This window comes from Bradyrhizobium sp. HKCCYLS3013 (assembly GCF_051167615.1).
Classification (GTDB): Bacteria; Pseudomonadota; Alphaproteobacteria; order Rhizobiales; family Xanthobacteraceae; genus Bradyrhizobium.
In genome coordinates, this window is sequence record NZ_JBNPTK010000008.1 from 55465 (window position 1) to 112906 (window position 57442).

Genomic DNA, 57442 nt, shown 5'->3' on the forward strand with positions numbered 1-57442 from the left:
GCACCGCCGGTCTCGCGCATCAGCTGCTCGCGGAACGGCTCGGAGAGCTGGCGCACGCCGAGATTGGCGAGCGCGGCGTAGCCGAGCAGCAGCGCTGACGGCGCCAGCTGATATTTCTCGAAGCGGGGAACGGGCGTGAGATAGCCGAGCTTGGTCAGCGTGTAGGTCAGGCGCGACACGGTCGGCTTGGGCAGGTTGGTGCGCGCCGCGATCTCCTGGTTGCCCAGCAGGCCGTCATTGGGCCGGAAAGCCCTGAGCACCTCGAGGCCGCGCGACAGCGCAACGACGAAGTTGCGATCGGTCGCAGCTTTTTTCCCTGGGCGTTTCATGTCATCGGCTGTTGATTGATGAGCCTCGTTGACAACGCTCGTGCTTCAAAATAACCCTGGCTGTCAAGATGTGGAATTAGATTTCGCACTGCGGAATTGATGTCCGGCAGCGGGTAGACGCAAGCAAGGCTGAACCTCTGCGCAAATGAAGAGCCAAGAAGGGGTCGGAACGTTAACCGGCCGCAAAGAAACGACATCCCAAGGAGCTTACGCGTGAGCGAAGTGGCAAAGCTTGATCGTCATGACATCATCGGCATCGTCACCATCGACAGTCCGCCCGTCAATGCGCTGAGTGCCGCAGTTCGCGGCGGCATCCTGGACAACGTCAAGGCGGCGATCGACGATCCCGCAATCAAGGCCATCGTGCTGACCTGCGGCGGACGCACCTTCATTGCCGGCGCCGATATCACCGAGTTCGGCAAGCCGCCGAAGCCGCCGGCGCTCAACGACGTGCTGAGCACGATCGAGAACAGCCCCAAGCCGGTCATCGCGGCGATTCATGGAACGGCGCTGGGCGGTGGTCTCGAAGTGGCGCTCGCCTGTCATTATCGTGTCGCCACCAAGGAAGCGAAGCTCGGACTGCCCGAGGTGAAGCTCGGCCTGCTGCCGGGCGCGGGCGGAACGCAGCGCCTGCCGCGCGCGGTGGGGCCGGAGCTCGCGGTCAAGATGATCGTCGCCGGTGATCCGATCGGCGCAGCCGAAGCGCTGAAGGCGGGCCTGATCGAGGAGATCGTCGAGGGGCCGGCATCGGGCGGCGAAGCCTTCGCGCGCAAGGTGGTGGCGGAGAACCGTCCGCTGCGCAAGCTGCGCGACGATGACTCCAAGATCGCCGCGGCCAAGGCCGATCGCTCGATCTTCACCAATGCGGTCGCTGCGATCACCAAGAAGTCGCGCGGGCTGGAGGCGCCGTTCGCGGCGGCCGATGCGGTCGGCTATGCGATCGATCTGCCGTTCGACGAGGGCTTGAAGCGGGAGCGCGAGGGCTTCCTCAAGCTGCTCACCAGCGACCAGTCCAAGGCGCAGCGCTACGCGTTCTTCGCCGAGCGCGAGGCGGCCAAGATTGCCGGCGTGCCCGAGGGCACGAAGGGCCGCAAGGTCGAGCGCGTCGCCATCATCGGCGCCGGCACCATGGGCGGCGGCATCGCGATGTCGTTCGCCAATGCCGGCATCCCGGTCACCCTGATCGAGACCGCCGAGGAGCAGCTCAACCGCGGCATGGGCATCATGCAGAAGAACTGGGAGGCGACCGCCGCGCGCGGCGGCATTCCGGCGGACGCCCCGGCCAAGCGCATGGCGCTGATCGACGGCAAGGTCGGTCTCGAGAACGTCAAGGACGCCGACCTCGTCATCGAGGCGGTGTTCGAGACCATGGCCGTGAAGAAGGAAGTGTTCGGCAAGCTCGATCAATATGCCAAGCCGGGCGCGGTGCTGGCCTCGAACACTTCGTATCTGAACATCGACGCAATCGCCGCCGAGACCAGCCGTCCGCAGGACGTGCTCGGCATGCATTTCTTCTCGCCGGCCAACGTCATGAAGCTGTGCGAGATCGTGCGCGCGGAGAAGACCGCGCCGGATGCGCTCGTCACCGCCGTGTCGATCGCCCGCAAGATCGCCAAGGTGCCGGCCGTGGTCGGCGTCTGCGACGGCTTCGTCGGCAACCGCATGCTGGCGCAGCGTGGCAAGCAGGCCGAGAAGCTGTTGTTCGAAGGCGCGCTGCCGCAGCAGGTCGATGCCGTCGTCACCAAGTTCGGCATGCCGATGGGCCCGTTCGCGATGGGCGATCTCGCCGGCCTCGACATCGGCTGGCGCTCGCGCAAGGACCGCGGCATCAAGAGCGAGATCGCGGATGCGCTGTGCGAAGCCGGCCGCTTCGGCCAGAAGACCGGCAAGGGCTACTACAAATACGAGGCCGGCTCGCGTGCGCCGCTGCCGGATCCCGATGTCGAGAAGTTGATCGACGAGACGCTCGCCAAGCTCGGCCTCAAGCGCCGCGCGGTCAGCGACGAGGAGATCCTCGAGCGCATGATGTATCCGATGATCAACGAGGGCGCGAAGATCCTCGCCGAGGGCATCGCCGCGCGTCCGTCCGACATCGACGTTGTCTGGCTCTACGGCTATGGCTGGCCGATCTATCGCGGCGGCCCGATGTACTGGGCCGACAGCGTCGGCCTGAAGCACATTGCCGAGCGGCTGGCGTTCTATGCCAAGGAGACCAATGACCCGTCGCTGGAGCCAGCGCCGCTGCTGAAGAAGCTCGCCGACGAAGGCAAGACCTTCGCCTCGCTGGCGCAGGGGAAGGCCGCTTGAGGCGGCCCAACTATCACTCTGCGCCCGGCTGCGCTCCCCTCCCACTTGCGGGGAGGGGTTGGGGGTCCACACGGGCAGTCTCGCCCGGGGCCACCCCCCTCCCTGACCCTCCCCCACAAGGGGGGAGGGAACGGAGACAGCGGGGCCGTCTTACGCCAACGGACATTGAGCTCGCATGACCCATCCTGGCGAACAGTTCTATCCCGAAGGCGTCCGCTGGGACGCGCCGATCGCGCGTGGCACCTTGCCGGATCTGCTGGCAAAGGCGGTCAGTGACTTCGGCGATGGCGACGCGCTGGAATTCCGCGACCGCCCCATCACTTTCAAGCAACTCGCGGCGCTCGTCGACCAGGCCGCCGCCGCGTTCCTGCGCGCCGGCTTCGGCAAGGGCGCGTCGATCGCGCTGTTCCTCGGCAATACGCCGGATCATCCGATCAACTTCTTCGGCGCGCTCAAGGCCGGCGCCCGCGTGGTGCACCTGTCGCCGCTCGATGGCGAGATCGCGTTGTCGCACAAGCTCAGCGATTCCGGCGCGCGCATTCTCGTCACGTCGAACCTATCAGCGCTGCTGCCGACCGCGCTGAAGTTCCTCGCCAAGGGACTGATCGATCGCCTGATCGTCTGCGAGGATGATGATTGGGGCAAAGTCGGCACGCCGCAGACGGCGCTGCCGGACAATCCCGCGGTGATCACGCACCGCGCCTTCGTCGAAGGCGCCGTTGCGCCTATGGCGTGGCCTTCGATCTCGCCAGACGACATCGCCCTGCTGCAATATACCGGCGGCACCACCGGCCTGCCCAAGGGTGCGATGCTGACCCATGGCAATCTCACCTCCGCGGTGTCGATCGCCGAAGTCTGGGGCCGCGCGACGCGTGCAAACGGTAACGGCTCCGACCGCGTGATCTGCGTCTTGCCGCTGTTCCACATCTATGCACTGACGGTGGTGCTGCTGACCTCGCTGCGCCTCGGCAGCCTGATCTCGCTGCACCAGCGCTTCGATCTCGACGCCGTGATGCGCGACATCGAGGTCAAGCGCGCGACCTATTTTCCCGGCGTGCCGACGATGTGGATCGCGATCGCCAACCTGCCCGATCTCGACAAGCGTGATCTGTCGTCGCTGACCAGCGTCGGCTCCGGCGGCGCGCCGCTGCCGGTCGAGGTCGCGCGCATCCTGGAGCGACGCGTCGGCATGAAGCTGAAGAGCGGCTGGGGCATGACCGAGACCTGCTCGCCCGGCACCGCCCATCCCAAGGGTGGCCCGGACAAGCCCGGCTCGATCGGGATCACGCTGCCCGGCATCGAGATGGACGTCGTGTCGCTCGAGGATCCCGCAAAGGTGCTCGGCGTGAACGAGGTCGGCGAGATCCGGATCAAGGGGCCGAACGTCACCAAGGGCTATTGGAACCGGCCGGAGGAAACGGCGCAGTCGTTCGTCGGCGATCATTTCCTGACCGGCGACATCGGCTATGTCGACGCCGACGGCTTCTACTTCCTGGTCGACCGCAAGAAGGACATGATCATTTCCGGCGGCTTCAACGTCTATCCGCAGATGATCGAGCAGGCGATCTACACCCATCCGGCGGTGCAGGAGGTCATCGTGATCGGTATTCCCGACGCCTATCGCGGCGAGGCGGCCAAGGCCTTCATCAAGCTGCGCGACGGCTTTGCGCCGTTCCCGGTCGAGGATCTCCGCGCCTTCCTCACCGGCAAGCTCGGCAAGCACGAGCTGCCGGCGGCGGTCGAGTACGTCGACGAGCTGCCGCGCACGCCGGTCGGCAAGCTGTCGCGTCACGAACTGCGCCAGCAGAAATCACCCGCGTCTCAAATCAAACATCAGTGACAACAACAGGAGGTCGCCCATGACCGATGCCGTCATCGTTTCCACCGCCCGCACGCCGATCGGCAAGGCCTATCGCGGCGCGCTCAATGCCACCGGCGGCGCGACGCTGCTCGGCCACGCCATCGGCGAGGCGGTCAAGCGCGCCAAGGTCGATCCGGCAGAGATCGAGGATGTCGTGATGGGCGCGGCCTTGCAGCAGGGCTCGACCGGCGGCAACATCGCGCGCAAGGCGCTGCTGCGTGCCGGCCTGCCGGTGTCGGTCGGCGGCACCACGATCGACCGCCAATGCGCCTCCGGTCTGCAGGCGATTGCGCTCGCGGCGCGCTCGGTGATCTTCGACGGTGTCGAGATCGCAGTCGGCGGCGGCGGCGAATCGATCTCGCTGGTCCAGAACGACAAGATGAACAGCTTCCAGGCCACCGATCCGGCGCTGCTCGAGATCAAGGGCGACGTCTACATGCCGATGATCGACACCGCCGAGATCGTCGCCAAGCGCTACGGCATCTCCCGCGAACGGCAGGACGAATATGCGCTGGAGAGCCAGCGCCGCACCGCGGCCGCGCAGCAGGGCGGCAAGTTCAACGACGAACTGGCGCCGATCACCACCAAGATGGCGGTCACCGACAAGGCCACCGGCAATGTCTCGTTCAAGGACGTCACCTTGTCGCAGGACGAGGGGCCGCGTCCCGAGACGACCGCCGAAGGTCTTGCCGGCCTCAAGGCCGTGCGCGGCGACGGCTTCTCGATCACCGCGGGTAATGCCAGCCAGCTCTCCGACGGCGCCTCGGCCTGCGTCATCATGAGCGACGCCACTGCGGCGAAGCGCGGCCTGCAGCCGCTCGGCATCTTCCGCGGCTTCGTCGCGCATGGCTGCGAGCCCGACGAGATGGGCATCGGCCCGGTGTTCGCGGTGCCGCGCCTGCTCAAGCGCCACGGGCTGACCGTCGACGACATCGGCCTGTGGGAGCTCAACGAGGCGTTCGCCGTGCAGGTGCTGTACTGCCGCGACAAGCTCGGCATCGACCCCGACAAGATCAACGTCAATGGCGGCGCCATCGCGGTCGGCCATCCCTACGGCATGTCGGGCGCGCGGCTCACCGGCCACGCCCTGATCGAAGGCCGCCGCCGCAAGGCCAAGTACGCCGTCGTCACCATGTGCGTCGGCGGCGGCATGGGCGCCGCCGGCCTGTTCGAGGTGCTGCAGTAAACAACAGCCGTCATCCCGGGCGAGCGTCGCGCGGGATTTCAAACAGCTGTCGTCCCGGGCAAGCCCGCGCGCGCAACAGCGCTCGCGGGCGCAGACCCGGGACCCATACCGCGTGATGTTGCTTGGGGCACAATGGCAGTCGCCTGTGCCTCCAACGTTAGCCGGTGGTTATGGGTCGCTTGCGCCGCGTGCGCAATTGCGCACTAGGCAGGGACGACAGCGGAGCGAAACGAACCATTCGAGTACCTAAGGGAGCGATCCAATGGATCTTGCATTCACGAAGGAAGAGCAGGCGTTCCGCGAGGAAGTCCGGCAGTTCTTCAAGGACAACGTGCCGCCGGAGACACGGCGGAAGATGATCGAGGGCCGCCATCTGTCGAAGGACGAGATGGTGACCTGGTGGCGCATCCTCAACAAGAAGGGTTGGGGCGTCTCGCACTGGCCGACGGAATATGGCGGCACCGGCTGGACCTCGGTGCAGCACTACATCTTCAACGAGGAGCTGCAGGCCTATCCGGCGCCGCAGCCGCTCGCCTTCGGCGTCAGCATGGTCGGCCCGGTGATCTACACCTTCGGCAACGAGGCGCAGAAGAAGCAGTATCTGCCGCGCATCGCCAATGTCGACGACTGGTGGTGCCAGGGCTTCTCGGAGCCGGGCTCCGGCTCCGACCTGGCCTCGCTGAAGACCAAGGCCGAGCGCCGCGGCGACATGTGGATCATCAACGGCCAGAAGACCTGGACCACGCTGGCCCAGCACGCCGACATGATCTTCTGCCTGTGCCGCACCGATCCCTCCGCGAAGAAGCAGATGGGCATCTCCTTCATCGTCTTCAGCATGAAGTCGAAGGGCGTCACCGTGCGTCCGATCCAGACCATCGACGGCGGCCACGAGGTCAACGAGGTGTTCTTCGACGACGTCGAGGTACCCTATGAGAACCTGATCGGCGAGGAGAACAAGGGCTGGGACTACGCCAAGTTCCTGCTCGGCAATGAGCGCACCGGAATCGCCCGCGTCGGCGTCTCCAAGGAGCGCATCCGCCGCATCAAGGAGCTCGCCGCCAAGATCGAGTCCGGTGGCCGTCCGGTGCTGGAAGACCCGTCGTTCCGCGAGAAGCTCACCGCATGCGAGGTCGAGCTCAAGGCGCTCGAGCTGACCCAGCTGCGCGTCGTCGCCGACGAGGGCAAGCACGGCAAGGGCAAGCCCAATCCGGCGTCTTCGGTGCTGAAGATCAAGGGCTCGGAGATCCAGCAGACCACCACCGAGCTGCTGATGGAGGTGATCGGCCCGTTCGCCGCGCCCTACGACATCCATGGCGACGACGACAGCAACGAGACCATGGATTGGACCGCCCAGATCGCGCCGAGCTACTTCAACAACCGCAAGGTCTCGATCTACGGCGGCTCCAACGAGATCCAGCGCAACATCATCGCCAAGGCGGTGCTGGGGCTCTGACCTGTGAGCCGCGGCGCCTCGACAACGCACGCCGTCATGGCCGGGCTTGACCCGGCCATCCACGCGCAGCCCTGCCCGGGCACGACGTGGATGCCCGCGACAAGCGCGGGCATGACGGAGAATGGGGATACTGGAGAGTCAACCAATGGATTTTGATCTCACCGAGGAGCAGCGTCTCCTCAAGGACAGCATCGACGGCCTGCTGGCGGATGCCTATGATTTCGACAAGCGCAAGCTGTACATGAAGGAGAAGGGCGGCTGGAGCCGGACGATGTGGTCCAAGCTCGCCGAGCAGGGCCTGCTCGGTCTGCCGTTCTCCGAGGACGACGGCGGCTTCGGCGCCGGCGGCGTCGAGACCATGATCGTGATGGAGGCGATGGGCCGCGCGCTGGTGCTCGAGCCTTACCTCGCCACGGTCGTGCTTGCCGGCGGCTTCCTCCGCCATGGCGGATCGGCGGCGCAGAAGGCCGCGCATCTGCCAGGGATCATCGACGGCAGCAAGACGTTTGCGTTCGCGCAGCTCGAGAAGCAGTCGCGCTACGACCTGTTCGATGTCGCCACCTCCGCCAAGAAGAAGGGCGACGGCTGGGTCATCGACGGCGAGAAGTTCGTCGTGCTCAACGGCGAGAATGCCGACACCCTGATCGTCACCGCGCGCACCTCCGGTGGCCAGCGCGACAAGACGGGCATCGGCGTGTTCATCGTGCCGGCCGACGCGACGGGCGTCACCCGCAAGGGCTATCCGACCCAGGACGGCCTGCACGCGGCGGACATCACCTTCACCGGTGTGGAAGTGGGCGCCGACGCCGCGATCGGCGATCCTGCGAACGCCCTGCCGCTGATCGAGCGCGTCGTCGACGAGGCCCGCATCGCGCTATGCGCGGAAGCCGTCGGCCTGATGGACGAGTCGCTCAAGACCACGGTCGAGTACATCAAGACGCGCAAGCAGTTCGGCGTCGCGATCGGCTCGTTCCAGTCGCTGCAGCACCGCGCCTCCGACATGTTCGTCGCGTTGGAGCAGGCCCGCTCGATGTCGATGTTCGCCACCATGGCCGCCGACTTCGACGACGCCAAGGAGCGCGCCACCTCGATCGCCGCGGCCAAGGTGCAGATCGGCAAATCGGCCAAGTTCGTCGGCCAGCAGGCGATCCAGCTCCACGGCGGCATCGGCATGACCATGGAGGCCAAGATCGGCCACTACTTCAAGCGTCTGACGATGATCGAGATGACGCTCGGCGACACCGACTACCACATGCGCCGCGTCAGCGAGGCGGGTGGGGTGATCTAGGGCAATGCGCCGTTGCCGGGCTGGACCCGGCAACCCATCGCTCCTTGATGATGGATGCGCGGGTCAAGCCCGCGCATGACGAGCGTGAGAGCCTACGCCGGCTCGGTTGTTTTGAGCCGTCATTGCGAGCGTAGCGAAGCAATCCAGGGCGTCACGCGTCGCCCTGGATTGCTTCGTCGCTTCGCTCCTCGCAATGACTCGGAGGACGCAGAATATGATCCCCAATCCCTTCAACCTCTCCGGCCAGGTCGCCGTCATCACCGGCTCGAGCCGTGGCATCGGCCGTGCTTCTGCGGAGCTGCTGGCGCAGCTCGGCGCCAAGGTCGTGATCTCCAGCCGCAAGGCCGACGCCTGCGAGGAAGTGGCAAGCGGCATCCGCGCGAGCGGTGGCGAGGCCCGCGTCATCCCCTGCAACATCTCGCGCCGCGCCGAGGTCGATGCGCTGATCGACGGCGCCGTCAGCCAATACGGCCAGGTCGACATCCTCGTCTGCAATGCTGCGGTCAACCCGTATTACGGTCCGCTGCTTGACATCACCGACGAGGCCTTCGACAAGATCATGGCCTCCAACGTGAAGAGCAATCTCTGGCTCTGCGCCAAGGCGATCCCGCCGATGGCCGCGCGCGGCAAAGGCTCGGTCGTCATCGTCTCCTCGATCGGCGGCCTGCGCGGCTCGACCGTCATCGGCGCCTACGGCATCTCCAAGGCCGCCGACTTCGCGCTGTGCCGCAGCCTTGCCGGCGAATGGGGCCCGCAAGGCGTGCGCATCAACTGCGTCGCGCCGGGCCTGATCAAGACCGACTTCGCCCGCGCGCTGTGGGAGGACGAAGCCCGCCTGAAACAGCGCTGCGCGACGACCCCGCTCCGCCGCATCGGCGAGCCGCATGAGATCGCCGGCGCGGTGGCGTATCTGGCGTCGGATGCCTCGACCTTCATGACGGGGCAGACCATCGTGGTCGACGGCGGCGTCACGACGGCGGCGGTGTAAAAATCTCCCCACACGATAGCCGCACCCTCTCCCCTTGTGGGAGAGGGTGGTTGCGCGAAGCGCAACCGGGTGAGGGGTCTCTCTCCGCGTACTCAGAGCGCGCATGTGGCGCCAACCGCTCACCCGAGTGAGCTTGCGGCTGTCGGCGGTGTGGCCCTCTCCCACAAGGGGAGAGGGCCCAGCCATGCGCAGCGCAGTGGTCCCAGCCAAGTTCGGACACGGGGTTGGATGCTCGTAAGGTGCGAACTCTCCACTTTTTCCAGAAGGACGTTGCGCGCTCCCAACCTCCTTGACCTTCCCCCGCCAATCCGCTTGCTTGTCGGCCCAACGTCGTCAACTCCCGGGAAGAAGCCCCATGTCCTTCGTGCTGGCCATCGATCAGGGCACCACGTCCTCGCGCGCGATCGTGTTCCGCTCCGACATCTCGATCGCCGCGGTCGCGCAGCAGGAATTTCCGCAGCATTTCCCGGCCTCGGGCTGGGTCGAGCACGAGCCGGAGGACATCTGGACCTCGACGGTGATGACCTGCCGCGACGCGCTGGAGAAGGCGGGACTGACGGCGAAGGACATCGCGGCGATCGGCATCACCAACCAGCGCGAGACCACCGTGGTGTGGGACCGCGCCACCGGCCAGGCCGTCCACCGTGCCATCGTCTGGCAGGACCGCCGCACGGCCGACATCTGCGCGCGTCTCAAAGCCGAAGGCCATGAGCCGGAGGTCAGCGCGAAGACCGGCCTGATCATCGATCCCTATTTCTCCGGCACGAAGGTCGCATGGATCCTCGATCACGTGCCGGGCGCGCGCGAGCGCGCCGAGCGTGGCGAGCTGATGTTCGGCACCGTTGACTGCTACCTGCTGTGGCGGCTGACCGGCGGCAAGGTGCACGCCACCGATGCCACCAACGCCTCGCGCACGCTGCTGTTCAACATTCACACCGGGCAGTGGGACGATGCGCTGCTGAAGCTCTTGCGCGTGCCGCGCTCGATGCTGCCGGAGGTGAAAGATTCCTCGGCTGAGTTCGGCACCACCACGCCCGACCTGTTTGGCGGTCCGATCAAGGTCGCGGGCATCGCCGGCGACCAGCAGGCGGCGACCATCGGCCAGGCCTGCTTCACGCCGGGCATGATGAAGTCGACCTACGGCACCGGCTGCTTCGCGCTGCTCAACACCGGCGCCACCCCGGTGAAGTCGAACAACAAGCTGCTGACGACCATCGCCTATCAGCTCGACGGCGTCCGGACCTACGCGCTCGAAGGCTCGATCTTCGTCGCCGGCTCGGCCGTGCAATGGCTGCGCGATGGGCTCGGCATCATCAAGCATGCCGCCGAAACCGGCCCGCTCGCCGACAAGTCAGATTCCATGCAGTCGGTCTATCTGGTGCCGGCCTTCGTCGGCCTCGGCGCACCGTATTGGAATCCGCGCGTGCGCGGCGCGCTGTTCGGCCTGACCCGCAACACCGGCCCCGCCGAGCTCGCGCATGCCACGCTGGAGAGCGTGTGCTACCAGACCTACGATCTGTGGGCCGCGATGCGCGCCGACTGGCCCGATGCGTCCGCAGCCACGATCGTGCTGCGCGTCGACGGCGGCATGACCGCATCGGACTGGACCATGCAGCGTCTCGCCGACCTGCTCGACGCACCAGTCGACCGTCCGATGATTCAGGAGACCACCGCGCTCGGCGCCGCTTATCTCGCCGGCCTCAACGCCGGCGTCTATCCGGAGCCGGAAAAGTTCGCCGACAATTGGCGGCTCGAGCACCGCTTCCGGCCGGCGATGAGCGCGGCCACGCGGGAGCGCAAGCTCGCCGGCTGGGCCCGCGCCGTGAAGGGCGTGCTGGCGAGCGACGAGGGCGAGTAGGTGAACGGCATGTCGGTCCCCGACGGCCACTACGACGTTCCACACGGCAAGGTCGCGGCCGTGGTGACCTCGCTGGAAATGGTGGCGCCGCCGGTGTTGCCGCCGGATCCGATCGGCGACTGGAGCATTCGCCGCGTCGCGCAGCCCGATCTCGATTGGTACCGCGACCTCTATGCCCGCGTCGGCTGGGAGTGGCTGTGGTCGCAGCGCACGCGGATGAGCGATGCGGAGCTTGCCAAGACAGTTCGCGCCGACGGAGTCGAGATCTACACCTTGGCGCATGACGGCGGTGACGAAGCCCTGCTGGAGCTCGACTTCCGCAACAAGACCGATTGCGAGCTGGTGCTGTTCGGCGTCACCGACAGGCTGATCGGCACCGGCGCCGGACGCCTGCTGATGAACCATGCGCTGCGCCGCGCCTGGGCGCAGCCGCTGACGCGGCTCTGGGTCCACACCTGCAGCTTCGATCATCCGCGCGCGCTGGCCTTCTACCAGCGCTCCGGCTTCCGCCCCTATCGCCGCCAGATCGAGATCGCCCCCGATCCCCGCCTCGACGGTACCCTGCCGCGTTCTGTCGCCGCGCATGTGCCGCTGCTCGCCTGAACGTGGCAGCTGACAACGGCGCCGAACGGCGCTTCAATGCGCCGCACAGGAGGATAACCGATGTTCCTGATCGGCCAATACGACTCGCCTTTCGTCCGCCGCACCGCGATCGCACTCGAGCTCTACGGCATCCCGTTCGAGCACAAGCCGTGGTCGACCTTCGGCGATGCCGACAAGATCGCGCCGTACAATCCGCTGCTCCGGGTGCCGGTGCTGGTGCTCGATGACGGCGAGGCGCTGATCGATTCGGCGGCGATCCTCGATCACCTCGATGAGGCCGTCGGGCCCGAGCGTGCCATGCTGGCGCGCAGCGGCGCGCCGCGCCGCAGGCAGCTGCATACGATCGCGCTCGCGACCGGTCTCGGCGACAAGGCCGTCAGCCTGATCTATGAGCGCGTGCTGCGCAAGGACCGCCTGGCCCTGTGGGTCGCGCGTTGCGAGACGCAGATCTCCGGCGTGCTGGCGATGCTGGAGGCCGAGCGCGCCGCCGCGACGACGGATTATTGGTATGGCGAGCGCATCGGCCACGCGGACATCGCCGTCGCCTGCGTCCTGCGCTTCACCCGCGAGGCGCATCCGCATCTGTTCGACGCGACGCGTTACCCGGCGCTGGCCACGCACGCCGCCCGCTGTGAGGCGCTGTCGCCATTCCAGGCTATCGTCCAGCCACTGGCGCCGCCGAGCGGGGATTGAGCTCGTTGGAGCGAGCCGTCGCCCCGGCGATGGTGCGCTCCTTCTCCCGTTCCTCACGGGGAGAGGGGCAGCCGCACGAGAAGTGTCAGCGGAAAGACCTGCACCCCCTCACCCGGATTGTATCTGGCGATGCAATCCGACCTCTCCCCGCAAGCGGGGCGAGGTGCACCGCGCCAGCGGCGAGAGATGTTCTCACCTCAGCCCGCCAAGAGAAGCTGTGCAGCCAGGCGCGGAGCGCAGTCGAGCCACCAGCCCTCACGGCTTGAAATACACGTCCACCTTCATGCCCACCGCGAACGGACCCGGCTCGGCGAGATCGACCAGCACTTCCACCACGTCGACATCGGTCATGTTGCGCTGGCTGAGCGCAGCCGTGCGGCTGCTCTCGACCAGCGGGGCGATGGCGGCGACCTTGCCGGCGACGTCGCGGCCCCGGAAGGCGTCGGAGCGGACCACGGCCTGCTGGCCGACCTTGATCTTGTCGAGGTCGCGCTGGTCGAGCTCGGCGCGCACGCGCAGCGAGGACGTATCGCCGAGCAGCACCAGCGGTGGCGTTGTCTGCGGCGAAGCGATCTCGCCGGTGCGCGCATTGACCTGCAGCACCGCGCCGTCGAGCGGCGCGCGGATGGTGAGCTTTTCCAACGTGGCGCGGGCGCCCTGCAGATCGCTGCGGGCAATGTTGAGCTGGCCCTCGGCGCTGACCGGCAGCGGCGCATCCGCGGTGACCTTGCGCAGTTCGTCGGCCTGCTGCTCCAGCTTCGCCTGCGCGGCTGTCAGTTGCGTGCGTGCGGTGTCGACATCGGCATCGGCGCCGCGCCCGGCGCGCCGCTCGGCCACGGCCTTGTCGAGCGCAGCACGCGCGTCGAACACCGCCGCCTGCGCATCGGCGAGGCCGTCTTCGGCGCGGCGCCGCGGACCCGCGCCAGACGGCGTCGACTCCTTGTTGCGCACGCGCTTGCGCATCGCGACCTGCGCCTCGGCGCTGGCGAGCTGCGCGCGGGCTTCGGCGTCGCCGAGCCGCACCAGCGCCTGGCCGGCGAACACGGTCTCGTTCGGCTTGACCAGCACCTCCTGGATCGGCCCGACCACCGGCGCGCCAAGCTTGATCAGGCCGGATGCCGGCTCGACCCGGCCGGGTGCGACGGCCAGCCAGCGTTCCTCCTGGGCATTGGCGGCGCGCGCTGTCGGTGGAATCGAGGTCGGCGTGACGATGATCGCCAATGCAGCCGCGGCGACGAGCCCGAGCAGGTGAGCGCGTTCTGGAATTCCCGATATCATGCGTGCGAGACTTTCTTCATGGACTCGCCGCCGCTCTCCTCGCGGACGATGCGGCCGTCCTCGATGTGGATGACGCGATTGGCAAACGGCAGAATGCGCGGATCGTGCGTCACCACCAGCACCGCGCGCGACGGATCCCTGGCGATATCGGCGAGCAGGGTCATGATCGCCTGGCCGTTGGCGGTATCGAGCGCGCCGGTCGGCTCGTCGGCGAGAATGACCTGCGTCCTGCCGACGATGGCGCGGGCGATCGCGACGCGCTGCTGCTCGCCGCCCGAGAGCTGGCGCGGGAACGACCGCTTCTTCGGGCCAAGGCCGACCCTGTCGAGCACCTCGCGCGCCGCCTTCTTCGCCGCCCGCGCGCGCTCGCCGCGCACGTCGAGCGCGAGCCGGACGTTGTCCTCGGCGTTCAGCGTCGGAAACAGATGATAGGATTGGAAGATGAAGCCGATGCGCTCGCGGCGCAGCTTCGCCAGCGCCTCGGGATCGAGCCCCGCGACCGGCTGGCTGGCAACCCGCACGGTTCCGCCATCCGGCGTCATCAGGCAGCCCAGGATCGACAGCAGCGTCGTCTTGCCGCTGCCCGAGGGACCCATCAGCAGCGCCAGCTCGCCGCCCTTCAGCGACAGGCTCACGCCCTTCAGCGCCTGCACCCGGCCGGCCCCCTGGCCGAGGTGATGCACGAGATCGGTGGCCTCGAGCACGGTCTCGGTCATCGCGAGAACACCAGCGTCGGATCGATGCGCATGACCTTGAGGATCGCCGCGATCGCCGAGCCGATGCACATCGTCACCGTCAGCACGAACAGCGCGACCGTCAGCGCCGCCGTCATGATGACCGGCAGCGCCGATTCCGCCGTCGCCGCCGCCACGATCTTGCCGATGCCGGCGGCTCCGGCGAAGCCGACGATGGCGCTGAGCAGCGCCTGCCAGATGATGACGGTGTAGATGTAGCGGCTGGTCGAGCCGATCGCGCGCAGCGTCGCGAACTCGTTGATATGATCCTTTGTGCTGGAATAGAGCGTCTGCGCCACGATCACGGTGCCGACGATCAGTCCCAGCAGCGCGCCGGCGAACAGCGCCGCGCCGGCGCCGGTGCCGAACAGCCAGAACGAGCGGCTGCGGCTGCGGAACTCGGCTGCGGTCAGCACGTCGACGTTTCCGAGATTGCCGCGCAGCGCCTGCTGCACCGTGCCGAGATCGGCATCGGGCGTCAGCTTCACCAGCAGATAGGACGCCTTGTTCGGCGCGATGCCGGTATAGGTCCGCGCGCGCTCCACGTCGGTAAAAACGTAAGGCGTCGTCGTGAACGAGCGGATGCCCTTGGTCACCGCCATCACCTGCACCTTGCGATCGCGCAGCTCCGCGGCCTGCTCGACGCCGGTGATGCCGAGCCGCTCGAAATAGGTCCGGTCGATCGCGACCGCGCCCGGCACCGACAGGTCGTCCAGCCGTCCCTCCACCACGTTCCAGGGATGCAGCCCGAGTCCGCGCAGCTCCGAGCCGACCACGAAGACCGGCGTCGTCGTGCCCTGCGGCAGCCGCCATTGCGCATAGCCGATCACCAGCGGCGTCGCCTCCGCCACGCCGGGAACCGCAAGCGCGCGAAACCGCTGCCGCTCGTCGAGCAGCGAGGGGTCCTCGAAGCATTTGGTGCCGACTGGCATGATCCACAGCTCGGCCGGGGAGTGGTCGATCATGGTCGTGACCATCCGGCGGAAGCCGACATAGAGACCCATCTGCACGGTCACCAGCACGATCGAGAAGATGATGCCGATGATGGTCGCGATGAAGCGCAGCCTGTCATGGAACAGGTTTCGCGACGCAAGCCTGAACTGCAACGACATGAACCAAAACCACCCGAAGGCCCCGGGCCTATTTCAGCCGGTTACGGCGGCGATGTCCACGCCGCATCGCCTGGCGGCGACTGTGGCGCTTTGTCATTCGGAGCGGTCGTGGCGCTGGAGACACGGAGGATGGCTCCAACCCTCGGTGTCGCGAACGCCGATGAGAGGCGAGAGCCGTCCGCCATCACGAGGTGTCGTCCCGGCGAACGCAGGGACCCATAACCCCGGAAAGTTGTTGGTGAGCTCGGTCTCCGCGATCGCGTACGACCGATACATCACGCGGTATGGGTCCCCGCGTTCGCCGGGACGACAGTTGTGGGCGTGGTGACTGCGCCGGCTACTTCGCGCCGACCGCCTTCTTGCGCCAGGCCAGATGCACGGCGCAGGTGCAGCCGGCCGGATGACTGGCGAGCTCCGCGGGCGCGGCGTCGTTGGCTGCTGCGGGAGCGGGCGCAGCGGTTGCGCGAGGCGTCTCTGCCTGCTGGCCGCCCCTCGCCGGGATGTAGTTCAGGATCGGCGCCAGCCAGCGCTCGACCTCGGTCACCGTCATGCCCTTGCGCGCGGCGTAGTCCTCGACCTGGTCGCGCTCGATCTTGCCGACGCCGAAATAGAAGCTCTCCGGCGAGGCGAAATAGAGGCCCGAGACCGACGAGCCCGGCCACATCGCAAAGCTCTCGGTCAAGCGGACGCCGGCATTCTTCTCGGCATCGAGCAGCTCGAACAAGGTCGCCTTCTCGGTGTGGTCGGGCTGCGCCGGATAGCCGGGGGCCGGGCGGATGCCCTGATACTTCTCCAGGATCAGGTCATCGGCGGAGAGAGCCTCGTCCGGAGCGTAGGCCCAGAACTCGCGGCGGACGCGGGCATGCAGGCGTTCGGCAAAGGCTTCGGCAAGGCGGTCGGCCAGTGCCTTGACCAGGATCGAGGAGTAGTCGTCATTGGCGTTCTTGAAGCGGTCGGCGACGGCGTCCTCGCCGAGGCCCGTCGTGACGACGAAGCCGCCGACATAGTCCGGCACGCCGGCATCCACAGGCGCGACGAAATCGGACAACGCGGTGTTGAAGCGGCCCTCGCGCTTCTCGAGTTGCTGCCGCAGCGTGTGCAGCGTCGCGATCTCCTGGGTGCGGCCGTCGTCGGCATAGAGCACGATGTCGTCGCCGACGGCGTTCGCCGGCCAGAAGCCGATCACGGCGCGCGCCGTGAACCACTTCTCGTCGACGATGCGCTCGAGCATCTTCAGCGCGTCGTCATACAGCGCCCGCGCGGCCTCGCCGACCTTGGCATCGTCGAGGATGCCAGGAAAACGACCGGCGAGCTCCCAGGTCTGGAAGAACGGAGTCCAGTCGATATAGGGCACGAGCTCGGCGAGGTCATAGTCGACGAACGTCTTGGTGCCGAGGAAGGTCGGCTTCACCGGCTTCGCCTTGGCGAAGTCGATCTTCGGCGCGTTGGCGCGGGCGTCCGCGAGCTTCAGCCGCTTCTTGTCGGCCTGGCCGCGCAGATGCGCCGCGGCGATCTTCTGATACTCGCTGCGAACCTCCGTGGCGTAGGCATCCTTGCGCTCCGGCGACAGCAGTGAGGAGGCGACGCCGACGGCGCGGCTGGCGTCGTTGACGTGAACGACCGGGCCATTCTGGTAGTTCGGATCGATCTTGACCGCAGTATGGACGCGGCTCGTCGTGGCGCCGCCGATCAGCAGCGGCACATTGAGACCCTGGCGCTCCAGCTCGGACGCCAGATAGGCCATCTCGTCGAGCGAAGGCGTGATCAGGCCGGACAGGCCGACGATGTCGGCGTTCTCGGCCTTCGCCGTCTCGATGATCCTGGCCGCGGGCACCATGACGCCGAGGTCGATGACCTCGAAATTGTTGCACTGGAGCACGATGCCGACGATGTTCTTGCCGATGTCGTGCACGTCGCCCTTGACGGTGGCGAGCACGATCTTGCCGGCGTTGGAGCGCTCATTGGCGCGGCCCTTGTTGGCGGCCTTCTCCGCCTCCATGAACGGCATCAGATAGGCGACCGCCTGCTTCATCACGCGCGCCGACTTCACCACCTGCGGCAGGAACATCTTGCCGTCGCCGAAGAGGTCGCCGACCACGTTCATGCCGGCCATCAGCGGGCCTTCGATGACGTCGAGCGGCCGGGTCGCGGCGGCGCGGGCCTCTTCGGTGTCCACATCGATGAACTCGGTGATCCCATGCACCAGCGCGTGGCTCAGCCGCTTGCCGACCGGCCATTCGCGCCACGCGAGATCGGCCTCCTTGGTCTGCTTGCCCTGGCCGCGAAACTTCTCTGCCAGCGCCAGCAGCCGCTCGGACGCGCCGGGGTCGCGGTTGAGCACGACGTCCTCGCACACCTGGCGCAGCTCCGGATCGATGTCGTCATAGACGATCATCTGGCCGGCATTGACGATGCCCATGTCCATGCCCGCCTTGATGGCGTGATACAGGAACACCGAATGCATGGCTTCGCGCACCGGCTCGTTGCCGCGGAACGAGAAGGAGAGATTGGACACGCCGCCGGAAATGTGGGCATGCGGCAGGTTATGGCGGATCCAGCGTGTCGCTTCGATGAAGTCGACGCCGTAGTTATTGTGCTCTTCCAGCCCGGTCGCGATCGCGAAGATGTTCGGATCGAAGATGATGTCTTCCGGTGGGAAGCCGACCGTCTCGACCAGGATCTTGTAGGCGCGGGCGCAGATCTCGGTCTTGCGCTGATAGGTGTCGGCCTGGCCGGTCTCGTCGAATGCCATCACCACGACCGCGGCGCCGTGCCGGCGCGCGATCTTCGCTTCGTGAATGAACTTCTCCTCGCCCTCCTTGAGCGAGATCGAGTTCACCACCGGCTTGCCCTGCACGCATTTCAGGCCGGCCTCGATGACGTGGAATTTCGAGGAGTCGACCATCACGGGAACGCGGGCGATGTCCGGCTCCGCGGCGACGAGGTTGAGGAAGGTCCGCATCGCGGCTTCCGAATCGAGCAGGCCCTCGTCCATGTTGACGTCGATGACCTGGGCGCCGTTCTCGACCTGGTCGCGCGCGACCTGCAGCGCCGCGGTGTAGTCGCCGGCGGTGATCAGCTTGCGGAATTTGGCCGAGCCGGTGACGTTGGTGCGCTCGCCGACATTGACGAAGGGAATGGCGGGCGTCAGCTCGAACGGCTCCAGGCCCGACAGCCGCAGCCGCGGCGCGATCTCGGGCACGGCGCGCGGCTTGTGCGGGGCAACGGCGGCGGCGATCGCGGCGATATGGTCGGGGGTGGTGCCGCAGCAGCCGCCGACGATGTTGACGAGGCCGGCCGACGCGAACTCGCCGATCAGTCGCGCCATGTAGGCCGGCGTCTCGTCGTACTGGCCGAACTCGTTGGGCAGGCCGGCATTGGGATAGGCGCAGACCAGCGTGTCGGCGACGCGGCCGATGTCGGCGACATGCGCGCGCAAATCCTCGGCGCCGAGCGCACAGTTGAAGCCGATGGTCAGCGGCTTGGCATGACGCACCGAATTCCAGAACGCCTCCGGCATCTGGCCCGAGAGCAGGCGGCCGGACTTGTCGGTGATGGTGCCCGAGATCATGACGGGCACGTCGATGCCGCGCTCCTCGCAGAGCTCGGCGATGGCGTACAGCGCCGCCTTGGCGTTGAGCGTGTCGAAGATGGTCTCGAGCAGCAGGATGTCGGCGCCGCCGTCCAAGAGCCCGCGCGCCTGCTCGCCATAGGCAAGCCGGAGATCGTCGAAGGTCACGGCGCGGTAGCCGGGGTTCGACACGTCAGGCGAGATCGAGGCGGTGCGGTTGGTCGGACCCATCGCGCCGGCGACGAAGCGCTGTTTGCCGTCCTCGGCGGCAACGCGGGTCGCGGCATTGCGGGCGAGCCGGGCGCCCTCGCGGTTGAGCTCGTAGATGATGTCGGAGAGGTCGTAATCGGCCTGCGCGATCGAGGTCGCCGAGAACGTATTGGTGGCGACGATGTCGGCCCCGGCGCGCAGATATTGCGCGTGGATGTCCTCGATGGCGTCGGGCTGCGTCAGGATCAGCAGGTCGTTGTTGCCGCGGAGGTCGCGATGGAAGTCCTTGAACCGCTCGCTGCGGAAGGCGGCCTCGTCGAGCTGCAGCGCCTGGATCATCGTGCCCATGGCGCCGTCGAGAATCAGGATGCGCTCGCGGGCAGCGGCAAGGAAGGCGGTACGCGCTGGAGATACAGGGGCGGACATCAGGCGGCAGCCTTGTTGGCGGACTTCGGACGGATGCCGAGCAGATGGCTGATCGCGAACACGAGGTCGGCGCGGTTCATGGTGTAGAAATGGAAGGTGTCGACGCCATGCTTGGCGAGCTTTTGCACCTGGCCTGCGGCGACGGTCGCCGCGACCAGCTTGCGGGTCTCGGGATCGTCGTCGAGACCGTCGAATTTTTCGGCCAGCCAGTCCGGCACCGTCGTGCCGGCGCGGGTCACGAAGCCGCGCGCCTGCTTGAAATTGTGCATCGGCATGATGCCGGGCACGATCGGGATCGTGATGCCGCGGGCGCGGACACGGTCGAGGTATCGGAAGTAGAGATCGTTGTCGAAGAACACCTGGGTGATGGCGCGGGTGGCGCCGGCGTCGACCTTGGCCTTGAGCATGTCGATGTCGGCGTCGAAGTCGCGGCTCTCGGGGTGCTTCTCCGGATAGGCCGAGACCGAGACCTCGATATCGGGATGGCGCTTCTTGATGCCGGCGATCAGCTCGGGCGAGCTCTGATAGCCTTCGGCATGGGTGTAGTAGGGCGTGCCGATGCCGCCGGGCGGATCGCCGCGCAGCGCCACAATGTGGCGGACGCCGACCTCGTGATAGCGGTCGACGACCTCGTCGATCTCGTGGCGCGAAGCGCCGACGCAAGTGAGATGCGCCGCCGGCAGCAGCGCGGTTTCCTTCAGGATGCGCGCGATCGTGGCGTGGGTGCGCTCGCGCGTCGAGCCGCCGGCACCATAGGTCACCGAGACGAAGCTCGGCTCCAGCGGGGCGAGGCGCTCGATCGAGGCCCACAGCGTCCGGTCCATCTCCTCGGTCTTCGGCGGGAAGAACTCGAACGAGATCTTCGGCCGGGGAATCGCGGTGTGGCCGTCGGCAATGGCGGTGGCGAGGTCGGTCATGGCAACGCAGGTTCCGGCTGGGGCGTAAATTTCAACTCAAGAGGGGATCGGCCTCTGGATGTGCCAAGATAAGGGAAGGGCGCTGCAATAAACAGCCCACCAGAAATGGGATTTGGCCCACTGATATGGCAAGAAGCGGATTTTTGAGGAGCTATTGGAAATGCAGAGTGGGACAATAAAGGTAAACAATATCAAAGGTTATCGATTATGGCGAAGGGGTTTTTATCAATTTTGAATGTGGGATAGTTTGGTTTCGTTGATGTATACAATCGTATTTTCCCAACATTAGGTCCAGCCATCCACTGCATTTCCGGCAGGTCACCATCGCTTCCAGCCCATTGTGGCGCGCCTCGCAGTCATTAGGTTGAAGCCATGATCCCGATTTCAGTCCTCGACCTCTCCGTTACCACCACCGCCACGCCGGCGTCAGTGGCGCTGCGTAACAGCATCGACCTGGCCCGTCACGTCGATCAGCTCGGCTACGTCCGCTACTGGCTGGCCGAGCACCACAGCCTGCCGTCGGTGGCGAGCCCGTCGCCCGACATCATGATTGGGCAGATCGCGGCAGCGACGCAGCACATCCGCGTCGGCTCCGGCGGCGTGATGCTGCCCAACCATGCGCCGCTGGTGGTCGCGGAGCGCTTCAAGATGCTGGAGGCACTGTTTCCCGGCCGGATCGATCTCGGCCTGGGCCGCGCGCCCGGCACCGACGGCACCACGGCCTATGCGCTGCGCAGCCGGCTCGACCGTCGTGAGGGCGATGACTTCCTGGAGCGGCTGCATGAGCTGATGCTGTGGGAGACCCGCGAGTTCCCCGCCGGCCATCCCTACAACAACGTGATCGCCATGCCCGATGATGCGCCGCTGCCGCCGATCTGGCTGCTCGGCTCCAGCGACTATTCCAGCGAGCTGGCGGCGCAGCTCGGCATGGGGTTCGGCTTCGCGCATCATTTCGCGAGCCACGATGCCGTGGATGCGATGCGGACCTACCGCGCGCATTTCACACCGTCGCGCTGGCGCTCGCAGCCGCATGCGATCCTGGCAGTCGCAGTGGTGACAGCCGAGACCGACGCCGAGGCCGAGCGGCTGGCGTCGTCGATGGACCTCAACCGCTTGCGGCGCGACCGCGGCCAGTTCCTGCCGCTGCCGAGCCCGGAGGAAGCGGCGGCGTACATGTATACAGACGCGGACCGGGCCTCGATCGCGCGCAACCGCTCGCGGCTGTTCGTGGGCGCGCCGGCGACGGTGCGGGCCAAGCTCGATCCGATGATCGCAGCGAGCCAGGCCGACGAGCTGATGGTGATCACCGCGATCTACGATCACGACGCCCGCAAGCGCTCCTACAGCCTGCTCGCCGACGCCTTCGGCCTCGAGCGGAAGGCGGCGGCATAAGCAGGACGGCGCTGGTCTCACCATGTGATCAGCGGCGCGCGATGCAGAAAGCTGTCGTCGCTCACTTGGTCCACCACGAAGCGCGCGACGTCGGCCCGCGCAATCGTGCCGCCGTGAAAGCCGGCGAGATCCGTCAGTGCACGCAGCTTCTGCCCGCCAGGCTTGTCGTTCAGCATGGCGGGGCGAACGATGAGCCAATCGAGCCCGCTGTCGCGAATGACGGCCTCCTGCCGGTTCTTGTCCGCGTAGACGTTGCGCAGCAGCAGCGGCAGGATCAGCCGGTCGTAGACGAAGCCGCCATGGCCGCGGCTGTCGCCGGCGCCGATGCCGGTGATGGCGACCAGACGCGCGACATGCTCGGCCTTCATCGCGTTGACGAGCGCGCGCGTCGAGGTCGAGAGCGTCGTGACCTCGCGGAATGGACTGAGCGGTGTGCCCAGTGAGCTGATCACGGCGTTCTGTCCCTTGAGCGCCTTGCGCAGCGTAGCTTCGTCGCGGGCATCGCCGACGATCAATTGCGCGCCTTGCAGATCCCCGGCCCTCTCCGGCGAGCGCACCAGCGCGGTGACGTGATGGCCGCGCGCCAGCGCGTCGCGCACGATCAGCCGTCCGGTGCCGCCGGTCGCGCCGAGCACGAGGATGTTGGGCTTCATGGTGACGCCATCGTTCGTTTGATTGGTCATGATGACCTCCTTGGATTGCGCGGGACGCTCTCATGGAGACGTCCCGCAGACGCATGGGGTGTGCCGTCAGGCGACGGTCGCGCTCTCGGCGACGAAGTCGCGATAGGAGCGCAAGGGGCGGCCGAGCAGCGCGGTCAGGCGGGCGACGTCGCCATCGTCCGGCACCATGCCGTCGGTCTGAAAGCGCTCGCTCATCAGCCGCATGTCGAACGCCATCCAGCTCGGCATGAGCTGCCGCAGGTTGGTCTCGAAGCCCGCGGTGTTGTCGCCGCCATAGCCGATCGGACGCCCCAGCACCTCGGACCAGACAGCGGCGGCATCGGCGCCGTTCAGCGTGTCGGGGCCGACAAGGTTGATCCGCGTCAGCGGCAGCGGCGTCGAGGACTGCTCGCGGCGGATCAGATCGATGGCCGCGATCTCGCCGATGTCACGGGCATCGATCATGGCGAGGCCTTTGCTGCCGATCGGCATCGGGTACACGCCGTAGCCGCGCACGACGTCCCTGATCGTGAGATCGTTGTTCATGAAGTAGGCCGGCCGCAGGATGGTGGCGTGGAGGCCCATCTGCTCGATCATCCGCTCGACGGCGAATTTGCCGGCGAAGTGCGGCACGTTGACGTAGACGTCGCTGTGGATCACCGAGAGATAGACGATCCGCTCGATGCCGGCCTCGCGAGCGATGTTGAGCGCGACCAGCGCCTGGGTGAATTCCTCTGATGTGACGGCGTTGAGCAGAAACAGCGTCGAGACGCCAGAGAACGCGCCGCGGAGCGAATCGATGTCGAGCAGGTCGCCTTGGGCGATCTGAACGCCCGCTGGAAAGTTGGCCTTGGCGGGATCGCGGACGAGGGCGCGGACATCGGCGCCGCGCTTGACGAGCTGTTCGACGACGCGGCGGCCGACATTTCCAGTGGCGCCGGTCACGAGGATGGTCATGGGGATCACTCCGGGTTGGCTTGTTGGGACACCCGGAAGATATCGATCCACACGCGAGCCAATAGACGCTATATCTGTACAGGTCGTCTCACTGGTGGAACGGATGGATCTGCTTGCGCTCGCCGATTTCAACCTCGTCGCCCGCCACGGCGGCTTCGGCCGTGCCGCCCGCGCCAGCGGTCGTCCCAAGGCGACGCTGTCCCGCCGGGTCGGCGAGCTGGAAGCGAGCCTGGATCTCAGGCTCATCGAGCGCGGCGGACGCGCGCTGAAGCTGACCGAGGAGGGGCGGGCGCTGTTCGAGCGCGCGGGGGCGCTGCTGACCGAGCTCGACGAGACGGTCGCCGCCATTTCCTCCGGCGGCGACAAGCCGCGCGGCCGGTTGCGGATCAGTGCGCCGCTGCTGTTCTCGCAGACCGCGATGGGCAAGCTCGCCGCCGCGTTTGCGCTTCGATATCCGGAGGTCCGTCTCGACGTGACCACCGACGACCGCACCGTCGACATGGTCGAGGAAGGCTATGACCTGGTGATCCGGGTCAATCCCGATCCCGATGAAAGTCTGGTTGGACGCATCTTCCTGCGCGACCAACTGGTGGTCGTGGCGAGCCCAGGCCTGACGCGGCCGGCGGATCACGCCGTCATTCCAGCGGTCGTGCGCGGCAGCGATCAGAACGCAGTCTGGGAGGTGAAAGGGCCGGCGGAACGATCGCGCATCGCGTTCGACCCCATCCTTCGCCTGTCGTCGCTGATCATGGTTCGCGATGCGGTCCGCGCGGGCGTCGGCGCCGCGTGCCTGCCGCTGTCGCTCGTCAGCCACGATCTGGCGGCCGGCCGGCTGGCGCATTGGGGCGATCTGGACGCGCCCGCCATCGCGCTGTGGACGCTCTATCCATCGCGCCGGCTGCTGAGCGCGCGCGTCTCCGCCTTCCTCGAGCATCTGAAGGCGGCGTTCCCGACGGGAACGCCCGCGGAGCTCGCGGCCTATCTCGAAGCGTGAGCCCCGATCACTCCATCCGCTCGCTGAACGTCGCGCGGAACGGATGCGCCGGATAGACGCCGACGATGCGCAGCTCGCGCGAGAAGAACTTCAGCTCCTCCAGCGCGAAGGCCAGCCCCTTGTCGTTGGGATGGCCGTCGACGTCGGCGTAGAACTGCGTCGCGAAGAAGTTGCCGTCGACCATGTAGCTCTCGAGCTTGGTCATGTTGACGCCGTTGGTGGCGAAGCCGCCGAGCGCCTTGTACAGCGCGGCCGGCAGGTTGCGGACGCGGAACACGAAGCTCGTCACCAGCGGCCCGGAATTCTGCTCTGCCCACTGCTCCTGGCGCGCCAGCACGACGAAGCGGGTGGTGTTGTGGGCCTCGTCCTCGATGTCCTCGGCGAGGATGTCGAGGCCGTAGATCTCGGCGGCCAGCCGCGAGGCGATCGCCGCCACGCTCTTGTCGCCGCGCTGCGAGACGTCCCGCGCGCTGCCCGCGGTGTCGCCGGCCACGATCGGCCGGACGCCGAGCTGGCGGATGATGCGGCGGCACTGGCCGAGCGCGTGGACATGGCTCTCGACCGTCTTGATGTCGGCGAGCCTGGTGCCCTTCAGCGCCATCAGCTGGTGGCGCACCGGCAGGAACCATTCGCCGATGATGTAGAGGCCAGAGGCCGGCAGCAGATGGTGGATGTCGGCGACGCGGCCTGCGACCGAATTCTCGATCGGGATCATGCCGAGATCGGCCTCGCCGGAGGAGATCGCGCTCAGCGCGTCCTCGAAGGTCGCGCAGGGCATGGCCTCGGCGGTCGGATAGGCCTCGGAGATGGCGATGTGGGAATTGGCTCCCGGCTCGCCCTGGAATGCGATTTTCAAGATCTTGCTCATGGTGGGCCTTCTAGCAGCTCAAGCCTTTGTCAATTAAGCCTTGGACAGCAGCCGGCGTGCGGTTTCGAGGTCGGCCGCGGTGTCGACGCCGCGCGGCACGGCGTCGACTACCATCACGTCGATGCGCATGCCGTCCTCCAGCGCCCGCAGCTGTTCCAGCTTCTCCTGCTGCTCCAGCGGCGATGGCGGCAGGCTGACGAAGCGCTCCAGCGCCGCCCTGCGGTAGGCGTAGAGGCCGATGTGATGGTACCTCGGTCCGTCGCCATGCGGCGCCGTGGCCCGGGTGAAATACAGCGCGCGCAGGCGCCGTCCACCGACAGTCGAGCCGACCGCCTTGACGACGTTCGGGTTGAGGCTCTCCTCCTCGGTATGGATCTGCGCGGCAAGGGTCGCGATGTCGACCGCGGGATCCTCCAGCGGCGGCAGCACGTCGCTGATGTTCTGCGGGTCGATGGTCGGGAAATCGCCCTGCAGGTTGACCACGATCTCGGCCTCGCGGGCAGGGTCGAGCTTGCACATGGCCTCGTAGATGCGGTCTGACCCCGAGGGGTGATCCGGCCTGGTCATGACCACCTCGCCACCCGCGGCAGCGACAGCCGCAGCAATCTCCGGCGTGTCCGTTGCCACGGCCACCCGGCCGATTCCCGCCTCCTGCGCGCGCCGGAGCACCTGCACGATCATCGGCTGGCCGGCGATGTCGAGCAGCGGCTTACCGGGCAGGCGGGTCGAGGCCATGCGGGCCGGGATCAGCACGAGGATTTTGGACTTGGTCATCCGGAAAACGGCAGGTCGGAGCCGGTCGCAACAGCGCGGCCGGGCTTGATGGGGACAGCGAAAGCCGCCCGCTTATACGGGTTGCCAGAGCACGGGCAAACCGATATCTCACTTCTGCCGCAGGGGGAGGCGCGACGGCTCGATTCCGCTCGATGCCTTCACGAGTCCTTTCTCGAATCCTGGGGCGACTCACGGTCGCGGCCCCGCGGCCCCCAAGCAATGAAATCCGCCCTCGGAGCCTGATTCCAAAATGGACTCCTTCGAACTGAACAAAATCCTCGGCGCCGTCCTGGCCGCCTGTCTGGTCGTGCTGGTCACGAGCTTTTCCGCCGGCGCGCTGTTCGCGCCGAAAATGCCGGAGAAGCCGGGTTTCGAGATCGCGGTGAAGGAGGCCGAGGGCGCAGGCAAGGAAGCCGCTGCGCCGGCCGCGGCCGAGCCGATCGAGAAGCTGCTGCAGACCGCCTCGGTCGAGAAGGGCGCTGCCGCTGCCAAGAAGTGCGCGGCCTGCCACACCTTCGACAAGGGCGGCAAGAATGCCGTCGGCCCGAACCTCTACGGCATCGTCGGCGACAAGATCGGCGAAGGCCGCGGCTTCAAATTCTCGGCAGCGATGGCGGCCAAGGGCGGCACCTGGACGATCGAGGAACTCAACCACTTCATCGCCAATCCGAAGGGCTACATCCCGGGCACCGCGATGGGGTTTGCCGGCATCCAGAAGGACTCGGAGCGCGCCGACGTGCTGGCCTATCTGAACTCGCTGTCGGACAATCCGGCGCCGCTGCCGACCGCAGCCAAGTGATCGGCTGCTGATCCCCAATTTCCGACGGCCGGGCCCCAAGCCCGGCCGTTTTGCTTTGCGGGGCGAATTTCGCCGCATTTGGGACCTTTGGTCGCATCCACCTCGTTCACAACCCGGTATCATGAGGAAAAAGCAAGGTTATTGGTCGAAACCTTGCCGTATATTGGTCCCCTGAATGGAACGGGTTCACGGGCTGGAGCACCCTGGCTGAGGCCGGCGAAACCTGCCCTTGCGAATTGGGTTACGATCGAACGTTGGATCTTTGAGCAGCAGCGGCCACGGCCGACCACCTGCTTCAAGCGGTCTTATTCAGAGGAAGTCTCATTTGACGATTACCCGACGACAGCTCCTGCAGAGCAGCGTCTTCGCTGCGATGACCCCGGCGCTCGGCACCGCCGCCAGCCTCGTCCCGCTCGACGCCGCGCAGGCGCAGGCCGGCGAGCAACTGGTCTGGCGCCACGGCCTGTCGCTGTTCGGCGAGATCAAGTACCCGGCCGACTTCAAGCGCTTCGACTACGTCAATCCCGACGCGCCCAAGGGCGGCACAGCGCGGATGATCTCGCTCGGCACCTTCGATAATTTCAACATCGTCGTGATGTATGTGAAGGGCAACATCGCCTCCGCGGCGGGGCTGGTCTACGAGACCCTGATGACGCGGTCGCAGGACGAGGTGTCGACCGAATACGGCCTGCTCGCCGAGTCGGCGGCGTATCCGGACGACTACTCCTGGGTCATCTACCGCCTGCGCAAGGAAGCGCGCTGGAACGACGGCAAGCCGGTGACGCCCGAGGACGTCATCTTCTCGCTCGACGTCCTGAAGAAGAACAGCCCGCACTATTCGTCCTATTATCGCCATGTCGTGAAGGCCGAGAAGACCGGCGATCTCGAGGTCAAGTTCACCTTCGACGGTCCGGGCAATCGCGAGCTGCCGCACATCGTTGGCGAGCTGCTGGTGCTGCCGAAGCACTGGTGGGAAGGCACCGACGCGCAAGGGCGCAAGCGCGACGTCACCGCGACGACGCTGGAGCCGCCGCTCGGGTCGAGCCCGTATCGCATCAAGGAATTCGTGCCCGGCCGCTCGATCAAGATGGAGCGCGTCAAGGACTACTGGGGCGCCAGCCTGCCGGTCCAGATCGGGCAGAACAATTTCGACGAGCTGCAGTTCGAATATTTCCGCGACAACATCGTCGCCCTCGAGGCCTTCAAGGCCGACCAGGCCGACTGGATCAACGAGAACTCCGCCAAGCAATGGGCGACGGCCTACGACTTCCCGGCCATCAACGACAAGCGCGTGGTCAAGGACGAATTCCCGATCAGCGATTCCGGCCGCATGCAGGGCTTCGCCTTCAACCTGCGGCGTCCGCAATTCCAGGACGCGCGGCTGCGGCGCGCCTTCAACTACGCCTTCGATTTCGAGGAGATGAACAAGCAGCTGTTCTACGGCCAGTACAAGCGGATCAACAGCTACTTCGAAGGCACCGATCTGGCCTGTTCCGGGCTGCCGCAGGGCCAGGAGCTGCAGATCCTCGAGGAGCTGCGCGACAAGGTGCCGCCGGACGTGTTCACTACGGTCTACCAGGCCCCGGTGGGCGGCAATCCCGAGAACGTTCGCGCCAATCTGCGAGAGGCCACCAGGCTGCTGAAGGACGCAGGCTTCGAGATCAAGGACCGCAAGCTCGTCGATCCCGCCGGCAAGCCGGTCACGGTCGAACTCCTGGTCCAGGACCCGTCGTCCGAGCGCATCGTGCTGTTCTACAAGCCGTCGCTGGAGCGCCTCGGCGTCGCGGTGACGGTCCGCCAGGTCGATAACGTCCAGTATGAGAACCGGGTGCGCACCTTCGACTACGACATGATCATCGACGTCTGGGGGCAGTCGCTGTCGCCCGGCAACGAGCAGCGCGATTTCTGGGGCTCCAAGGCCGCCGACGAACCCGGCTCGAAGAACACGATTGGCATCAAGAATCCCGCCGTCGACGCGCTGATCGAGAAGATCATCTACGCCAAGGATCGCGCCTCGCTCGAAGCCGCGACGCACGCGCTGGATCGGGTGCTGCTGTGGAATTTCTACGTCGTCCCGCAGTTCACCTATCCGTTTTCGCGCAGCGCGCGCTGGGACCGCTTCAGCCATTTCACGCCATTCCCGAAATATGCGCGGTCCGGCTGGCCGAATCTGTGGTGGTACGATGCCGACAAGGCCGCCAAGGTGAAGCGCTCTTGAGCCGGCTTTCTCATTTGTCGCGGCGCGGCGTGCTCGGGCTTGGGCTCGGCGCGCTCACGGCGCCGTTGCTCACGCCGGCCAAGGCCGCGGAGTTCGGCGCCGAGGCCCACGGCATGTCGGCGTTCGGCGATTTGAAATATCCCGCCGACTTCCGGCAGTTCGACTACGTCAATCCCGACGCGCCGAAGGGCGGGCTGTTCTCGCTGATCCCCTCGGTGCGCGCCTACAACCAGTCCTACCAGACGTTCAACTCGTTCAATGCCTATGTCCTCAAGGGCGAGGGCGCCCAGGGCATGGACATGACGTTCGCGACCTTGATGGTGCGCGCGAGCGACGAGCCGGACGCGGTGTATGGGCTGGTCGCGAAGTCCGTCGCGATATCAGCGGACAAGCTGAGCTATCGTTTCACGCTCCGTCCCGAGGCGCGCTTCCACGACGGCACGAAGATCACGGCACATGACGTCGCGTTCTCGCTGAACACCTTGAAGGAAAAGGGCCACCCGCTGATCGTCGTGCAGCTGCGCGACTTCATCAAGGCCGAGGCGCTCGACGATGCGACCGTCGTGGTGAGCTTCGTCGAGAAGCGCGCGCGCGACGTGCCGCTCTATGTCGTGACCCTGCCGATCTTCTCCAAGGCTTATTACGCCAACCGCGCCTTCGACGAGAACCCGCTGGACGTGCCGCTCGGCTCGGGCCCCTACAAGGTCGGCAAATACGAGATCAACCGCTATGTCGAGTTCGAGCGCGTCAAGGACTGGTGGGCCGCCGACCTGCCGGTCAGCCGCGGCATGTATAATTTCGACATCGTCCGCTACGAGTTCTATCGCGACCGCGACGTCGCCTTCGAGGGCTTCACCGCCAAGAGCTATCTGTTCCGCGAGGAGTTCACCTCGCGCATCTGGGCGACGCGCTACGATTTCCCGGCGATCAAGGACGGCCGCGTCAAGCGCGAGCTGCTGCCGGACGAGACGCCGTCCGGCGGACAGGGCTGGTTCATCAACACCCGCCGCGACAAGTTCAAGGACCCGCGCGTCCGCCAGGCGCTGACCTACGCGTTCGACTTCGAATGGACCAACAAGACCATCATGTACGGCGCCTATGCGCGCACCGTGTCGCCGTTCCAGAACTCCGACATGGTCGCGGTCGGGCCGCCGTCGCCGGAGGAGCTGAAGCTCCTCGAGCCGTTCCGCGGCCAGGTGCCCGACGATGTGTTTGGCGAGCCCTTTGTCCCTCCCGTCTCCGATGGCTCGGGGCAGGATCGCACGCTGCTGCGCAAGGCCACGCAACTGCTGCAGCAGGCCGGCCTGCCGGTGAAGGACGGCAAGCGGCTGCTACCGAATGGCGAGGTGTTCGCGATCGAGTTCCTGATCGACGAGGTCTCGTTCAAGCCGCATCACGGCACCCTGATCAAGAACCTGCAGACGCTCGGCATCGACGCCGATCTGCGCATCGTCGACGCTGTGCAGTATCGCGCCCGCGTCGAGGATTTCGATTTCGACATCACGGTGCAGCGGTTGTCGATGTCGCCGACCCCCGGCGACAGCCTGCGGCCGTATTTCACCTCGGACGCGGCCAAGACCAAGGGCTCCTACAATCTCGGCGGCATCAGCAATCCCGCGATCGACGCGCTGGTCAACAAGGCGATTTCGGCGGAGACCCGCATCGAGCTGACCTTGGCCTGCCGGGCGCTTGATCGCGTGTTCCGCGCCGGCCACTACTGGATACCGCAATGGTATCGCCAGACCCACCCGATCGCCTATTGGGATCAGTTCAGCCACCCGCCGAAGCCGCCGAAATACGCCTCGGGCGTCGGCGCCCCCGACATCTGGTGGTACGATGCCGCCAAAGCCGCAAAGCTGGAGCAGGCGAAGTAGTTCATGGCCGCCTATATCGCCCGTCGCATCCTGCTGATGCTCCCGACCCTGCTCGGGATCCTCTTCATCTCCTTCGTCGTGGTGCAGTTCGCGCCGGGCGGCCCGGTCGAGCGCGTCATCGCGCAACTGACCGGCGCCGACACCGGCGGCACCTCGCGCATCTCGGGCGGCAGTGGTTCGGATTTCGGCGCGCGGCCGCCGGGACAGGTGGGATCCGGCGGCGAGCTGAACTCGAAATATCGCGGTGCGCAGGGGCTCGATCCCGCCTTCATCAAGCAGCTCGAAAAGCAGTTCGGCTTCGACAAGCCGGCGCCGGAGCGGTTCGCGCTGATGGTGTGGAATTTCGCGCGCTTCGATTTCGGCAAGAGCTATTTCCGCGACACGAGCGTGCTGCAGCTCATCAAGGAGAAGCTGCCGGTGTCGATGTCGCTCGGCATCTGGATGACCCTGCTGACCTACCTGATCTCGATCCCGCTGGGGATCCGCAAGGCGGTGCAGGACGGCTCGCGCTTCGACGTCTGGACCTCGGCCGTGATCATCATCGGCTACGCCATTCCGGGCTTCCTGTTCGCGATCCTGCTCATCATCCTGTTCGCTGGCGGCTCGTTTCTCAACATCTTCCCGCTGCGCGGGCTGACGTCGGATGGCTGGTCGGACTTCCCGTGGTACTGGAAGATCATCGACTATTTCTGGCATCTCACTTTGCCGCTGGTATCGATGGCGCTTGGCGCCTTCGCGACCATGACGCTGCTGACCAAGAACTCGTTCCTCGACGAGATCCGCAAGCAATATGTCATGACCGCGCGCGCCAAGGGCTGCAGCGAGAACCAGGTTCTGTACGGCCACGTGTTCCGCAACGCCATGCTGATCGTGATCGCCGGCTTTCCAGGCACCTTCATCAACGCCTTCTTCTCCGGCTCGCTGCTGATCGAGACCATCTTCTCGCTGGATGGGCTCGGCCTGCTCTCGTTCGAGAGCATTCTCAATCGTGATTATCCCGTTGTGTTCGGCAATCTCTTCATCTTTTCGCTGCTCGGCCTCGCGATCAACCTGATCTCGGATCTGACCTACATGTGGATCGATCCGCGGATCGACTTCGAGGCGCGGGAGGTCTGATGACGATCACAGCCACCCCTCCGGTCGAGACCAAGGCGCAGGCCCCGCTCGGCGAGGCCGTGCCGCCGACGCGGCACCGCTTTCGGCCGTCGCCGCTCAATCAGCGCCGCTGGCAGAACTTCAAGGCCAACCGCCGCGGCTACTGGTCGCTGTGGATCTTCCTGTTCCTGTTCGTGGTGTCGCTGTTCGCCGAGCTGATCGCCAATGATCGGCCGTTCCTGATCAAGTTCGACGGCCACCTGTACTTCCCGGCGTTCGTCACCTATCCGGAAACGGCATTCGGTGGCGACTTCGAGACCGCCGCGGACTATCGTGATCCGTATCTGCAGAAGCTGATTGCGGACAAGGGCGGCACGGTGATCTGGCCGCTGGTCCGCTACTCCTACGCCACGCACAATCTCGATCTGCCGACGCCGGCGCCATCGCCGCCGACCTGGATGCTGACGGAGGCACAGTGCAAATCCGTGGTCGAGAAGAAGGGGCTGAAGAGCTGCCGGGATCTCGAATACAACTGGCTCGGCACCGACGACCAGGGCCGCGACGTCGTCGCACGGCTGATCTACGGCTTCCGCATCTCCGTTTTGTTCGGCCTGTCGCTGACGTTCTTCTCCTCGATCATCGGCATCGCCGCCGGCGGCGTGCAGGGTTATTTCGGCGGCTGGGTCGATCTGTTGTTCCAGCGCTTCATCGAGATCTGGAACGCGATTCCCTATCTCTATCTGCTCCTGATCCTGTCGGCGGTGCTGGTGCCCGGCTTCTTCACGCTGCTCGGGATCATGCTGCTGTTCTCTTGGGTCTCGCTGGTCGGCCTGGTGCGCGCTGAATTCCTGCGCGGCCGGAATTTCGAGTACATCCAGGCGGCGCGCGCGCTCGGCGTCTCCAACGCCGTCATCATGGTCCGCCATCTCCTGCCGAACGCGATGGTCGCGACCATGACCTTCCTGCCCTTCATCGTGTCGAGCTCGGTGATGACCCTGACCGCGCTCGACTTCCTCGGCTTCGGCCTGCCGCCGGGATCGCCGTCGCTGGGCGAGATGCTGTCGCAGGCCAAGTCCAACGTGCAGGCGCCGTGGCTCGGTCTCACCGGCTTCTTCTCGGTCGCGATCATGCTGTCGCTCTTGATCTTCATCGGCGAGGCCGTGCGCGACGCGTTCGATCCGCGCAAGACGTTCAGGTGACCGACATGGATGCGATCAGCCAGCCGCTGCTTTCGGTCAGCGATCTCTCGGTGGCCTTCCACCAGCAGGGCCGCCTGTCGACCGCCGTCGACCACGTCTCGTTCGACATCAAGCGCGGCGAGTGCGTCGCCCTGGTCGGCGAGTCCGGCTCGGGCAAGTCGGTCAGCGCGCTGTCGGTGCTGAAGCTCTTGCCCTATCCGGTCGCCTCGCATCCGTCGGGCAGCATCCGCTTCAAGGGCCGCGATCTGCTGCCGCTGTCGGAAGGCGAGATGCGCGGCATCCGGGGCAGCGACATCTCCATCATCTTCCAGGAGCCGATGACCTCGCTCAATCCGCTGCACACGATCGAGCGGCAGATCAGCGAGATCCTGCATCTGCATCGACCGATCTCGAACGGCGCGGCGCGGGCGCGCGTGCTCGAACTGCTGACGCAAGTCGGCATCCCCGAGCCGGAGACGCGGCTCGGCAGCTATCCGCATCAGCTCTCCGGCGGCCAGCGCCAGCGCGTGATGATCGCGATGGCGCTCGCCAACGAGCCCGATCTGCTGATCGCCGACGAGCCGACCACCGCGCTCGACGTCACCGTGCAGGCGCAGATCCTGGCGCTGCTCGCCGACATCCGCGGCCGGCTCGGCATGAGCCTGCTGTTCATCACCCATGACCTCGGCATCGTCCGCCGCATCGCCGATCGTGTCTGCGTCATGAACGGTGGCAAGATCGTCGAGCAGGGTCCGGTCGAGCAGGTGTTCACCGCGCCGTCGCATCCCTACACCAGGGCGCTCCTCGCCGCCGAGCCGAAGCCGGACCCGGCGCCGCCGCGGCCCGATGCGCCCGTGGTGATGCAGGCGAAAGACCTCAAGGTCTGGTTTCCGATCAAGCGCGGCCTGTTCCGCTCCACCGTCGGCCACATCAAGGCGGTCGACGGCGTCAGCATCGCCGTGCGCAAGGGCGAGACGCTCGGCGTGGTCGGTGAATCCGGCTCCGGCAAGACCACGTTGGGGCTGGCGCTGCTGCGGCTGATCTCCTCCGACGGTCCGATCGTGTTTCTTGGCAACGAGATCCAGGGGCTGACCTTCAAGCAGGTGCGCCCGTTCCGCCGCGACATGCAGATCGTCTTTCAGGACCCGTTCGGCGCGCTCAGTCCGCGCATGTCGGTCGGCGACATCATCGCCGAAGGCCTGAGCGTGCATCAGCCTGACCTGTCGGAGGAGCAGTCCGAGGCGAAGGTCGTCAAGGCGCTCACCGATGTCGGGCTCGATCCGGAGACGCGCTTCCGCTATCCGCACGAGTTCTCCGGCGGCCAGCGCCAGCGCATCTCGGTGGCCCGCGCGGTCGTGCTGGAGCCGAGCTTCGTCGTGCTGGACGAGCCGACCTCGGCGCTCGACATGCTGTTCCAGTCGCAGATGGTTGAGCTGCTGCGCGAGCTGCAGCGCAAGCGCGAGCTGACCTACATGTTCATCTCGCACGACCTCCGCGTCGTTGCCGCCCTCGCCAGCCATCTCATCGTGATGCGCCATGGCAAGGTGGTGGAGGAGGGGCCGGCCGCGCAATTGTTCAAGGCGCCGAAGACCGACTACACCCGCGCACTGTTCGCGGCCGCGTTCAGGAACGAGACGGCGGGGAATGGGGCGGCGGCGAGCTAGGGGATGGAGCGCGGTCGGTTCGTTCAGCGCTTTGAGACTGAGCGGCTACTGACTTACTGATGAAGCTGGGTAGGCCGTCCTTGATCGGATTCCGATCAGCGAAGCCGGGCAGAGCCTTGAGTACTGTTCTCAGTGGCGTCCCCTTTGGCCCGTTACTCACCCCCATTGGCGCCCGTGCTGGGGACGGAAATTTGACCGGGGAAGACCGAAGCCTGACGGCTAATCGTCCTCTGCTTCCTGTCCGACCGAGCCGGCCTCGCCGCTTGGCCGCATTGACTTCACGCGGGGGACGAAGACTCTCCAGAACCGATTCATCTTGTCGAGCATCCAAGCATGGAGTTCTAGATATTGCTTCTCGTCCGTAGGATTGATGTCCGAACGAAATAGCGCGATGCGCGAGGCCTTTCTCTGGGGGAGCTCCTGCCAATCGAGCTGTTCCCCAAATTCTGCGTCAATTGTCTGCTTGTCCGCGAGCAAAGTGCGAAAGACGGCCTTCTCTACGTCGTTGTAGACGTACAGCTCGACCCCGATTCTCTCTTTGTCGGTACTGAACGTGACGGTGATCGGGATTCCAGATCGTCCGGTTGGAAAATTGTAATAGTGTCTACTATTGGGGCGTTTGAGCTGAAATGCCGAGCCATTTTTCTTGAGATACTCAGAAAATGAAGACCAGTAGCCCAGACGAACAGCATCACTCTGCGCTCGAACGGCCCCTGCGACTTGGCGGGTTGCTGTCCGCGCCGATCGAGTCCAGTCGTTCGGACTAGCGATTACGTTGAAGCGAGGAGCCGGCGGCGAATTGCCAATACGCCAGAGTTCAACCTCGACCGCAAAGAATGAAAAATCCTCGGCGGTGTTCGTGTTGAGCCAATCTATTGCAGCGCGATGATCGGGCTGAATCACCTCGGCAATCCAAATTATGGTCTTTGCTCCTTCAATGCCGGCAAGATAGGTCAGGATTTGTCCTAGATGCTTGTGATCTGTTCGCTCGAATTGGTTCTCGATGATCACGCGATGGTCGTCTTGCTCATCTGCGATGCGCGCAAGAATATCCGCCTTGAAGGCGCCAACCCAGTGTTCAACCGCCTCAACCTCCAGTTCGAGGTTTAAGGCTTTGCCAAGGATCGTAATGGCGTCCGGCTGTGCAAGCCACGGCGTGAAGTTATCGTCCTCAGCTGGCCAAGCCTCTCTAACGGGTACATTCTCAAATTTTCCAAGGGGGATGATGGAATTCATCGTCAGTACTCGCCGTTGCGGTGGTGGTCATCAAATGAGCAGAACGGGAATCAGAATGTCGAATACGTATATCGTACTAATTATCCTGCGGGAATACGAGGGGCTGACGGCAGCTTGCTTCAGTGCGAATTTGGGATTCTTTGGAACAGCCGACCGGGTAGGGGAGTTTTTTAAGCCGAGCCGAGCAGCGCGGATGGAAAAACCAGCAAGGTAGAACCTGCTCTTTAGCTCTTTCATGTGTCGCATGATTGCGAATTGATTTGCCCGACGGGCAGCGTCTGCAAATATCTGTCCAGCCCTCGCGGTTAAAATATTCCGGTTTCTTATTTTCGGAATTCGTGCATACTCCGCCTCGTCCTGCCCCACGAGAGGGACGTACGCGTCGTCACGGGCGTCGGGTGCGGGATGCGATGGCCGCTTTGATGCTGCGTGTGCATGTGCGCACGGACGAACGGCATCAGGCGGGCGACGAAGTCGTGTGGTCCTGGCGCCCCGATGCTGGCGTCAAGGTTGCGGGTCGATGAGCCCGTGGCCGACAGGGGCAAGAACGCCGGTCCCTGGGGAGAGCACGTATAAGACGCAGCCCATCGCGCAGGGGAGGCCGGATGTTCGGCCCGTACCTGTGGTGACTACCGCGTGCTTTCTTGCACGCAACCACGGGTGCGCTCGGCACCCGGCCTTCCCTGCGCCCTCTCATTTTTCGAGGGCGGATGAATGTCGCAGAGCTCGGGCCAGTGAGGCCGCGAGAGTGCTGACGCTTGTCGCCATGCTGTTTGAGATGTGAATCCGACGCAACGCTCGCATCGGCGGGCAACGCGCCATTGCACGCGCAGATGCAGCAATACCGGTGCTCTCGGCACGCTGCTCATGACTGCGCCATCGCCCCTTGTGGGAGAGGGCATGTTCGGCGGATCTACGTACTCGGTCGGGTGAAGGGTATCTCTCCGCGATCGCACTCGTAGATACAGACCCCTCACCCGACCTCGCTTGCAGCTCCGTCCTACATGCCCTCTCCCACAAGGGGCGAGGGCGCAGTCACTAGCATCGCGACTCGTCGCGCGATCGCGACATATTGACGTGATGAGCTCGTTTCGCCGTCATCAATCCAGCCGCTTGATCGCGAGCGCGTCGCTGCCGCTCGCCTTGATGCGGGCAATCGCCTCGTCGATCGGCTCGATCTGCGTGGCCATGTGGAACGCGTTGGCGTGCACGATCGTGTCGGCATCGCTGATGATCGCGACGTGGCCTTTCCAGAAGATGAGATCGCCGCGAGCCGGCTGCTCATCGTCAGCGAGCACGCGTCCGAGCGCCGCCAGCTGCATGTCGCTGTCTCGCGGGCATGCCACGCCGGCAGCATTCAAGGACACCTGCACCAGCCCGGAGCAGTCGATGCCGAGGCTGCTCTTGCCGCCCCAGAGGTAGGGCGTGCCGACGAAGCGCTCGGCGATGGCGACGTAGTCCGGCTCGACATGGTCGAGACCGGCGACGTGCTGCTTCGGGATGAACCAGCCCTCGGCCGTCACGACGAAGCTCGCCTCGTCGCGGACCACCGCGATGGTCGATCCCATCAGCAGCGTCTCGACCGGCGGCAGTTTGATGGATGGCCCGGGGAAGGCGAAGCTGCGGAGCGCGCTGATCCGGCGCGTCGGCGCGGCCGAGGGGGCCGCGAGCGACGCCTCCGGCAGCCAGCCGACATAGCCGTCGCTTGCGAGCTGGCCCCACGCCCATCCCTCGCCATCACGATCGTAGATCGTGACGCGCTCGCCCTTCAGCGCCTGCGTCGCCTGCTCGGCGCCGGAATGCGGCTGCAGCCGCAGTGGCGCGATCGGATCGACGACGACGAGGGTCTCGCCGTCGACGAAGCGCGCAGCCGTCACCTGTCCCTGGAGATGCCTGGCCGCGATATCGCCGCGTGCCGGCGTGAGCCTCGGATCAGCCATAGCGCTCGCTCAAGAGCTTGTAGAGCGCGCGCGCGGCCTGGCACTCGCCGCCCTCGGGGCGGCCGGGCTTGGCCGACGGCGTCCAGGCGAAGATGTCGAGATGCAGCCAGCTCCTGGCGTGCTCGACGAAGCGTTGCAGGAACAGCGCGCAGGTGATCGACCCGGCGAAGCCGCCCGAAGGCGCATTGTTGATGGTCGCGACCTTGGAGTCGAGCCACGAGTCATACGGCGCCCACAGCGGCATCCGCCACAGCGGATCGTTCTCGGCGGCAGCGCAGCGCGCGACATCGGCGGCGAGCGCCTCGTCCTGGGTGTAGAACGGCGGCAGATCGGGACCGAGCGCGACCCGGGCCGCGCCGGTCAAGGTGCCCATGTCGATCAGCAGGTCCGGCTTGTCCTCGTCGGCCAGCGCCAGCGCATCGGCCAGGACCAGCCGGCCCTCGGCATCGGTGTTGCCGATCTCGACCGTGATGCCCTTGCGCGACGGAAACACGTCCATCGGACGGAAGGCGTTGCCGGCGACCGCGTTCTCGACCGCCGGAATCAGCACGCGCAGATGCAGCTTGAGCCCGGCGTCCATCACCATCTGCGCCAGCGCCAGCACATTGGCGGCGCCGCCCATGTCCTTCTTCATCAGCAGCATGCTGCTCGACGGCTTCAGGTCGAGCCCGCCGGTGTCGAAGCAGACGCCCTTGCCGACCAGCGTGACCTTGGGATGCGATGCGTCGCCCCAAACCAGCTCGATCAGCCGCGGCGCGCGCGTCGAGGCGCGGCCGACGGCGTGGATCAGCGGATGGTTCTGCTCCAGCAGATCGTCGCCGACGATGCTGGTGAAGCGTGCGCCGAAGCGGTCGGCGACCTGCTTCGCGGCGGCCTCGAGCTCCTCGGGTCCCATGTCGTTCGACGGCGTGTTGACGAGGTCGCGCGCCAATGTCGCCGCGTCGGCCAGGCGGCTCAGCTCGGCGGCGTCGACGCCGTCCGGCGGAACGAGGCGGACCTCCGGCGTCTCGGCCTTGCGGTAGCGGCCGAAGCGGTAGCTGCCGAGCGCAAACGCCAGCGCGGCGAGCCGTGCATCATGCGGCGCATTGGCGAAGCGGTAGGTGCCGGCGGGCAGCAGGCCGGGCAGGGCGCCCGGCCGGAACAGGTCACGGTGCTTGGCGTCGTCGTCCTCGATGCCGAACAGCACCTGAGCGATGCGCCCGTCCGCGCCGGGCAGCGCCAGATAGCTGCCGGGCTTGGCGGTGTAGACGTTGGCCTCGGCGAAGTTGCGCGCTTCAGCCGACAGGCTCTCCTTGATCCCCGGCCAGCTCGCCTTCGTCACGAAGGTGATCGGGATGGCGGACGTTGTGGAGGCGGTCTCGAACATCGACGGCATGCCTAATGGTTCCCTAACTGGCGCGCTTGAGCCAGACTTCGCAGAGTTTGAAGGCCGCCGCAATCGCGCCGGGCGCCTCGCCCGCAAGCCGACGCAAATGTGACGTCTGCGCCGGGATCGCGCCATTAACCGGCTGTTAGCGTTAACAGTTTATTGCTGGCGCGTTCAATTCGCCCGGTCGAGTCCAAGTGACATGCGTCAACCGCCTTCCATTCCCCGGCTCCTCGCGTCCGTCGCCTTCGCCGCGCTCGTCGCTGCGGGACTCGGCGGCTGCCAGACCATGTCCGACGTCACGGGCTCGCTAGGCAGTCGCGCCGAGCCGCCGCCCGCGACCCCGCAGCGCGCGGTCGAGGTCTATGGCGAGCGCTACCGCGCCAATCCCAAGGATGCGGCCATTGCCGTCGCCTATGGCCAGGCACTGCGCAACAACGGCCAGCGTGAGCAGGCGGTTGCGGTGCTGGAGCAGGCCACGCTCGCCAACGCCGGCAACAAGACCGTGCTCGCGGCCTATGGCCGAGCGCTGGCCGACAACGGCAATTTCAAGCTCGCATTCGACGTGCTGTCGCGCGCGCATTCGCCCGACAATCCCGATTGGAAGCTGCTGTCGGTGCAGGGCACCGCGCTGGACCAGATGGGCCGCCACGAGGAGGCGCGTCGCTATTACGACAGCGCGCTGAAGATCGTGCCCGGCGAGCCCTCGGTGCTCTCCAATCTCGGCCTGTCCTACATGCTGACGCGGGAGCTGCCGAAGGCCGAGGAGGTGCTGCGCCAGGCCTACGGCTCGCAGCGGGCGGACGCGCGGGTGCGCCAGAATCTCGCGCTCGTCGTCGGCCTGCAGGGACGCTTCGCGGAGGCCGAGCAGATCGCGCGGGCCGATCTGCCGCCGGACGAGGCCGCCGCCAACGTCGCCTACCTGAAGCAGATGATCCAGGGGCAGAGCCAAAGCAAGGGCAAGGCGCGCAACGCGGCGCCGATGGCCGCGCTCAATCCGCCGGACTGACGACGTGCCTCGCTGATGGCGGGCCTTATCGTGTGGCGCCCGCCAGCAGGCGGCGGCAGGTATCGACGAACACGTCGGCGCCGGTGACGATGTCGGCATCGGCGGTGTTCTCGGTCCAGTGATGGCTGATGCCGCCGATCGACGGCACGAACAGCATGCCGGCCGGCATGATGGTCGCGAGCACCTGCGCGTCGTGTCCGGCGCCGCTCGGCATCCGCAGCGACCTGCCGGCGGCGAGATCGCGGCTGGCGGCCTCGACCGCATCCTGGAACGTGCCGTCCATCATGGCTGGCGCGCCGGTACGGATGCGCTCGACGGCGACATGGCAGGGACCTGCGTCTGAAGCCTGCGCAGCCATCTCGCGCAGCAGCTCTTCGAGCCGGTCGACCACGGCGGCATTGTCGTCGCGGATCTGGAACAGCATCTCGGCCTGGCCGGGGATGATGCTCGGTGCGCCCGGATCGAGCGTGATGCGTCCCGTGGTCCACACCGTGCGCGGGCCGCAGGCGGCCGGAAAGCGCGCGTCGATGGCGACGCAGAACTTGGCGAGCGCGAGCCCGGCATCCTTGCGCACCGCCATCCGCGTCGTGCCGGCATGGTTCTGCTCGCCGGTGAAGGTGATGCGGTATTGCCAGATGCCGACGATCGAGGTGACGACGCCGATCTTGAGCTCGCCCGCCTCGAGCGTGTCGCCCTGCTCGATATGAGCTTCGAGATAGCCGATATGCCGGCCGGGCTCGGCCTGCAGGCGCGGCCGTCCGGCAAGGCCCATCTCGGCAAGCGCCTCCCGCAGCGTGCGCGGGCTGCTGCGGTCGCGGGCAGCATCGATTTCGGCCTCGCTGACGTCGCCGACATAGGAGCGGCTGCCGAGCATGCTGCCGAAATGGCCCTCCTCGTCGCACCAGGAGGCGACCTCCACCGCACCGACAATAGACGGATCGGGATTGAGCACGCGCGCCGCCTCCAGCGCGTAGACGACGCCGAGCGGGCCGTCGAGCCAGCCAGCCTGATTCTGGCTCTCCAGATGCGATCCGGCCAGCAGCTTGGGGCCGGGCTTGGCGCTGGTGCCCAGCACGTTGCCGATGCCGTCGATATCAGGCGTCAGCTGCGCATCGGGCAGGCGCTCGGCGAGCCAAGCGAGCGATTGACGATGGGCGTCGGAGAAGGTCGGCCGGTGCACGCCGGTCTTGTAGGTGCCGAAGGCGCGCAGTGCGTTCAGATCGGCCAGGACGCGGGCGCCGTCGGCGCGGCGGAGCTTGTCGGACATCAGGCGGAGACCTCGATCATGCTCCGCCTAGCTTCCAGGGTAGAGCCCTGACCGCAAGCGAAATTTCTCGCGAGCGGTCTACGTCTACTGCATGGCTGCGACCTTGATGCCGGTCGGTCCCAGAATGACCACGAACAGCACCGGCAGGAAGAACAGGATCATCGGCACCGTCAGCTTCGGCGGCAGCGCCGCGGCCTTCTTCTCGGCCTCGTTCATGCGCATGTCGCGATTTTCCTGCGCCATCACGCGCAGCGATTGCCCGAGCGGGGTGCCGTAGCGCTCCGATTGCTGGAGCGCGAGGCAGACCGACTTCACGCCCTCGAGGCCGGTGCGGCGGGCGAGGTTCTCATAGGCGACCTTGCGGTCCTGCAGATAGGAGAGCTCCGCGGTGGTCAGCGTGAACTCCTCCGACAATGCGATCGACTGGCTCGAGATTTCGATGGCAACCCTGCGGAAGGCGGCTTCGATGGACATGCCGGATTCGATGCAGATCAGCAGCAGGTCGAGCGCGTCGGGAAACGCGCGCTTGATCGACAGCTGGCGCTTGGAGATCGCATTGCTGAGGAACAGCATCGGCGCCTGCAGGCCGAGATAGGCCATGCCGACGCAGATGCCGATCTTGACCGGCATCGACTTCTGCAGATGCGCGATCACGAAGACGTACAGCACGGACCCGACGAACAGCACCAGCGGCGTCACCAGGCGTGCGAACAGGAAGGTGATGTAGGGCGCCTGGCCGCGGTAGCCCGCCATGATGAGCTTCTCGCGGGCCGCCTCCTGGGCGAGCCATTTGGTGAGGTTGAAATCCTCCACCACGCGAGAGATGAGCTGCTTCGGCGTCTGCCGCAGCGAGACCTTCTCGCCGGCGTTCAACCGCTCGCGCTCGCGCTGCTTGATCCGCTCGCGTTCGCTGGCGACCGCCTTCATGCGCTTGTTCAGGTTCTCGCCTGCGAACAGCGGCATGATCAGCGTATAGACGGTGGCCGTCGCCGCGATGGCGGCGAAGAACATCGTCATGAAGTGCGGGTCGTGCAGCTTGGAGACCAGAATGTCGACCATGGTCCACCTCAGAAATCGAAATTGATCATCTTCTTCATGACCAGGATGCCCATCGACATCCAGATCACGCAGCCGACCAGCATCAGCTGGCCGGTCGGATGGGTCCAGAGCAACGAGATGTACTCGGGCGTGCTCAGATAGACCAGCAGCATCACGATCGGCGGCAGCGATCCGATGATGCCCGCGGACGCCTTGGCCTCCATCGACATCGCCTGGATCTTCTCGCTCATCTTCTTGCGGTCGCGCAGCACCTTCGAGAGGTTGCCGAGCGCCTCGGAGAGATTGCCGCCCGACTTCTGCTGGATCGCGATGACGATGCCGAAGAAGTTGGCTTCGGGAAGCGGCATCCGTTCATAGAGCCGCGCACAAGCCTCGCCGAGCGGCATGCCGATCGCCTGGGTCTCGATGATCCCGAGGAACTCGCTGCGCAAAGGCTCCGGCGCGTCGGCGGCGACGACCTTGATGGATTCGAACAGCGGCAGGCCGGCCTTGATGCCGCGCACGATCACGTCGACGGCGTCCGGCAATGCCGCCAGGAATTTCTTCTCGCGCCGCTTCTTGAGGTAGCCGAGGATCCAGCGCGGCAGACCGAGACCGGCGGCGAAGCCAAGCCCGAGCGCGCCGAGCGGGCCGCCGCCGGCGAAGAAGGCAACGGCGCAGACGACGAAGCCGAGGACACCGGAAACGATCCAGAATTTCTGCACGGTCCAGTCGAGCCCAGCCTGCGAAATCCGCATGTTCAGCGGGACTTTGCTCTGCTTCTGGGCCTTCGCTTCGAGGTCCTTCAGCGAGGATTCGACCTGCTCGCGGCGCGAGCGCTGACTGCGTTCGGCCTGGCGGACCACCGGTTCGGACTTGGCGACGGTGCTGCGCCGTTGCTCGGCCTTCCGCTCGCCAGACAGCAGGGGGTAGAGGAACACCCAGGCGATGCCGCCGATCGCGGTGGCGGCGAGGAAGGCAAGGGCGAGAGCCTGCAGCTTCATGGGGTCTCTCCTCAGTCCTTGCTCGCGACTTCGGCGGCGTCGAGCGCAGCCGCAAGCCGCTTCTCTTCGCCGTAGTAGCGCGCGCGCTCCCAGAACCGCGGCCGGCCGATTCCGGTCGAGCGGTGGCGCCCGATGATCTTGCCGTTCGCGTCCTCGCCGATCATGTCGTAGAGGAAGATGTCCTGGGTGATGATGGTGTCGCCTTCCATGCCCATCACCTCGGTGATGTGCGTGATGCGGCGGGAGCCGTCGCGCAGGCGCGCCGCCTGGACGATGACGTCGATCGAGGCGCAGATCATCTCACGGATGGTCCGCGACGGCAGCGAGAAGCCGCCCATTGTGATCATGGATTCGCAGCGGGACAACGCTTCGCGCGGGTTGTTGGCGTGCAGCGTGCCCATCGATCCGTCGTGACCGGTGTTCATGGCCTGCAGCAGGTCGAATGCCTCGGGGCCGCGGACCTCGCCGACGATGATGCGTTCGGGCCGCATACGCAGGCAGTTTCTCACCAGCTCACGCATGGTCACCTGGCCTTCGCCTTCGATGTTGGGCGGGCGGGTTTCGAGGCGAACCACGTGCGGCTGCTGCAGCTGGAGTTCGGCGGCGTCCTCGCAGGTGATGACGCGCTCGTCGTGATCGATGTAGTTGGTCAGACAGTTCAACAACGTGGTCTTGCCCGAACCGGTACCGCCGGAGATCAGCACGTTGCAGCGGACGCGACCGATGATCTGCAGGATCTCCGCGCCCTCCGGCGAAATCGCGCCGAACTTGACCAGCTGATCGAGGGTCAGCTTGTCCTTCTTGAACTTACGAATGGTGAGCGCGGGGCCGTCGATCGCCAGCGGCGGAACGATGGCGTTGACGCGCGAGCCGTCGGCGAGACGCGCGTCGCAGATCGGCGAGGATTCGTCGACGCGGCGGCCGACCTGGCTGACGATGCGCTGGCAGATGTTCAGGAGCTGCTGGTTGTCGCGGAACCGGATGCCCGTGCGCTGGATCTTGCCGTTGACTTCGATGAAGACCGTGCCGGCGCCGTTGACCATGATGTCGGCGATGTCGTCGCGCGACAGCAGCGGCTCCAGCGGGCCATAGCCGAGCACGTCGTTGCAGATATCGTCGAGCAGCTCTTCCTGCTCGGCGATCGACATCACGATATTCTTGATCGCGATGATCTCGTTGACGATGTCGCGGATTTCCTCGCGCGCGGATTCGCCGTCGAGCTTGGCCAGCTGAGCGAGATCGATCGCTTCGATCAGCGCTCCGAAGATCGTCGCCTTGACCTGATAGTAACTGTCCGAGCGCCGGGCCTCGACAACCGGTGGCGGCGGCGGCGGAGCCTGCCGGGTCGGAGCCAGAGGTGGCGACGGCACGGCCGGAGCCGCCGCGCGTGGCGCAGCCGGCGCCGGCTCGGGCGCCGGCGCGGCCGGCCTGAGGGCCCTGGTATCGTTGTCCAATCCGCTACGCTTACCAAACACGACTTAGAACTCCACGCGTGCTTACTTCGCCCTCAGCTTGTCCAGCAGAGGCGACAGGAAGGAGCCTTTCGGCTTCTTTGTCTCGCTGCGGCCGGTGAGCCGCTGCGCGATCTGGAGAAACATCTCCGTCGTCCGATGGCTGGGAGACATTTCCGCAATCATCTGGCCGTTGTTGGCGGCCGCGCCGAAGATCTGCGGCTCGAACGGGATCGTTGCGATCGGCGGGCTTTCGATCGCCTTGGCGAACTCGCTCGCATTGATCTCGGGTCGCTTGGGAACGCCGACCTGGTTCAAGCAGTAGAGCGGCATGCGATCGTTCGGCCGGGCGGCCTTGAGGAGATCGAACATGTTCTTGGTGTTGCGCAGCGAGGCGAGATCCGGCGCCGCGACGATCAGGATGTCGTCCGCGGAGATCAGCGCCCGCTTGGTCCAGCCTGCCCATTGATGCGGAACATCGAGCACGATGCAGGGCATCGAGGCCCGCAGCGTGTCGAACACCGCATCGAATGCCTCAGCGCCGAAATCATAGACCCGGTCGAGCGTCGCAGGCGCGGCCAGCAGGCTCAGATGATCGGTGCATTTCGACAACAGCCGGTCCATGAAGGCGATGTCGATCCGGTCCGGTGAGAACACGGCGTCCGCGATGCCCTGCGCAGGATCCTGGTTGTAGTCGAGGCCGGCGGTGCCGAACGCCAAATCAAGATCTGCCACCACGGAGTCCATCGCCAGGTCGCGCGCGATCGCCCAGGCGATGTTATGGGCTAGGGTCGAGGCTCCGACGCCGCCCTTGGCGCCGACGACGGCAATGATCCGTCCGACAGCCTTGGCTTCCGGCGCCGAGAACAGGTTGCAGATCGAGCGGACGACGTCGATCGGCGTCACCGGCGACAGCACATAGTCGCTGACGCCACGACGAACCAGCTCGCGATACAGCGTGACGTCGTTGACGCGGCCGATCACGACGACGCGCGTGCCGGGGTCGCAAACCGTAGCGAGCTGATCCAGGCCGGCCAGGATGTCGGTGCGCGCATCCGTCTCCAGGATGATGACGTTCGGGGTCGGGGCAGACCGGTAGGCCTCGATCGCCGCCGCCATGCCGCCCATCTGAACCTTCAGATGGGCCTTGCCGAGACGCCGGTCCTCACCGGCGGCCTGAACCGTGGCGGCGGTTTCCACCGTCTCACAGAACGCCTGCACGGACACGCGCGGCGCGGGCGCGATGTGATCGTCGGCCGGCGGCGGCACGACGTCAGGCTGCTCCTCTTGGGTCTGTCGGGCGTAGCTGATCATTTGCCTGTGTCGCTGAGTTTGGCCTTGTCGGCCTCTGGATACGTGATCGCGGTTGATTGTCCCTTGCGATATTTGTCGAATAACGCCGTGCGCCGGGTGGTATAGGACGGCGTTTCGGATCGCGGCTGCACGAGATCCGACGGGTTTGCGACCATTGCCGCCATGTTGCGCTGGTAGGCGCAGCCGTAGTTCCAGTCAGGCTTGTTGTCGAACCAGTTCTTGTTCTTGATCGACGGCCCGAGGTCGTCCGGCCAGAGCCCGCAGGGCCCCGCCGTGGCCGACAGTTTTGGATAGCTCAGCCGGATCGCGGCCATCTGGCGCGGGTCCTTCGGCTGATAGTTGCGTACGGTGATGCCGTGCGGCGGGACTCCGGCGGCGGCCAGCAGGGAGTGGATCTCCCGCATCGAGTCGGCGGCCGCCCGTGCGTTGGGGGTGCCGCTCGGCACGTCGGCGCTGATCGCGCCCGTGCCTTGGCGAATCCAGCTCTGGGCCAGTCCCATCACGTCGGCGCGCTGCTCGGCCGTCAGGCCGCCACGGCCCTGGCCGACGAAGACCACCAGGGAGTCCGGGGCCTCCTGGATCGCGATCGGGTGGCGTAGCCGGTAGTCGTCGGGGATGCTGGCCGTGACGGCCGGATCTCTGCGGAAGTTGCAAGCGCCGAGCAGGACCGCTGCGCCGGCCAGGGCCACGGCAAGTTGCAGTCGGCGGTGTCGAGCGGGGCTGGGTTTCGTGGTCATCGTTGCAGGTCCTTGTCCCGGCTCAGTCCGTGATGAAGCCATAGGTGCCGCGATAGTTGCGTCCGGGTTCGACCCGGCCGGGTACGCCGTAGATGCGGTTGATGCTGCCCAGGAGATCGGCCTGGGGATCGGAGGCGGCCGCAAAGCCGTCGTCTGGGCGGGAGAGATCCTTCTGTGCCACGGCGCGGACGACGAACGGCGTCACCAGAACCATCAGCTCGGTCTGGTTGTTGACGTAGTCGCGGCTGCGGAACAGCGCGCCGAGGACCGGCAGCTGCATCAGGCCCGGCATGCCGCTGATCGCCTGCTTGGTCTGCTGCTGGATCAGGCCGGCCATCGCCATGGCGCCGCCGGAAGGAATCTCCAGCGTGGTCTCGGCGCGGCGGGTCTTGATCGAGGGAACCGTCAACGAGTTGACCGTCGACGCGCTGACGGCTTGCGACAGCGTGATCGAATTCTCGTTTGAGAGCTCGGAGACCTCGGTCATCACCCGCATCGAGATCCGGCCCTCGCTGAGCACGACGGGCGTGAAGTTGAGCGAGATGCCGAACTTCTTGAAGCTGATCTGCGTCGTACAGACATGGGTCGTCGGATCGCAGGAGTAACCGGCGGGAACCGGAAACTCGCCACCGGCGATGAAGGTCGCGGACTCGCCCGAGATGGCGGTCAGATTGGGTTCCGCGAGCGTACGGATCACGCCCGCGTTCTCCATCGCGCGCAGTGTCGCCTGCACCGTCGGGGTCGCTCCGCCTAACGACGCGGTCACGGCGTTGTTGGAGACGAGATTGCTGCCGTAGGCGGTGAACGGATTGGAGTTCGCGTATTTGATAACAGCCGTTCCGTAGTTGAGCTGGCCGGAGAGATCGATGCCGAGCTGCTTGACGACCGAGCGCTGTACCTCGGCGACAGTCACCTTCAGCATGACCTGGTCCCGGCCGCGCACGGTGATCGAGTTGACGACCTTGTCGGCGCCGCCGGCGAGCCGGGCGGCCAGTTCGCCGGCCTGCTGGGCTTCGATCTGGCTCGACGCCGAGCCGGTCAGCACGATGCTGTCGGCGAGGCCCTCGATCTGGATATCGGCATTCGGCAGCAACTGCTTCAGCGCCGCCCGCGCGCCGTTCAGGTCGCGCTTGACCGCGATGTCGTAGGCCGCGATCTGCTGGCCCTGCGCGTCGAAGAAGACGATATTCGTCTGACCGATCGCCGCACCGATGATGTAGGCGCGCTGAGAGGAGCGCACGACGGCATTCGCGATCTTCGGATCGGCAACAAGAACGTCCTTGATATCGCGCGGCAGATCGATGACGACGGACTTGCCGATGCCGAGCGCAAGGAAACGTGCATTGTTCTGGCCGTCCGCGGCGGCGGCTGCAGTCGCCGGGCGATAGTCTGCCGCGATCACCGGCGCGATCGCCGGATTGAGGGTCAGCGCAGCGGCGGCCGAAAACGACAGCGCGCGGACCAGCAGGGTCCGCATCTTCCGCTGATTTTCGCTGCAGGTCATCTGGGTGGTCCTCTTGCTCACTTCTGCGTCGTCATCGTGCTGGGAATGCCGAAGCGGACGACGGCAACGCTGTCGCTGCGCTTGCGGCTGGTCTCGTCCGTGCGGCGCTCGGCCACGTTGACGTCGGCGATGCTGCGGAGCGCCAGGGACAGCGTTCCGGTTTGACGGGCACGCGCGAGCGTCTCGGCCTGTTCTGGCTTCAGCTCCAGCGTGACCGTCTTGCCGACCACCGTGGTCTGGCCGTCCTTTTCCTTCGGAGCCTGATCGATCGCCAGCACGCGGATGTTCGACAGGATGATATCGGAGCTGACGACGTCGCCCGCGTTGGGCTGATCCGGATTGCGTTCGCGCTTGGACAGGATCACGTCGACGCGATCGTTCGGCAGGATGAAGCCGCCGGCGCCGGTTTCCGGCGAAATCTCGGTGGACACGGCGCGCATGCCGGCCGGCAGGATCGCGGCCATGAAGCCCGAGCCGTCGGCCTTGACGAGCTTCTGTTCGCGGATGGGCTCGCCGGCAATGAACGGCGCCCGCGCGATCGTGCCGGTGATCTGCGTCTGTCCTTCGGGCCGCTCGTTGCGGCGGATGAAGCTGGAACTGGCCGTGGCCGCCGGCCAGCTCTGCCACTGCAGATCTTCGGGCTTGAGGGATTGGCCGAGGGCAATGTCGCCCTTGGCGACGAGAACGTCGACGGTCGGCATCTGCGGCGCGGGCGCGGCGACTTGAGCCGGCCGGTCGTCGGACCCGCTCGCGAGATATGCGGCCACGCCGCCAGCGCCTACAGCGATGGTCAGAACCACAATGCGTGCGGTATTCATACGCTTCACTTTCCACATGACGCCGCGACGTTTCCGCCGCCGTGATGGGAGTTGAGCAGTTATTCGTCAAAGCATGGTTAATGAGGCGTATCTAAATCGCCTTAACACCGCGTTGACACGGTGTGTTCAGAGCAATGCAAGACGCGCAGCGTCGATCGCCTTCACCCAATCGGTCTCCGGATAGACCATCAGAGCGCCCAGGGCGAGCGCGATGCCATAGGGCACGCCGCTCTCCTTGGCGTGCAGGCGTGCAAGCCAGGGTTGCCCCGCCAGCATGTAGGGCAACGGCCATTGCCGGAACTGCATGAGAGCGAGGGTGAGCACGCCGCCGAAGATCGAGGCGTACAACAGGTAGTTCATCAGGTGGGCGAAGCCGAACCACAGGGCGGCGGCGGATGCAACCTTGGCGTCACCGCCGCCGATCCAGCCGAATGCAAAGCACGTGAACGCAATCACCAGCAAGGTCGCGCCCGCACCGAGATGCATCAGCATGTCTGCCATGCTCATCCCGCTCAGCGGCGCCAGAACCAGGAAGCCGGCGACGAGCGCCAGGGAGACCCGGTTCGAAATGGTCATCGTGAACAGGTCGCTCGCCGCGGCAAAGGCCATCAGGGCCGGAAACAGCAGGAGGCGCGCGAGATCGAGGGTCATGGGCTCTCAATGGCATCGACGCGGGGCATGGGTGCGCCGCTGCGCCAGAGTCTAGCTGCAAGAAATAAATGATCGGGAAACGGCCGGAATGGCCGGCCGGTTGTCGATCTCACCAGACGCTGACGATGCGGGCCGCCAGAGCGAGGATGGACAGGCCGAGGCCGCCGCAGATCCAACGCAAGGCGACGTCGGTCCCGCTGGGCGGAGGCCGGGACGCGGCTGCGGACAAAACGTGGTTACGCATCACTGAACGCCGCGGAGCTGAAGGTGGAAATGATAAAGGCCCCGGATGTCCGGGGCCTTCTTTGCTCGGCCGTGACGACCGCTTACTTCAGCGAGGTGTTGATCGCGCCGAACTTGGAGCTCAGGCTGGAGCCGAGACCGTTCACTGCGGCAATGATCGCGAGCGAGATGCCGGCGGCGATCAGACCGTATTCGATCGCGGTCGCGCCGGATTCATCCTTCACGAAGCGAGCAAGAAGATTCTTCATAGGTAACTCCATGTACACGTGGCTGGTCGAACAAACTCTGGTCGTTGCGGCGTTCTCAGCACCGTGACCATGCGGCCACCCTAGGGGGCAGGAATTTCGGCGTAGTTAATTCGGTCGCCGAAACCCGGCGACAAATGGCTGTTATTGTGCAGAGTAAACGTAGGATGAAGCGGACCGTGATCATTCTAAATGATCCACGGCACGCGCTGTGCCAATCTCACTGAAAAGATGAGCGCGAGCTTCCACTGCCGCGCCCAATGTTTCCAGCGCAGGAGCCTGCGCCGCGTTCCGCACCATAGGCATATGGTCCCGTCGACCTGGCCGGCGAGCCCTTGGCTCCGCGTCGATCGTGCTGGACCGATCGGCAGCCCAGCTCGGCCGGCCACGAGGTTCACGGCTCCTTAAGCGCCAAGGAGTACCCCTCGGAACAGTTCATGAGATGAGGAATGTGATGTCCGGTCTGCCATGGGAAGTCGCGCTGATGCTCGGCCAGACCATCGAGAAGGTGCTGCCGATCACCTTGGTGCTGGCAGTGGTGTTCTCGGTGCTCAGCCACTTCTGGGCCTGCAATCCCGGCAAGCCGTGGTGGCAGAAGCGCGAGCTCGTCACCGACGTGGTCTACTGGTTCTTCGTGCCGGTTTTCGCGCGGGTGCTCCGCATCGGCTTTCTCGTGCTCGGCGCCAGCGTTCTCTTCAAGATCCGCGACGCCGACGAGTTGATCGCCTTCTATGAGAACGGGCACGGCCCGCTGGCGCAGCTTCCGGAATGGCTGCAGGGGCTGCTCTTTCTCGTGCTCTCCGACTTCATGCTGTACTGGACGCATCGTCTGTTCCATGGCGGCGAGTTCTGGAAATACCACGCGGTCCACCACTCCTCGGAAGATCTGGAGTGGATTTCGGCGGCCCGCTTCCATCCCATCAACCTGATCCTCGGCACGATCGCGGTCGACGTCATCCTCCTGATGGCCGGCATCTCGCCCAATGTCATGATCTGGGTTGGACCGTTCACGACGTTCCATTCGGCCTTCGTCCACGCCAATCTCAACTGGACGCTGGGCCCGCTGAAATATGTCCTCGCCACGCCCGTCTTCCATCGCTGGCACCACACGTCGATGGAGCAGGGCGGCAACACCAATTTCGCCGGCACGTTCCCGATCTGGGACATCCTGTTCGGCACGTTCCGGATGCCGGAGGGGCAGTTGCCCATGGCCTACGGCAAGGACGAGGCGACGATGCCCGGTGAGTTCGGCGGTCAGCTCGCGTTTCCGTTCCGAAGATGACGTGTTCTGCAACCGCCCGAGCTGAGATGGCGGCGTTTGCAGAACGTTCACCAATTGAGCGCAGATTTGCCGCGTCGGGCGCCGTCACCGCTGCGTATCGCTTGAGACGGCTCGTCAAGGTCCCGGGGTTGAGTATGTCGTTCTGTGTATCGCGTCGTCCTTCTGTTTCCTTCGCATTGCGGGCGGCTGTCGCCGCCGTGCTGCTGTGGCCGGCTGCCGCCTCGGCGGAACCCGATCCTGCCATCGCCGTGAATGTCGACCAGGCCAAGCTGGTCAAGTTGCCCGACCGGGTCGCGACCCTCGTCGTCGGCAATCCGATGATCGCCGATGTGACCTTGCAGAGCGGCGGCATCATCGTCGTCACCGGCAAGAGCTACGGTGCCACCAACTTCATTGCGATGGATCGCGGCGGACAGGTGCTGATCGATCGCCAGATCCAGGTCGCCGGACCCACCGACCAGCTCGTCACGGTGTATCGCGGCGTCGATCGTGAGACCTATAGCTGCATGCCGATCTGCCAGCGCCGGGTGACCTTGGGCGACGGCGACAACTACTTCAAATCGGTGCTCGACCAGGCTGGAACGATGTCCAGCACGGCGAGCGGCAACGCGGCAGCGGCGTCGAAGACCAACTGAGCGGCTGGCTTGGCCGTGCCTGGCCGGGTCGATGGCGACGTCTGACCGCATCTCCACGCGCGTCGGCACCGACGATGCGGTGAGCCTTGCCGCTGGCGCTGCGGCTCGATAGCCCGATTCGTTTGGTTTCGATGGTCGGATCGGACAGGTGGCGCTGCCTCAAAGGGCTGACTGCGAGCGACCCCCCAAGCATGCAGGGCGATCGCGTATGGTTTTCCCGGGCGGAACTTTCATGGCCTCGTGGTTCGAGACGCGTCGCAAGAGCGACGCTCCTCACCATGAGGATCAACAGCTTTGCGGCGGAGAAAGGCCCTCATCCTGAGGAGCCCGCCGAAGGCGGGCGTCTCGAAGGATGGTCGCGAAAAGACTGCGCGCCCAGCTTTTTCACCATATGCGATCGCCCTGCCCAAGCATGGTTAGCGGGACGTTGATGCGGCGGGCCATACTGTCCGTATCGTAGGAAACTCTTTCCCAAGGAGTTTCCGCTATTCGTTTCACTCAGGTTGATGTGCCTTTCCAGTCCGGATGACCCCATGCAAGCCTCCGTCTCCTCGACCGCTTCGATGCGCCGGCTGCTGCGCCGCTTCCGGCGCAACAGGCGGGCATCGGCCGCGCTCGAATTCGCGCTGGTCGCGCCGGTCTTCTTTGCGCTGCTGTTCGCGATCATCGAAACGGCGCTGATGTTCTTTGCCGGCCAGGTGCTCGAGACCATCACGCAGGACTCGGCGCGCATGATCCTGACCGGACAGGCGCAACAGGGCTCCTATACGCAGTCGCAGTTCGCGAGCTACGTCTGCACCCAGGTTCCCGCGCTGTTCGACTGCAACAAGATCTATATCGACGTGAAGAGCTACTCCTCGTTCGGGAGCGTCTCGATCAGCAACCAGATCGACAACAGCGGCAACTTCGTCAACAACATGACCTACAGTCCGGGCGCCGCCGGAGACATTGTCGTCGTCAGGCTGTTCTATCAGTGGCCGATCTTCGTGACCGGCCTCGGCTACAACATCGCCAATTTGAGCGGCAGCAAGCGGCTGCTGGTGGGTACGGCCGCATTCAAGAACGAGCCGTATTCATAACACGGACCTCGCGAGCTGCTTCTGAGGGACACCAGGAATTCATCATGCCGTTGGGAAGAATGCCGGGTATGTCTTCGCGCCTGCGCCTGTGGCGTCGCATCGACGCCTTCGCTGCCGATTGTCGCGGTGTCGCGGCCACCGAGTTCGCATTCATCGTGCCGCTGATGCTGGTGATGTTCTTCGGCACGGTCGAATTCTGCTCGGCCATCGCCGTCGACCGCAAGGTCACTTTGATGGCGCGCACCCTGTCCGATCTGACGTCGCAGTCGACCACGGTCGGCGACAGCGACATGTCGAACTTCTTCGCCGCCTCGACCGGCATCATGTATCCGTACTCGACCACGCCGGTGAATGCGACGATCACCGAACTCTATGTCGATCCCACCACCATGCAGGCGACGGTGAAGTGGAGTAAGGGGTCGACGCCGCGGACCGTGGGCATGACGGTCGGCGTGCCGGCCGAATTGCTGGTGTCCGGCACCTATCTGATCTTCAGCGAGGTGAACTACCAATACGTTCCGACGATCGGCTACGTCATGGGCAAGACGGGCGTCAATCTCAGCGACGTCGCCTATACCCGGCCGCGGCAGTCGACCTGTGTGATGTATAGCCCGGCGACCTCCTGCTGAGCTGAGCGCCGGACTAATCCTGCGCGGTGCCGGGTCCGCTTGCGCGCGGGCAACAGACCGCGTTCCAGGCGATCACAATCCGACGGCGAACAGCCGGCAAATAAAAAAGGCCGCACAAGGCGGCCTTTCGTTGTCCAGGTGGGCAATCGTAGGCGATTGCCCTGGCGTCGCTCAATTGGCGGCGCGGAGATTGTCGGCCGACGACTTGCCCGAACGGCGGTCCGCCACGATCTCGTAGGAGATCTTCTGGCCTTCGCGCAGCGTGCCGAGACCAGCGCGCTCGACGGCGCTGATGTGCACGAACACGTCGTTGCCGCCGTCGTCCGGCTGAATGAAGCCATAGCCCTTGGTTGCGTTAAACCACTTCACGGTTCCCATGCTCACGGGGGTAGTTCCCTTCTCAGATACCAAATGCGTAACCCAGTCTCCTGGGCTGGTTAGATCGAATTTTTGGAAGGGTCGTCAGCGTCTGAACCGGCTGTACCGGTAATAGCTAATCTCGTCCGGCCGAAAATCGATTGCGGGATATATTATTGGAAATGCCCGCGCAAAACAATCCTGAGCTGCGCGAGAGTGCATGATTTTTTGACGCGCCGGCTCGATGCCGACGCGCTGAATTGTCGCTGATTGCGCAAGGCTTGATCAATCCGCCGGGCCGGGCGGAACATTGCTCCGCCCAATCCCCCTAGCGCCGACGGAACTGGCCGCCGCGCTGCGCTGCGCCACGCGGAGGACCGCCGGGCGAGCTGGGACGCTCGTCCTTGTGGCGGAAGATCAGCCGGCCCTTTTCGAGGTCGTAGGGCGACATCTCGACGGTCACGCGGTCTCCCGCGAGCGTCTTGATGCGATTCTTTTTCATCTTGCCGGCGGTGTAGGCAACGATCTCGTGCCCCGCGTCGAGTTGTACCCGATAGCGTGCATCGGGAAGGATTTCGGTGACCAGCCCTTCGAACTGGATCAGCTCTTCCTTAGCCATGTCTTTCTCCAGATCGATAGACGTCTAGTTTGGCCGTTGGTTGCGGTTGTGAGCGTGGTTTTTGGGTCTGCCCTCGCGATGCAGGAAAGCAACGCCTTGAATCGACCCGGCCTTGCCGCCGCCTTGCGACGGCCGCTGGGGCTCCTGACGATTGCCTGGCAGAGGCGCCATCTTAGCATTGGAACGACGGCGACGGCGAGGGCCTTTTGCGGCGGTGCCACCCTCGTTGGTCCGCGCATTCTGCATGCCAGGACGGCCGCCGCGCTGAGGCGGTTTGGCCGGTGCTGCAGCTTCGCGGAGGCCGGGCGTGCGGCGATCGTCGCGCGGCAGCGAGATCTTGATCAGCCGTTCGATGTCGCGAAGATAGGACAGCTCGTCCGATCCCGCCACGAGCGAAATCGCAACGCCCTCGGCGCCGGCGCGCGCCGTGCGGCCGATCCGGTGGACGTAGGTTTCGGGCACGTTCGGCAGGTCGAAATTGACGACATGGCTGACGCCGTCGACGTCGATGCCGCGCGCCGCGATGTCGGTTGCGACCAGGGTGCGGATCTCGCCGGAGCGGAAGGCGGCCAGAGTGCGCTCGCGGTGATTTTGCGACTTGTTGCCGTGGATCGCCTGGGACGGGATGCCGGCCTTTTCCAGGCTCTTCACGACCTTGTCGGCGCCGTGCTTGGTCCGGGTGAACACCAGCGCGCGGTTGACTGGCTCCTGCTTGAGCAACTGAGCCAGAAGGTTCGGCTTGGCCGAGTGGTCGACGTGGATCACGCGCTGGGCAATGCGCTCGACCGTCGAGGAGACGGGGGTCACCGCGACCCGCGCGGGGTCGCGCAGCATGGCGTCCGCGAGCTCGGCGATGTCCTTAGGCATGGTGGCCGAGAAGAACAGCGTCTGCCGCTTGATCGGCAGCTTGGCCACGATCTTCCGGATGTCGTTGATGAAGCCCATGTCGAGCATGCGGTCGGCTTCGTCGAGCACCAGGAACTCGACATGGGTCAGCTTCAAAGCGTTGCTCTGGACCAGATCGAGCAGCCGGCCAGGGGTGGCAACCAGCACTTCGAGGCCGGGCATCACAGCGCGGACCTGGCGTCCCATCGGCACGCCGCCGATCGCGAGCGCCGAGCTCAGGCGGATGTGCCGGCCGTAGGTGTTGAAGCTGTCGAGGATCTGACCCGACAATTCGCGGGTCGGGCTCAGCACCAGCACGCGTGCCGTCTTCGGCTGCGGCTTGATCCGGTTCTGCAGCAGGCGGTGCAGGATCGGCAGCGCAAACGAGGCCGTCTTGCCGGTTCCCGTCTGGGCGATGCCGATCACGTCGCGGCCTTCGAGCGCGAGCGGGATGGTCTGGGCCTGGATCGGGGTGGGGGTGGTGTAGTTCTCTTCCTTCAGCGCGCGCGTCAGCGCGTCGGCGAGGTTAAAATCCTGGAAGGATGTCAAAAGATTGGGCTTTCCATAAGAGGATAAGGCCCGTGTCGGCAGGCAGCCGGACGCGGGTGGGTGGTTGAGAGACACCCGCGTGTTTGGAGCGCCTAGATTGGATGGGTGAGAATGCAAAGCCAGAAGCTCGGGTCGAGCTAAAGAACACGCGGCTTGCAAAGATCCGGCCGATTCGCCTCGATCTACCGGATATATGGAACAGGTGGACGGCACATGCAAGGCCGCTGCGCAACGGATCGGCTTTCCGGGTGGTACCCGGCTGCTTTAAATTTAGCCATTTAAAACAAAGTGCACA

Annotated in this window: 48 protein-coding genes (1 of these 48 cut by a window edge); 22 read left to right on the plus strand and 26 right to left on the minus strand. The window is 65.6% G+C overall.

Going from position 1 to position 57442, the window contains the following annotated elements; all coding sequences use genetic code 11:
• Positions 1–329, minus strand: partial view of an IclR family transcriptional regulator gene (locus ACQR1F_RS16410; RefSeq protein WP_315805743.1) — the 5' portion only. Its footprint begins 568 nt before the window's first position; 329 of the gene's 897 nt are visible here — the first part of the coding sequence; the start codon lies at positions 327–329; its stop codon lies off the left edge, out of view.
• A 213-nt stretch (positions 330–542) separates the two neighbouring features.
• On the opposite strand from ACQR1F_RS16410, the gene ACQR1F_RS16415 reads away from it, so the two are divergent.
• The 9 genes from ACQR1F_RS16415 (at position 543) to ACQR1F_RS16455 (ending at position 12566) form a co-directional block, all read left to right on the plus strand.
• The gene (locus tag ACQR1F_RS16415) at positions 543–2636 is read left to right on the plus strand and encodes a 3-hydroxyacyl-CoA dehydrogenase NAD-binding domain-containing protein (protein ID WP_434913464.1); all 2094 of its coding nucleotides are present in this window, start codon (positions 543–545) and stop codon (positions 2634–2636) included.
• A 175-nt stretch (positions 2637–2811) separates the two neighbouring features.
• A complete protein-coding gene (gene pimA, locus ACQR1F_RS16420) occupies positions 2812–4476 on the plus strand; it encodes a dicarboxylate--CoA ligase PimA (protein WP_434913465.1) in 1665 nt (554 codons plus the stop codon).
• Positions 4477–4495: 19 nt separating this feature from the next.
• A complete protein-coding gene (locus tag ACQR1F_RS16425) occupies positions 4496–5683 on the plus strand; it encodes an acetyl-CoA C-acyltransferase (RefSeq protein WP_434913466.1) in 1188 nt (395 codons plus the stop codon).
• Between the two features lie 262 nt (positions 5684–5945).
• Entirely contained in the window at positions 5946–7136 is a 1191-nt protein-coding gene (gene pimC, locus ACQR1F_RS16430; RefSeq protein ID WP_434913467.1) for a pimeloyl-CoA dehydrogenase large subunit, read from the plus strand.
• 145 nt (positions 7137–7281) lie between these two features.
• Positions 7282–8424, plus strand: coding sequence for a pimeloyl-CoA dehydrogenase small subunit (gene pimD / locus ACQR1F_RS16435; RefSeq protein WP_434913468.1), 1143 nt, complete (start codon positions 7282–7284; stop codon positions 8422–8424).
• Positions 8425–8638: 214 nt separating this feature from the next.
• A complete protein-coding gene (locus tag ACQR1F_RS16440) occupies positions 8639–9412 on the plus strand; it encodes an SDR family NAD(P)-dependent oxidoreductase (protein ID WP_315805749.1) in 774 nt (257 codons plus the stop codon).
• 355 nt (positions 9413–9767) lie between these two features.
• A complete protein-coding gene (gene glpK, locus ACQR1F_RS16445) occupies positions 9768–11270 on the plus strand; it encodes a glycerol kinase GlpK (RefSeq protein WP_434913469.1) in 1503 nt (500 codons plus the stop codon).
• 9 nt (positions 11271–11279) lie between these two features.
• Complete coding sequence (locus ACQR1F_RS16450; protein WP_315805751.1) at positions 11280–11873, plus strand: GNAT family N-acetyltransferase; 594 nt, start codon at positions 11280–11282, stop codon at positions 11871–11873.
• A 60-nt stretch (positions 11874–11933) separates the two neighbouring features.
• Complete coding sequence (locus ACQR1F_RS16455; RefSeq protein ID WP_434913470.1) at positions 11934–12566, plus strand: glutathione S-transferase family protein; 633 nt, start codon at positions 11934–11936, stop codon at positions 12564–12566.
• Between the two features lie 255 nt (positions 12567–12821).
• On the opposite strand, the gene ACQR1F_RS16460 is transcribed toward ACQR1F_RS16455, so the two are convergent.
• The 5 genes from ACQR1F_RS16460 to metF all read right to left on the minus strand — a co-directional run bounded on the left by ACQR1F_RS16460 (position 12822) and on the right by metF (position 20814).
• On the minus strand, positions 12822–13844 hold the full coding sequence (locus ACQR1F_RS16460; protein WP_434913471.1) for an HlyD family secretion protein: 1023 nt from the start codon (positions 13842–13844) through the stop codon (positions 12822–12824).
• On the minus strand, positions 13841–14560 hold the full coding sequence (locus tag ACQR1F_RS16465) for an ABC transporter ATP-binding protein (RefSeq protein ID WP_434913472.1): 720 nt from the start codon (positions 14558–14560) through the stop codon (positions 13841–13843). The genes ACQR1F_RS16460 and ACQR1F_RS16465 overlap by 4 nt, the downstream gene beginning before the upstream one ends.
• A complete protein-coding gene (locus ACQR1F_RS16470; RefSeq protein WP_434913473.1) occupies positions 14557–15690 on the minus strand; it encodes an ABC transporter permease in 1134 nt (377 codons plus the stop codon). The genes ACQR1F_RS16465 and ACQR1F_RS16470 overlap by 4 nt, the downstream gene beginning before the upstream one ends.
• Before the next feature lie 337 nt (positions 15691–16027).
• A complete protein-coding gene (gene metH, locus ACQR1F_RS16475; protein ID WP_434913474.1) occupies positions 16028–19897 on the minus strand; it encodes a methionine synthase in 3870 nt (1289 codons plus the stop codon).
• Positions 19897–20814, minus strand: coding sequence for a methylenetetrahydrofolate reductase [NAD(P)H] (metF, locus tag ACQR1F_RS16480; protein ID WP_315805757.1), 918 nt, complete (start codon positions 20812–20814; stop codon positions 19897–19899). Before metF ends, metH begins: the two co-directional genes overlap by 1 nt.
• Positions 20815–21186: 372 nt before the next feature.
• Between metF and ACQR1F_RS16485 the strand changes: the two genes are divergently transcribed.
• Positions 21187–22206 (plus strand): LLM class flavin-dependent oxidoreductase, encoded by a 1020-nt coding sequence (locus ACQR1F_RS16485; protein ID WP_315805758.1) that lies wholly within the window; start codon positions 21187–21189, stop codon positions 22204–22206.
• 17 nt (positions 22207–22223) lie between these two features.
• On the opposite strand, the gene ACQR1F_RS16490 is transcribed toward ACQR1F_RS16485, so the two are convergent.
• Both ACQR1F_RS16490 and ACQR1F_RS16495 read right to left on the minus strand, forming a co-directional pair.
• Positions 22224–22889, minus strand: a complete 666-nt coding sequence (locus tag ACQR1F_RS16490; protein WP_315805759.1) for an NAD(P)-dependent oxidoreductase — start codon at positions 22887–22889, stop codon at positions 22224–22226.
• A gap of 66 nt (positions 22890–22955) precedes the next feature.
• Positions 22956–23825, minus strand: a complete 870-nt coding sequence (locus tag ACQR1F_RS16495) for an SDR family oxidoreductase (RefSeq protein WP_434913475.1) — start codon at positions 23823–23825, stop codon at positions 22956–22958.
• Between the two features lie 103 nt (positions 23826–23928).
• Between ACQR1F_RS16495 and ACQR1F_RS16500 the strand changes: the two genes are divergently transcribed.
• The gene (locus ACQR1F_RS16500) at positions 23929–24819 is read left to right on the plus strand and encodes a LysR family transcriptional regulator (RefSeq protein ID WP_316238186.1); all 891 of its coding nucleotides are present in this window, start codon (positions 23929–23931) and stop codon (positions 24817–24819) included.
• 7 nt (positions 24820–24826) lie between these two features.
• On the opposite strand, the gene ACQR1F_RS16505 is transcribed toward ACQR1F_RS16500, so the two are convergent.
• Complete coding sequence (locus tag ACQR1F_RS16505) at positions 24827–25687, minus strand: prephenate dehydratase (RefSeq protein WP_316177211.1); 861 nt, start codon at positions 25685–25687, stop codon at positions 24827–24829.
• A gap of 33 nt (positions 25688–25720) precedes the next feature.
• Positions 25721–26461, minus strand: a complete 741-nt coding sequence (locus tag ACQR1F_RS16510) for a 3-deoxy-manno-octulosonate cytidylyltransferase (protein WP_434913476.1) — start codon at positions 26459–26461, stop codon at positions 25721–25723.
• 250 nt (positions 26462–26711) lie between these two features.
• Between ACQR1F_RS16510 and ACQR1F_RS16515 the strand changes: the two genes are divergently transcribed.
• The 6 genes from ACQR1F_RS16515 to ACQR1F_RS16540 all read left to right on the plus strand — a co-directional run bounded on the left by ACQR1F_RS16515 (position 26712) and on the right by ACQR1F_RS16540 (position 35289).
• Entirely contained in the window at positions 26712–27260 is a 549-nt protein-coding gene (locus tag ACQR1F_RS16515) for a c-type cytochrome (RefSeq protein ID WP_434892687.1), read from the plus strand.
• 373 nt (positions 27261–27633) lie between these two features.
• Positions 27634–29478: an extracellular solute-binding protein gene (locus tag ACQR1F_RS16520; RefSeq protein WP_434886869.1), complete on the plus strand. Its 1845-nt coding sequence runs from the start codon at positions 27634–27636 to the stop codon at positions 29476–29478.
• A complete protein-coding gene (locus tag ACQR1F_RS16525) occupies positions 29475–31352 on the plus strand; it encodes an extracellular solute-binding protein (protein ID WP_434913477.1) in 1878 nt (625 codons plus the stop codon). The genes ACQR1F_RS16520 and ACQR1F_RS16525 overlap by 4 nt, the downstream gene beginning before the upstream one ends.
• 3 nt (positions 31353–31355) lie before the next feature.
• On the plus strand, positions 31356–32468 hold the full coding sequence (locus ACQR1F_RS16530) for a microcin C ABC transporter permease YejB (protein WP_315805766.1): 1113 nt from the start codon (positions 31356–31358) through the stop codon (positions 32466–32468).
• Positions 32468–33646 (plus strand): ABC transporter permease, encoded by a 1179-nt coding sequence (locus tag ACQR1F_RS16535; RefSeq protein ID WP_315805767.1) that lies wholly within the window; start codon positions 32468–32470, stop codon positions 33644–33646. The genes ACQR1F_RS16530 and ACQR1F_RS16535 overlap by 1 nt, the downstream gene beginning before the upstream one ends.
• Before the next feature lie 5 nt (positions 33647–33651).
• Complete coding sequence (locus tag ACQR1F_RS16540) at positions 33652–35289, plus strand: ABC transporter ATP-binding protein (protein ID WP_434913478.1); 1638 nt, start codon at positions 33652–33654, stop codon at positions 35287–35289.
• A gap of 219 nt (positions 35290–35508) precedes the next feature.
• Here ACQR1F_RS16540 and ACQR1F_RS16545 read toward each other — a convergent pair whose 3' ends face one another.
• From ACQR1F_RS16545 to ACQR1F_RS16555, 3 genes are all read right to left on the minus strand, one after another.
• The gene (locus tag ACQR1F_RS16545; RefSeq protein ID WP_316238183.1) at positions 35509–36525 is read right to left on the minus strand and encodes a DUF4268 domain-containing protein; all 1017 of its coding nucleotides are present in this window, start codon (positions 36523–36525) and stop codon (positions 35509–35511) included.
• Positions 36526–37625: 1100 nt separating this feature from the next.
• Positions 37626–38465, minus strand: a complete 840-nt coding sequence (locus ACQR1F_RS16550) for an NlpC/P60 family protein (protein ID WP_434913479.1) — start codon at positions 38463–38465, stop codon at positions 37626–37628.
• The gene (locus ACQR1F_RS16555) at positions 38458–39840 is read right to left on the minus strand and encodes a leucyl aminopeptidase family protein (RefSeq protein ID WP_434873373.1); all 1383 of its coding nucleotides are present in this window, start codon (positions 39838–39840) and stop codon (positions 38458–38460) included. Before ACQR1F_RS16555 ends, ACQR1F_RS16550 begins: the two co-directional genes overlap by 8 nt.
• A gap of 193 nt (positions 39841–40033) precedes the next feature.
• On the opposite strand from ACQR1F_RS16555, the gene ACQR1F_RS16560 reads away from it, so the two are divergent.
• The gene (locus ACQR1F_RS16560) at positions 40034–40840 is read left to right on the plus strand and encodes a tetratricopeptide repeat protein (RefSeq protein ID WP_315804691.1); all 807 of its coding nucleotides are present in this window, start codon (positions 40034–40036) and stop codon (positions 40838–40840) included.
• 25 nt (positions 40841–40865) lie between these two features.
• Here ACQR1F_RS16560 and ACQR1F_RS16565 read toward each other — a convergent pair whose 3' ends face one another.
• The 10 genes from ACQR1F_RS16565 to ACQR1F_RS16610 form a co-directional block, all read right to left on the minus strand.
• Positions 40866–42107, minus strand: a complete 1242-nt coding sequence (locus tag ACQR1F_RS16565) for a Zn-dependent hydrolase (RefSeq protein WP_434873372.1) — start codon at positions 42105–42107, stop codon at positions 40866–40868.
• Between the two features lie 84 nt (positions 42108–42191).
• Positions 42192–43166 (minus strand): type II secretion system F family protein, encoded by a 975-nt coding sequence (locus ACQR1F_RS16570; protein WP_315753445.1) that lies wholly within the window; start codon positions 43164–43166, stop codon positions 42192–42194.
• An 8-nt stretch (positions 43167–43174) separates the two neighbouring features.
• On the minus strand, positions 43175–44149 hold the full coding sequence (locus ACQR1F_RS16575) for a type II secretion system F family protein (protein ID WP_315804693.1): 975 nt from the start codon (positions 44147–44149) through the stop codon (positions 43175–43177).
• Positions 44150–44160: 11 nt separating this feature from the next.
• Positions 44161–45624, minus strand: a complete 1464-nt coding sequence (locus ACQR1F_RS16580; RefSeq protein ID WP_316177231.1) for a CpaF family protein — start codon at positions 45622–45624, stop codon at positions 44161–44163.
• A gap of 21 nt (positions 45625–45645) precedes the next feature.
• Positions 45646–46914 (minus strand): AAA family ATPase, encoded by a 1269-nt coding sequence (locus ACQR1F_RS16585; RefSeq protein WP_315804695.1) that lies wholly within the window; start codon positions 46912–46914, stop codon positions 45646–45648.
• Positions 46911–47651 (minus strand): CpaD family pilus assembly protein, encoded by a 741-nt coding sequence (locus tag ACQR1F_RS16590; protein WP_316177233.1) that lies wholly within the window; start codon positions 47649–47651, stop codon positions 46911–46913. Before ACQR1F_RS16590 ends, ACQR1F_RS16585 begins: the two co-directional genes overlap by 4 nt.
• Positions 47652–47673: 22 nt before the next feature.
• Positions 47674–49155: a type II and III secretion system protein family protein gene (locus ACQR1F_RS16595; protein ID WP_316177235.1), complete on the minus strand. Its 1482-nt coding sequence runs from the start codon at positions 49153–49155 to the stop codon at positions 47674–47676.
• A gap of 17 nt (positions 49156–49172) precedes the next feature.
• On the minus strand, positions 49173–49973 hold the full coding sequence (gene cpaB, locus ACQR1F_RS16600) for a Flp pilus assembly protein CpaB (protein ID WP_316177237.1): 801 nt from the start codon (positions 49971–49973) through the stop codon (positions 49173–49175).
• A gap of 126 nt (positions 49974–50099) precedes the next feature.
• Entirely contained in the window at positions 50100–50624 is a 525-nt protein-coding gene (locus tag ACQR1F_RS16605) for an A24 family peptidase (RefSeq protein WP_315734617.1), read from the minus strand.
• 326 nt (positions 50625–50950) lie between these two features.
• Positions 50951–51115 (minus strand): Flp family type IVb pilin, encoded by a 165-nt coding sequence (locus tag ACQR1F_RS16610; protein WP_231317342.1) that lies wholly within the window; start codon positions 51113–51115, stop codon positions 50951–50953.
• Between the two features lie 451 nt (positions 51116–51566).
• Here ACQR1F_RS16610 and ACQR1F_RS16615 point away from each other — a divergent pair, with 451 nt between their 5' ends.
• From ACQR1F_RS16615 to ACQR1F_RS16630, 4 genes are all read left to right on the plus strand, one after another.
• The gene (locus ACQR1F_RS16615) at positions 51567–52394 is read left to right on the plus strand and encodes a sterol desaturase family protein (protein WP_315804697.1); all 828 of its coding nucleotides are present in this window, start codon (positions 51567–51569) and stop codon (positions 52392–52394) included.
• A 134-nt stretch (positions 52395–52528) separates the two neighbouring features.
• Positions 52529–53029: a pilus assembly protein N-terminal domain-containing protein gene (locus ACQR1F_RS16620; protein WP_315804698.1), complete on the plus strand. Its 501-nt coding sequence runs from the start codon at positions 52529–52531 to the stop codon at positions 53027–53029.
• A 533-nt stretch (positions 53030–53562) separates the two neighbouring features.
• Positions 53563–54108: a TadE/TadG family type IV pilus assembly protein gene (locus ACQR1F_RS16625; protein WP_315804699.1), complete on the plus strand. Its 546-nt coding sequence runs from the start codon at positions 53563–53565 to the stop codon at positions 54106–54108.
• 68 nt (positions 54109–54176) lie between these two features.
• A complete protein-coding gene (locus ACQR1F_RS16630; protein WP_315804700.1) occupies positions 54177–54737 on the plus strand; it encodes a TadE/TadG family type IV pilus assembly protein in 561 nt (186 codons plus the stop codon).
• 171 nt (positions 54738–54908) lie between these two features.
• Here the strand turns inward: ACQR1F_RS16630 and ACQR1F_RS16635 are convergent, their stop codons facing one another.
• From ACQR1F_RS16635 to ACQR1F_RS16645, 3 genes are all read right to left on the minus strand, one after another.
• Positions 54909–55121 (minus strand): cold-shock protein, encoded by a 213-nt coding sequence (locus tag ACQR1F_RS16635; protein WP_006612155.1) that lies wholly within the window; start codon positions 55119–55121, stop codon positions 54909–54911.
• 301 nt (positions 55122–55422) lie between these two features.
• Positions 55423–55713 carry a translation initiation factor IF-1 gene (infA, locus tag ACQR1F_RS16640; RefSeq protein ID WP_315804701.1) on the minus strand — a complete coding sequence of 97 codons (291 nt, stop codon included), beginning with the start codon at positions 55711–55713 and terminating at the stop codon, positions 55423–55425.
• Positions 55714–55737: 24 nt separating this feature from the next.
• A complete protein-coding gene (locus ACQR1F_RS16645; protein WP_316238217.1) occupies positions 55738–57147 on the minus strand; it encodes a DEAD/DEAH box helicase in 1410 nt (469 codons plus the stop codon).
• Positions 57148–57442 lie beyond the last annotated feature (295 nt).

What these genes read in the sequence shown, in the direction of transcription:
- pimA (WP_434913465.1), top strand. Translation starts at nt 2,812, where the DNA reads ATGACCCATCCTGGCGAACAGTTCTATCCCGAAGGCGTCCGCTGGGAC.
- ACQR1F_RS16425 (WP_434913466.1), top strand. Translation starts at nt 4,496, where the DNA reads ATGACCGATGCCGTCATCGTTTCCACCGCCCGCACGCCGATCGGCAAG.
- pimC (WP_434913467.1), top strand. Translation starts at nt 5,946, where the DNA reads ATGGATCTTGCATTCACGAAGGAAGAGCAGGCGTTCCGCGAGGAAGTC.
- pimD (WP_434913468.1), top strand. Translation starts at nt 7,282, where the DNA reads ATGGATTTTGATCTCACCGAGGAGCAGCGTCTCCTCAAGGACAGCATC.
- ACQR1F_RS16440 (WP_315805749.1), top strand. Translation starts at nt 8,639, where the DNA reads ATGATCCCCAATCCCTTCAACCTCTCCGGCCAGGTCGCCGTCATCACC.
- glpK (WP_434913469.1), top strand. Translation starts at nt 9,768, where the DNA reads ATGTCCTTCGTGCTGGCCATCGATCAGGGCACCACGTCCTCGCGCGCG.
- ACQR1F_RS16450 (WP_315805751.1), top strand. Translation starts at nt 11,280, where the DNA reads ATGTCGGTCCCCGACGGCCACTACGACGTTCCACACGGCAAGGTCGCG.
- ACQR1F_RS16455 (WP_434913470.1), top strand. Translation starts at nt 11,934, where the DNA reads ATGTTCCTGATCGGCCAATACGACTCGCCTTTCGTCCGCCGCACCGCG.
- ACQR1F_RS16460 (WP_434913471.1), bottom strand. Translation starts at nt 13,844, where the DNA reads ATGATATCGGGAATTCCAGAACGCGCTCACCTGCTCGGGCTCGTCGCC.
- ACQR1F_RS16465 (WP_434913472.1), bottom strand. Translation starts at nt 14,560, where the DNA reads ATGACCGAGACCGTGCTCGAGGCCACCGATCTCGTGCATCACCTCGGC.
- ACQR1F_RS16470 (WP_434913473.1), bottom strand. Translation starts at nt 15,690, where the DNA reads ATGTCGTTGCAGTTCAGGCTTGCGTCGCGAAACCTGTTCCATGACAGG.
- metH (WP_434913474.1), bottom strand. Translation starts at nt 19,897, where the DNA reads ATGTCCGCCCCTGTATCTCCAGCGCGTACCGCCTTCCTTGCCGCTGCC.
- metF (WP_315805757.1), bottom strand. Translation starts at nt 20,814, where the DNA reads ATGACCGACCTCGCCACCGCCATTGCCGACGGCCACACCGCGATTCCC.
- ACQR1F_RS16485 (WP_315805758.1), top strand. Translation starts at nt 21,187, where the DNA reads ATGATCCCGATTTCAGTCCTCGACCTCTCCGTTACCACCACCGCCACG.
- ACQR1F_RS16490 (WP_315805759.1), bottom strand. Translation starts at nt 22,889, where the DNA reads ATGACCAATCAAACGAACGATGGCGTCACCATGAAGCCCAACATCCTC.
- ACQR1F_RS16495 (WP_434913475.1), bottom strand. Translation starts at nt 23,825, where the DNA reads ATGACCATCCTCGTGACCGGCGCCACTGGAAATGTCGGCCGCCGCGTC.
- ACQR1F_RS16500 (WP_316238186.1), top strand. Translation starts at nt 23,929, where the DNA reads ATGGATCTGCTTGCGCTCGCCGATTTCAACCTCGTCGCCCGCCACGGC.
- ACQR1F_RS16505 (WP_316177211.1), bottom strand. Translation starts at nt 25,687, where the DNA reads ATGAGCAAGATCTTGAAAATCGCATTCCAGGGCGAGCCGGGAGCCAAT.
- ACQR1F_RS16510 (WP_434913476.1), bottom strand. Translation starts at nt 26,461, where the DNA reads ATGACCAAGTCCAAAATCCTCGTGCTGATCCCGGCCCGCATGGCCTCG.
- ACQR1F_RS16515 (WP_434892687.1), top strand. Translation starts at nt 26,712, where the DNA reads ATGGACTCCTTCGAACTGAACAAAATCCTCGGCGCCGTCCTGGCCGCC.
- ACQR1F_RS16520 (WP_434886869.1), top strand. Translation starts at nt 27,634, where the DNA reads ATGACCCCGGCGCTCGGCACCGCCGCCAGCCTCGTCCCGCTCGACGCC.
- ACQR1F_RS16530 (WP_315805766.1), top strand. Translation starts at nt 31,356, where the DNA reads ATGGCCGCCTATATCGCCCGTCGCATCCTGCTGATGCTCCCGACCCTG.
- ACQR1F_RS16535 (WP_315805767.1), top strand. Translation starts at nt 32,468, where the DNA reads ATGACGATCACAGCCACCCCTCCGGTCGAGACCAAGGCGCAGGCCCCG.
- ACQR1F_RS16540 (WP_434913478.1), top strand. Translation starts at nt 33,652, where the DNA reads ATGGATGCGATCAGCCAGCCGCTGCTTTCGGTCAGCGATCTCTCGGTG.
- ACQR1F_RS16545 (WP_316238183.1), bottom strand. Translation starts at nt 36,525, where the DNA reads ATGAATTCCATCATCCCCCTTGGAAAATTTGAGAATGTACCCGTTAGA.
- ACQR1F_RS16550 (WP_434913479.1), bottom strand. Translation starts at nt 38,465, where the DNA reads ATGGCTGATCCGAGGCTCACGCCGGCACGCGGCGATATCGCGGCCAGG.
- ACQR1F_RS16555 (WP_434873373.1), bottom strand. Translation starts at nt 39,840, where the DNA reads ATGCCGTCGATGTTCGAGACCGCCTCCACAACGTCCGCCATCCCGATC.
- ACQR1F_RS16560 (WP_315804691.1), top strand. Translation starts at nt 40,034, where the DNA reads ATGCGTCAACCGCCTTCCATTCCCCGGCTCCTCGCGTCCGTCGCCTTC.
- ACQR1F_RS16565 (WP_434873372.1), bottom strand. Translation starts at nt 42,107, where the DNA reads ATGTCCGACAAGCTCCGCCGCGCCGACGGCGCCCGCGTCCTGGCCGAT.
- ACQR1F_RS16570 (WP_315753445.1), bottom strand. Translation starts at nt 43,166, where the DNA reads ATGGTCGACATTCTGGTCTCCAAGCTGCACGACCCGCACTTCATGACG.
- ACQR1F_RS16575 (WP_315804693.1), bottom strand. Translation starts at nt 44,149, where the DNA reads ATGAAGCTGCAGGCTCTCGCCCTTGCCTTCCTCGCCGCCACCGCGATC.
- ACQR1F_RS16585 (WP_315804695.1), bottom strand. Translation starts at nt 46,914, where the DNA reads ATGATCAGCTACGCCCGACAGACCCAAGAGGAGCAGCCTGACGTCGTG.
- ACQR1F_RS16590 (WP_316177233.1), bottom strand. Translation starts at nt 47,651, where the DNA reads ATGACCACGAAACCCAGCCCCGCTCGACACCGCCGACTGCAACTTGCC.
- ACQR1F_RS16595 (WP_316177235.1), bottom strand. Translation starts at nt 49,155, where the DNA reads ATGACCTGCAGCGAAAATCAGCGGAAGATGCGGACCCTGCTGGTCCGC.
- cpaB (WP_316177237.1), bottom strand. Translation starts at nt 49,973, where the DNA reads ATGAATACCGCACGCATTGTGGTTCTGACCATCGCTGTAGGCGCTGGC.
- ACQR1F_RS16605 (WP_315734617.1), bottom strand. Translation starts at nt 50,624, where the DNA reads ATGACCCTCGATCTCGCGCGCCTCCTGCTGTTTCCGGCCCTGATGGCC.
- ACQR1F_RS16610 (WP_231317342.1), bottom strand. Translation starts at nt 51,115, where the DNA reads ATGAAGAATCTTCTTGCTCGCTTCGTGAAGGATGAATCCGGCGCGACC.
- ACQR1F_RS16615 (WP_315804697.1), top strand. Translation starts at nt 51,567, where the DNA reads ATGTCCGGTCTGCCATGGGAAGTCGCGCTGATGCTCGGCCAGACCATC.
- ACQR1F_RS16620 (WP_315804698.1), top strand. Translation starts at nt 52,529, where the DNA reads ATGTCGTTCTGTGTATCGCGTCGTCCTTCTGTTTCCTTCGCATTGCGG.
- ACQR1F_RS16625 (WP_315804699.1), top strand. Translation starts at nt 53,563, where the DNA reads ATGCAAGCCTCCGTCTCCTCGACCGCTTCGATGCGCCGGCTGCTGCGC.
- ACQR1F_RS16630 (WP_315804700.1), top strand. Translation starts at nt 54,177, where the DNA reads ATGTCTTCGCGCCTGCGCCTGTGGCGTCGCATCGACGCCTTCGCTGCC.
- infA (WP_315804701.1), bottom strand. Translation starts at nt 55,713, where the DNA reads ATGGCTAAGGAAGAGCTGATCCAGTTCGAAGGGCTGGTCACCGAAATC.